This window comes from Synechococcus sp. BIOS-E4-1, assembly GCF_014279995.1.
GTDB lineage: Bacteria > Cyanobacteriota > Cyanobacteriia > PCC-6307 > Cyanobiaceae > Synechococcus_C.
The window spans coordinates 2,084,457-2,139,512 of the sequence record NZ_CP047935.1 but is presented as its reverse complement, the minus strand read 5'-3'; the positions used below and the strand labels follow the sequence as shown (position 1 = coordinate 2,139,512).

Genomic DNA, 55,056 nt, shown 5'->3' with positions numbered 1-55,056 from the left:
GCCGCGGCGCAGTCGGCCACCGCTGTGGCCTGAGGTATTCCCACTCCAAGCACTCCTCTTGAGGTGCATGCAGCTCCAGGGCCGATTCCCACCATCACGGCAGCGGCCCCGGCGCGCATCAGCTGAAGTGCCACCTCGTAGGTCACGCAATTGCCGATCACAACGGGCACCCCCAGATCTCGACACAGGGCTGCAAGGTCGAGTGTCTCCTGGCCCTCAGGTCCGACGTGATTCGTTGACACCACCGTGGCCTGGACAAAAAACAGATCGGCACCAGCTTCGGCGATCGCCTTGCCGTAGCGCAGCGCCGCAACAGGGGTTCCGCTGACAGCGGCGATACCACCCTGGGCCTTGATGTCCTGAATGCGCTTGCGGATCAGGGGCTCCTGCACAGGCTGGCTGTAGATCTCCTGCATCAGAGGAACGAACTGGTCCTTGCCGACCGATGCAATGCGATCGAGAACAGTATTTGGGTCTTCGTAGCGCGTCTGGACTCCCTCAAGGTTGATCACACCGAGTGCTCCGAGCCTGGACAGGTTGACGGCCATACCCACATCGACGACGCCATCCATGGCACTGGCGATAATCGGAATCTCGCGCTCGATTCCTCCAATTGACCAGCTGGTGTTGGTCACCTCTGGATCCACGGTTTTGCCGCCGGGCACCAGTGCGATTTCATCGATGCCATAGGCCCGGCGTACAACCTTTGAGCGTCCGAGCTGAATGTCCACCGCAGGAGCTAACAGAGTTCGATCAAGCTACCAATCGGTGCTTCGCGCTTCGTGACGATCCGGGTCAGGTTTTTGAGCCTCCCCGCAAGCTGCTCCAGAGATCATTCACGTTGGCCGAAATCTTCTTCCGCTCCTCGGCTCGGATCAGGCGTGTGGCTGCAAACCAGAAGGCATAAAAGGTGCCAACCAGTTGAAACAGTCGTGGAGCCAATGGAACCGTGGCGATGGCATCGAGGATCCCTCCATAGATCCGAATCGTCAGGATCACAACAATCAGTCCACCGAGCAGAAACAGAGGCTGGCGAAGGCTCTGCCATTGATCCTGAAGATTGTTCGCCTCGAAGAACTGCTTGATGCGATTGGAGAGAAGTTCCCATTCGCCGCCTTCTTCTCTGCTGTCGTCAGCAGAAGCCTGGGCTGGAACACTGATGCGCTCTGCAATCGAAGGTGAGTCAGATGCTGCGACGGGTTGCACAGCCGGCTCAGTCTTCACCGGTGTCTGAGGCGGAGCAAAGGCAGCTGGAGCGGGAGCCGTTTCGGACTTGGGGGCTTCTGCGGTTTTCTCCGTCTCTGCCCCGCTCTCAGTGATGTCGCCCTGAGCGGGAAGATCCGGATTGATGGATTCGGCAGGAGCCTTAGTTTCGGGGGGCTTGTCGGACGACATCAACTTCAGTCCAAGTGGCGACGCCAAAGCGTAAGGTCCTGATCCTTGGTTGATTGCACACAGACAGCAAAAGGTGACGAGCCGGGTGTCATCCGATCGCGCATCCGCGATAAAGTGGCTGACGATCTAAAGGTCTTGTATGACGGATTCAGTGGGGCCCGGCAGCGGCGGTCCCGGCGATTCCGACGATCGGATCATCCAGACGGACCTGCGCAACGAGATGTCGCGCTCGTATCTCGAGTACGCGATGAGCGTGATCGTCGGCAGAGCTCTGCCTGACGCCCGTGATGGTCTCAAGCCTGTTCATCGCAGGATTCTTTATGCGATGTATGAGCTGGGCCTCACCAGTGACCGCCCCTACCGCAAGTGCGCGCGTGTGGTTGGTGAAGTGCTCGGTAAATATCACCCCCATGGAGATACGGCGGTCTACGACGCACTAGTGCGGATGGCCCAGAGTTTCTCCATGTCGATGCCGCTAATCGACGGGCATGGCAACTTCGGCTCGGTTGACAATGATCCGCCAGCCGCAATGCGATACACCGAATCGCGGTTGCAGGCACTCACGACCGACTCGCTCCTCGAAGACATCGAGGCGGAGACCGTCGATTTCATCGACAACTTCGACGGTTCGCAACAAGAGCCCACGGTCCTGCCATCACGGATTCCTCAGCTTTTGCTGAACGGCTCGGCCGGAATCGCCGTGGGCATGGCGACCAACATCCCTCCTCACAACCTGGGAGAGCTGATCGCTGGTCTTCTGGCTCTGATCGAGAACCCTGACATTGGCGATCAGGAGCTGATGGCCCTGATCCCCGGCCCCGATTTTCCGACCGGAGGACAGATCCTGGGCCGCACCGGAATCAAGGAGACCTATCTCAGTGGTCGCGGTTCGGTGACGATGCGCGGTGTGGCCGGCATCGAAACACTCGAGGTGCCCGGTCGTCCTGATCGCGATGCCGTGATCATCACCGAGCTCCCGTATCAGACCAACAAAGCAGCGCTGATTGAGCGCATTGCCGAGATGGTCAACGACAAAAAGCTGGAAGGGATCTCGGATATCCGTGATGAAAGTGATCGCGACGGCATGCGCATCGTCGTTGAGCTTCGCCGCGATGCCTATCCCCAGGTGGTGCTGAACAACCTCTACAAGCTCACCCCTCTGCAGAGCAATTTCAGTGCCTACATGCTGGCCCTCGTCAATGGCGAGCCGATTCTGCTCACGTTGCGCAAGATGCTCGATGTCTTCCTCGACTTCAGGGTCGAGACGATCGAGCGCCGCACCCGCTACCTGCTGCGCAAGGCTGAGGAACGCGATCACATTCTGCTTGGTCTGCTGCTGGCTCTCGACCAGCTCGATCCAATCATCGCCCTGATCAGGGCTGCCCCCGACACCGCCACGGCTCGTCAGCAGCTGCAGGACCGTCATGGCCTGAGCGAGGTTCAGGCGGACGCGATCCTGCAGATGCAGTTGCGGCGACTCACTGCTCTTGAGGCCGACAAGATTCGCCTAGAGCATGAGGATCTGGTCGCCAAGATCGCCGACTACAAGGACATTCTGGGGCGTCGTGAGCGGGTCTTCGGTCTGATCAAGGACGAACTCAATCAGCTGAGGGATCGTCATGCCGTTCCGCGTCGCACTGAGATTCTCGACCTTGGTGGCGGCCTGGAAGACATCGATCTGATCGCCAACGAGCGGTCGGTCGTGCTCGTGACCGAAACGGGCTATCTCAAGCGGATGCCGGTGAGCGAATTTGAAGCCACCAGCCGGGGCACGCGCGGTAAGGCTGGCACCAGAAGTCAGGGTGAAGATGCGGTCAAGCTGTTCATCGGCTGCAATGACCACGACACCTTGTTGCTGTTCAGTGACCGTGGTGTGTCCTACGCCCTGCCCGCGTATCGCGTGCCTCAGTGCAGCCGAACGGCCAAGGGAACACCTGTGGTGCAGTTGCTGCCCATTCCCAGGGAGGAAGCGATCACATCGCTTCTCGCCGTATCTGAGTTCAACGACGACACCGATCTGTTGATGCTGACCCAGGGGGGATTCATCAAACGCACTCGTCTGTCGGCATTCAGCAACATCCGTTCCAACGGACTGATCGCCATCGGTCTTGAAGAGGGTGATGCGCTCACATGGGTGAGGCTTTCCGTGCCTGGAGACAGTGTTCTCATCGGCTCGAAGGCTGGAATGACGATTCACTTCCGCCTCAGTGATGACGAGTTGCGTCCACTGGGTCGCACCGCCCGTGGTGTGCGCTCGATGAATCTGCGCTCTGGAGATGAATTGGTGAGCATGGATGTGCTGCCGGTGGAGCTGGCCGATCAGATCGCTGCAAGTTCCGACGATGGTGATGACGAAGGCACCCCTGCCAGTGAGGGGCCATGGGTGCTGGTGGCCTCGGCAGCTGGCCTCGGCAAAAGAGTGCCTGTGACTCAATTCCGTCTGCAGAAGCGGGCTGGTATGGGTCTGAGGGCCATGAAATTCCGCACGGATGCTGATCAGCTGGTGGGTCTGAGCGTTCTGGGAGCCGGGGAGGAGTTACTGCTGGTGAGTGAAAAAGGCGTGATCGTCCGGACCAGTGCCGATGCCATTCCTCAGCAGTCACGGGCAGCCACGGGTGTTCGCCTACAGAAGCTCGACAAGGGTGATCGTCTCCTTAAGGTCGTTCTGGTTCCCCCGGAAGCCGAGACGAATGAGCTCGACGATGCCTCAGCCGACTCTGATTCCAGTAAAGATGTCGAAGCCAACTCTGAGAGTGCGCCGGCGGACAGCTGACCTTGGCTAGCTGCGCTGATGTGCTGGTGCTTGGGGGCGGGCCCGCCGCTCTCTGTATTGCCTCTGAGCTGCACCAGCGCGGAGTCGCTGTTGAGGGCATTGCTCCCGAGCCCGTGGATGCACCATGGCCCAACACCTACGGCATCTGGGTCGATGAGTTGAAGGATCTCGACCTTGAGCATCTGATTGAGCATCGCTGGAGCGACACGCTCAGTTACTTCGGAGCTGGTGGTTCCGAGGCCGCAGATCAACCGCTGGTTCACGGCATCGACTACGGCTTGTTCGATCGGGCTGCCCTACAGCGCTATTTGCTGAAGCGCGCCGATGGCGTGGTCTGGTATCACGACTCCGCCGAACGGGTCGAAGCAGGACCAGAGCACACTCTGGTCAGCTGCGCCTCCGGCGAAGTGCACAAGGCCAGGCTTGTTATTGATGCATCCGGTGCCAGCAGCCCACACATTCGCCGTCCTGACCAGGGGCCGGTGGCGGGGCAGGCGGCCTATGGCGTCGTGGGACGGTTTTCAGAGGATCCAATCAACAGCGGTCGGTTTGTGCTGATGGATTACCGCTGCGATCACCTCAGCGACGAGCAGCGCCTAGAACCGCCCACATTTCTGTATGCGATGGATCTGGGGGATAGGATCTTCTTCGTTGAGGAAACATCGCTCGCTCTGGCACCCGGGGTTCCCTACGATGTGCTGAAGCAACGGCTGCAGCAGCGCTTGGATCGGCGCGGCGTGGAGATCACCGAGGTGATCCATGAGGAGTTTTGCCTCTTCCCCATGAATCTGCCGCTGCCTGATCGCAGTCAGCCGGTGCTGGCCTTTGGAGGTGCGGCGAGCATGGTGCATCCGGCATCGGGCTACCTGGTGGGTGCACTTCTGCGTCGGGGCCCTGGATTGGCGGATTCTCTGGCAGCAGCACTGGCTGATCCATCGTTGAGGCCCGCTGAGCTTGTCAGCCATGGCTGGCAGGCCCTCTGGCCAGCGGAGCTCGTCCTGCGGCATCAGCTGTATCAGTTCGGTCTGGGCCGTCTGATGGGATTCAACGAAAGCCTGCTGCGAACCCATTTCGCCACCTTCTTTGCGCTGCCGCGGGAGGAGTGGTTTGGCTTCCTGACCAACACCTTGCCGCTGCCCCGGCTGATGGCAGTGATGTTGCGATTGTTTGCCCTGTCTCCATGGGAGCTGCGGCGTGGGCTTGTGCTCGGAGCAGCGAAACGCCAGGCGCCAGGGTTCAGGTAATGATGCTGCTCCAGTCAGCTGGCTGAATCAAGGGGAAGAGGGCGTCTTCCTGCTCCAGTTCCTCGAGCCATCCCTCCGGTAGTTGCTCCCGTCGCTCGATCGCGGCGATCAAGCGCCAGAAGCGTTCGAGGTGACGCTCGATGCGCTCACGGGCCAGTTCCGTTGTGGTGCCTGCTCTGAGAATGAAGCTCCAGTCGGAGGACTGGGCCAGCAGTAGTTCCCGTCCGGCCTGATGCAACAGACGAAGGTCCAGTTCGCTGCCCACCCCGCGACTGCAGCGTTCCACCATGGCTCGACCTGCTCGGCTCCATTCAGGAATGATCCAGGCATTGGTTTCGTTGAGCCAGTAATCGTGAAAACCACCCCTGCCCCAGCTGGAAGGGCAGGGACTGCAGATCTGAAGATTCGGTTGATCGTTCAGCACGCCACGCAGGCTGGTGAATCGGATGTTCTGTTCCGGTGCCTGGCGGAACAGTTCGGCCAGAAAACCAGGACCCTCAAACCACCAGTGGCCAAAGAGCTCAGCATCAAAAGGTGCCACGAGCAGAGGTTCAATAGCCATGCCGTCGCTCAGCCGATCAAGTTGCTGTCGTCTGCCCGTCAGGAAATGCCGGGCATGGTCACGGGTGCGTTCGATCGCCCGTTGAGGCTGGTACGGCTGCTTGCCATCCAGACCACCGGCCGGATCGCTGACCCGGTGCAGCTTCAGTCCCAGTGGACGCTGGGCCGGAAGCCCCATGGCTTCGATCTGTTCAGCTGGCAGATCCCAGCCCAGATCTCGGTGAAATTCCCTGTACCAGGGGTCACCCGGATAGCCATCCTTCGCTGACCAGACTGGGAGGGTGGCATCACTGTCACGACCGAAGAAGGCCACTCCCTGCCGGCTCACGATCGGGGCATAAACCCCGTAGCGCGGGCGGGGTTCGGCATGCAGAAGTCCGTGCCCATCGAGGACGGCGTAGCGCAGTCCTGCATCGCGCATCCAGCGATCCAGTTCTTCGTAGTAGGCACATTCGGGAAGCCAGATGCCCAGAGGCCACTCTCCCAGCAATCTGTGGTGCTCTCTGACGGCCGTTCGCAACTGAGCACGCACCACCTCAGGGTGCTCTCTCAGCAGGGGTAGATACCCGTGTGTGGCCCCACAGGTGAGCAGATCGAGAACACCTTGGCGCTGGAGTTCACGGAACCGTGGAATGACGTCGCCGTCACAGTGTTGCCAGGCAGTGAGGTGCCGCTCGAAGCAGCTGGCCAGATGCTCCGCTGCAGCTCGCCGGTCAGACGGGGCATGGTGCAACAGGTTGAGTCGTGCTTTGACCCAGGCCGGAAAACGCTGTCTCAGCGTGGAATCGGCCAGCAGTGACAGCAGAGTGGGCGATAACCCCATGGTCAGCTGTGGGCTCTGTCCCGGATCGGTAGCAGCTCGCTCGAGGGTCTCCAGCAGGGGGAGATAGCACTCGATCAGTGCCTGGAAGAACCAGTCCTCTTCAAGCGAGTGGGCTTCTGCGCCGCGGACGTACGGCAGATGGGCATGCAGAACAAGAGCCAGTGCCCCGTTGGCCACTTTTCCGTCCCATCAACCGTGTGAATGTACCGGGATTACGGGCGGGATCTACAGCATTGGCACTGGCTCACTCGCTTAGAGTGGTCTTATCCATAGTCATTCCGACTAAATCGTGTCGAGGCTTTTGCCATGGCCCACGACCCAGGCCGCGTTCTGGTCTTTGACACCACCCTCCGGGACGGTGAGCAATCTCCGGGAGCCAGTCTCAATCTTGAGGAGAAGCTGGCGATCGCGCAGCAGCTGGCGAGACTGGGCGTCGATGTGATCGAGGCGGGCTTCCCTTTTGCCAGTCCAGGGGACTTTGCCGCTGTCCAGCGCATCGCCCAGCAGGTCGGGGGAGAACACGGCCCAGTGATCTGTGGGCTGTCTCGAGCGTCCAGGGGCGATATCAAAGCCTGCGCTGAAGCAGTAGCTCCTGCACCGCGGAGACGGATTCACACCTTTATCGCAACCAGTGATATTCACCTTGAACACAAGCTGCGAAAAAGTCGAAAGGAGGTGCTGGCCATCGTCCCCGACATGGTGGCTTACGCCCACTCCCTGGTCGATGACGTTGAATTCTCCTGCGAAGACGCAGGACGCAGTGATCCTGAATTTCTTTACGAAGTCATCGAGGCAGCGATCGCTGCAGGCGCCACCACCATCAACATCCCTGACACGGTCGGATACACCACGCCGACTGAGTTCGGCGAGCTGATCGCGGGTATTGATCGCCATGTTCCCAACATCGGCGATGCAGTGTTGTCAGTGCATGGACACAACGATCTTGGCCTTGCTGTCGCCAACTTCCTGGAGGCTGTCAAGAACGGAGCGCGACAGCTCGAATGCACGATCAACGGCATCGGTGAGCGAGCTGGTAACGCTGCCCTCGAGGAACTGGTGATGGCATTGCATGTGCGCCGCCGCTACTTCAATCCCTTCTTCGGACGCGATGCGGATTCGCCGACTCCACTGACTGCTGTGCGTACTGAGGAGATCACCAAAACCTCACGCCTGGTCTCCAACCTCACCGGCATGGTGGTTCAGCCCAACAAGGCGATCGTGGGTGCCAATGCGTTCGCCCATGAATCGGGGATTCATCAGGACGGTGTACTCAAGAACCGGCTGACCTATGAAATCGTCGACGCACGCACTGTGGGGCTCAGTGATAACCGCATTTCCCTGGGAAAGTTAAGTGGTCGCAGTGCCGTGCGCGCGCGTCTGGAAGAGCTGGGGTACGACCTCAGCCGTGAAGATCTTGATGATGCTTTCGCTCGTTTCAAGGACCTCGCCGATCGCAAACGCGAAATCACTGATCGTGACCTTGAAGCCATTGTCAGTGAGCAGGTTCAGCAGCCGGAGGCCCGCTATCTGCTGAAGCTGGTGCAGGTGAGTTGCGGCAGCAGCCTCAGCCCCACTGCCACTGTCACCTTGGCGGATGAAGATGGCAATGAGCAGACCATGGCGTCGATCGGCACCGGTCCTGTTGATGCCGTTTGTCAAGCCCTCAATGCTCTGGCCGGGGAGCCCAATGAACTGGTGGAGTTCTCCGTGAAATCTGTGACCGAGGGCATTGATGCCATCGGTGAGGTGACCATCAGGCTGCGACGCGACGGTGAGTTGTATTCGGGTCATTCCGCCGATACGGATGTGGTGGTGGCTGCGGCTCAGGCATTTGTGAATGCTCTGAACCGTCTGGTGGCTGGGTCTGCACAACAGGCTTTGCATCCGCAGAGGGACACCGCACCTCTTGAAGCCCGCCCCACTCTCTGAAATTGATGCAGTCCTCCGTCACTCGAGGCCCAGCGGGCAAAGCTGGGCTTCGTGCCGGGGCGTTGCTCCAGCTGCTGATACTGCTGTTGCTGGCACTGGTCGTGCTTGTGCCCCTTCTCTGGCTGGTAAGCACGTCTCTGAAGGGCCCTGCAGAGGACATTTTTACGAGCCCTCCAGCGCTGCTGCCCTTACAACCCAGCCTTGATGCCTACGGACGGCTGTTTCGAGACAACCCACTGGGTCGCTATCTGTTCAACAGCACAGTGGTCAGCCTGTTGGCTGTGGTGGCCAATCTGCTGTTCTGCTCCCTGGCGGCCTACCCCCTGGCACGAATGCGCTTCACCGGCCGTGGCTTGGTGCTGGGCTTGGTGGTCGCCACCATCCTGATTCCGTTTCAGGTGGTGATGATCCCCCTTTATCTCCTGATGGTGCAGCTGGGTCTGCGCAACACCCTGATGGCTCTTGTCATTCCCCAGGCGGCAACCGCCTTCGGGTTGTATCTCCTACGTCAGAGCTTTCTCGGTGTTCCGGCTGAGTTGGAAGAGGCCGCTCGAATGGATGGCTGCAGCAAGCTCGGTGAGTGGTGGAACGTGATGATTCCAGCCGCACGAGCTGATCTCATCACCCTGGCCATGTTTGTCTTCATCGGCACCTGGAGCGATTTCCTCTGGCCGCTGGTGATTCTGGATGATCCTCAGCTGTTCACGTTGCCGCTGGGTCTGCAGCAGCTGGCCAGCAGTTTTTCTCTCGATTGGAGAATTGTGGCCGCAGGATCCGTGATTTCTATCCTTCCGGTGCTGCTGCTGTTCATTCTTCTGCAGCGCTTCATTCTTCCCAGTGCCACTGGCGATGCGGTCAAGGGCTGATCACTGGCTGTTGAGATGACGGCTGCTGAGATGAAGGCTGTCGAGATGAAGGCTGCTGAGATGAAGGCCGTGGTGATGACAGCTGTGGAGATGAAGGCAGTTCGGGTGGTGTTGTTCGCTCAATGTCCCGCTCGTCGGTAAGGTCGGGACCCAGAGTGGGTGGGAACGGTGTTTCGAGCCTGTTCCAGAGGGTCCGTTCCCGATCACCGGAAGCACGCTGCCAGCTTTCCAGATTGCTGATCTGCCTCTGCAGCTTTTGTTGTCTTGTCTGGAGAACCTCAAGCTGCTGTTCGATCAGTGCTTGGTTCCCTTCCCTGTTACGCAGCTCGACACCTTCGAGTCCGTCGAGCTGCTTCACCAGGTTCTGAATGGTGCGGTTCTGTTGTTGCAGAGACTGCCAGAGAACAATGAACAGCACGAGCAGGAATGGAAATCCCGCTGCGGGGATGACAATCCAGAGGCGATCACGCATTGCTCTCTGGAATGGATCAGTTGCAGCCCTGAACGGAAATGCGGTAGCTGAATCCTGTTGAGTTGGGATCGCTGCCTGCTCCGATCTTGAAGTTCACCTGATTGACCTGTTTGCCCTGGGGAACGGTGAACGGTCCGAATTGCCTGCCTGTGCCGATTGGAGGAGTCATTGACTCCTTCACCACGCGCAGATTGCTGCCGTCAGTGAATTTCAGGAATGCTTCAACTGGATAGGTACCGCTGGCAGTGGAGTCCGCTGTGAAGAAAAGCTTGAAACTGCTGTACGGAGCATTGACAGCAAAGTCTGTGTTCCAGTTGGTGCGGCCGATCAGCTTCTCTCTGCTCACCCGTTTTTTGACGATGTTGCTGCTTCCGTTTCCGCCGACTGGGGGGAGGAAGTTGCAACCAGCCTGTGCCCCTGATAAGCCAGCTTCAAGGCTGATCAGACCAACACTCAGGCCGAACAGAGCAGTCGTGAAACAGGTGGTCCTCATGGTCTTCCCAAGTCCTCCGCGATGTCTAGCAATGGTCTGGTGGAATGGGTTCTGATCACTGCACGCTGCTGTTTATGTCCCTTCAGGATCTCGATACCCTTCTCCAGCAACGCCAAGACGAGCAGGACCTGGCTCAGCGGCTCTCGGAGCCCGTGTCTGTCGAAACCCTGATCCAGCTCGGACGTGAGCGTGGTCTTTCGATCACAGAAGACGACGTGATCAGCGCTCAGTTAAGGGAAGATTCCGATGCTCCTTCCGCAGAGCTGCAAAGGCGTATGGCTGATGAGTCCAGGCGTCTGAGGCATTTCATTCAGGGTTGAGTGGAGATTCAGATTTCAACCTCAGCCCTTCCGACAAGGTGATCAAGATCTGTTTGGAGCCAAGGCATTGAACACACTTGATTTCATGCTGCTCAAACAAGGAGAAGAGGTGCTGAGTGAGATCACAGCGCTTTGTCTGGAAACAGTTTCCCCAACATCTTCAAACCATTTTCACCACGTCGGGCGTCTGGCCAAAGACTTCACCGATCCAGAGTGCGTGTGTCACTGCTCCTTCATGAGTATGAAACTCCCATGCTGATTCAGGGCTGGAGCTGCGCTCAATTTCCTGGCTTTCGTCGTTGACCCGCAGGTAATGACCTGAGTTCGCATAGCGCAGAACATACCGCTCAAGCAGTGAAGATCTCATCATGAATCTCTGCGAGACATGAACTCTGCCTAGCCAGCTTTGTGCAGCTGGTAACGGTGACTTCAGCTTTTCGTGGGTTTTCCTTTGCCTGACTGATTATCAATCTCCTGATATCGGCTGCTCCGGACCCAGGTCAGGGGCTGCTGCAAGGTGATGCGGAGTTGGAAGCCGCTGTTGCGGAACCAGGGTTCTTCGATTGCAGTGACCAGAGAGGGTCGCAACTGCCAGCTTTGCTGGAGGTATGTCTCAATCAACGTCTGCCCAGGGTGCTCGTCCCGCTGCCAGTTCACGAGCGCCAGTTCCTCCGTGCTGGATTGAAGTGTGGCAATCCTGCCGAGAGGGCCTGCATCCTGATCGGTTTCCACGCGTTCATCGAGGGTCTCTTGCATGACAAACAGGCGCAGTTTGCTCTGGGTCGTCCGTCCATCCAGGCAGTATTTGTTGAGATAGAGCTGTCTTGCTCGTGCGAACAGAGGCGCGGGAGCGCGGCTCAGAAGTGTTCCGTAGGCGTCAGTGAGAGCTTGGCTTGGCATCGCGCAACGAGGGCTAGGCACATGCTCCGGGATGGCGCATCCCCCTGTACCGTGGAACACTGTAGACAGATGTAAAAGTGGACCTATGCCTGAGTCTGGTTGCCTCCTGTACAGACTTGTGGCACTGGACGGGCAACCGCATCCGGTTTTAGACGCTCCCTATGAATCGATCGCGGCGGCGGAAGCGGCGGCCAGCCGCTGGTGCGCTGGGCAGGGGCGTTCGATGTCGGTGGTTCAGCGTGGGATTGCTTTGGAAGTGCAGACCCGCTGCGGGGAATGGCGCACTCTTGGTTATCCCAGTGCCTGCCTTTTGGAGTCCGGGAGTGGTGTCGGGGCTCCCTGAGAAATTGTTTGCTCGAGGGATTGTTTTGGGCGTGCTCCTGCGGATGCGTCGAGTGTCGTGAGCCGCCTCGCTTGCATCCTTGTTTGATCCGGTTCAACCATTAAGGGGTTTGCGGAGCGACTCATGCGGGTCAGCGTTGATCTGTGTCTGGTCCCACTGGGGGTTGGTGTGTCGCTAGGACCTTCCATTGCATTGTGTCAACAGGTGATCAACGCCTCCGGGCTGGATCATCAGCTCGGACCTGATGGCACAGCCATCGAAGGGGACTGGGATGAGGTCTTCGCTTGTGTGAAAGCCTGCCATGAGCGCCTGCACCAGGAAGGAGTGCCGCGGGTTCACGCCACGCTGCGCGTCAACACGCGCATTGATCGCATCCAGTCGTTTCGCGACAAGGTGAACAGCGTGAATCGCCTGATGCCGTGAATTGCGGCGGGAGGGATGCCATTTGCGTCCAGCGTGTCTTGAATGAGACCAGGAACTGGAGAGGATGGTTTGTTGGGTCTGGCTCTGTCGGTTCGAGTGCGTGCCTTTACTGTGCTGGTGCTGACTCTGGTCGCTCCTTTCTTCTCCGGATCGTCCAAGGCTGAGACCTGGGACAGGATCGGAAGCTATGCCGCTCTCATTCGTCGAGCGGGGACCCACACTCTGGTGGCCAAGGATTGTCCGTCGGCCCTTCTGGGTGCCTTTCATGCCCCTCGTAATGCCCTGCTGCTTTGTGCCAACAACATCGAGGACGATCCAAGGCAGGTCTGGGTGGTCCTCGCCCACGAATCAGCCCATGTCATGCAGCACTGTCATGGCGGGCCGTTGCTCGCTGATCACCAGGTCGGCAATGCCCTAGCGCGCATCGAGGCTCAATCCACAACCACCTTCCAGGAGCTGCGTCTTTATCACCAGTCGCAGCGCCGCGATGAAATTGAGGCACGTCTAGTGCAGGGGATGCCTCCCGATGAAGTGGAAGCTCTGTTTCGCAGTTTCTGCGCCGAACGTCTGAGTGATCGCAAGGTGATTCAACCCCCTGCTGCTTTTGGATCTCAGCCCTGAGCGGTCCCCCATCCGAAGCTGGATCAGCTTGCTCGTCCGAGCGAAACGCGCCCAGCTGGATGGGGCACGGACCTTACGGTGTGCAGATGTGTGGCATCTCTCCATGGGTCCGCGGCTCAACGGCTATTGGTTGATGACCTGGCTCGGCCTGGTGGCCAACCTGATCGCGCTGCCAGTGATCGGTCTCCTGGCATTTCGAGAAGGGACCTCATCCGGCATTGCTATTACGAACATCACCGTCGCCTTTTCTCTGGCTTGGCCTGCTGCGATTGTGGGCATTGTGGCTTCAGCAGGCCTGCTGGCGCAGCGACGCTGGGGAGTGATTCTGGCGATTGTGGCTCTGTCGATGAGCCTTGCAGGAGCCATCCCCTATGGCCTCGTTCGCCTGGTTCTGGGGCTGGAGCCGCAGACGATGGGATTGGGACCTGTCTTGCTTGGGTTGATCAATGTGCTGGCGCTGATCTACTGGTGCCGCCCTGCCCACAGGCGTGGCGTCAGGCTTTGATGTCTTGGCGGCAAAGCTTCCTCAGCTCGCGGGCTGTTCACTTGTGCTCGAACAGCCTCAGTATCTGGTGGTCGACAAGCCATCCGGCCTGCTGAGTCAGCCTGGCCTCGGTTGCCATCAAAGCGATTCCCTCATCACACGACTTCAGGGCTGCTGCCCTGAGCTTCGGTTGGTGCATCGCCTCGATCGGGATACGTCTGGACTCATCCTTGTGGCCAGAAATCAGAGCAGCCTGCGGTCGCTCAGTGCTCTGTTTGCTGTCCGCAGAGTTCAGAAGCTTTATCTCGCTGATGTGGTCAGGCCCTTGTCAGGCAGGCGAGGAAGCATTCAGCTTCCCCTGGCCAGACTGCAGCGACAGCCGCCTGTTTATGGACCGCACCCTGATGGCAAGCCCTGTTGCACGCTCTGGCGCAAGTGGACGCCGTCAACCGATTGCACGCGCCTTTGGTTGCGGCCTCTGACCGGGCGTTCCCATCAGTTGCGTGCTCATCTGGCTGCCGTGGATGCCCCCATCTGTGCTGATCGCATTTACACCTCCTCCGACGCGCCCGGCCCGATGCATCTGCATGCTTATGCGCTGAGTTTTCAGGACCCTTTTGACCATCGAAGGGTTCGTGTGCGCTCTGCACTCCCCTTCTGGGCACGGGCGTAGGGGCAAGGGCGTACGGGGTAAAGGCGTATGGGGCTCAAGCGGAGAAGCTGCGCTTTGCCGGAATGGGATAGGGAATGCGGCGATGACGCATTCTTCTCCAAACGCGGACGAACGACTGCATGACCAGCTCCAGTTCGGCCCGACTGAGGCTGCTCTGGCTGAGTTGGCCGTCGCTGATTCGTGCTTCCACGATCCGTTTGACCGTGTCACGAGCTTCCTGATCACTTGTGTCAGGCGGCAGTGAGCGCAGCGCTGCCTCGCATCCATCCGCCAGCATCATGATCCCTGTCTCCTTGGAGCGAGGCGTCGGTCCGTGATAGCGGAAGCGTTTCTCCGAGATGTGAGGGTTCTGCTGACGGGCTTGATGCAGGAAATAACCCATTCGCAACGTGCCCTGATGTTCAGGGATGAAGTCGGCAATGGGCCGAGGAAGCCGGTGTCGTCGTGCCAGTTTCAGCCCTTCATCAACGTGTGCTTGGAGCACTCCAGCGCTGGCCAAAGGGTCGTTCAGCTGAGTGTGCGGATTCTCTCCACTGGTCTGATTTTCGATGAACCAGTTGGGGGCATGAAGCTTGCCCACATCGTGATAGAGCGAGCCTGTTCTGATCAGGTCGACATCAGCGCCGATCGACCGCGCACCCTCCTCGGCCAGACCGCAGATCATCAGTGTGTGTTCAAAGGTGCCAGGGGCCTCTGAGGAGAGCCGCCGCAGCAATGGACGTTCCTGATCGGCAAGTTCCATCAATCGCGCTCTTGTCAGCAACCCAAAGGAACTTTCCAGCAGAGGAATGATCAGGATCGTCAGCATCATCGCCAGCCCAAGCAGCAGAGCTTCCGATGCGAGTTCACCGGCATCGGATGGCAGGCGAATCCATGTTCCTGCAAGCGGTTGGCCATCTCGGCTCATCAGCACCAGCTCAGCCAGCCATGCGCCCACCGGCAGCAAGACAGCGAGTTGCAGCAGCTGGGCTCTGCTGCGCAGACGACCTGCCTGTAAGGCAGCCACGGTGGCCGTGGCTGCGGCAATCAGCAGGCGCCCTTCGCCAAGGCCTGTGACCGGTGTGGGCCAGAGAAGACTGGCTACAGCCATCCAGGCCAGAGCACAGGTTGTGCCTAGGCCCTGAGCCAGGAGAAGAGTGGGCGGCACGATCACAGCCAGAGGGCTCACTGAGGCGCCGAACCACAGTTTGCAGGCCTGGCTCAGCAGCAACAGCCCCAGAGCGAGCAGGCCATGGGGTGCCTCCAAGCATGGACGTTCTCGGCGCATGACCAGCAGCAGAACCCCACAGCTGGCCAGTGCTTCTGTGAACCGAGTGATCCAGATGCCCAGCTTCGGGCGGCGATTCACCATCCCGAAGAAATCGAGGACGTCATAGGCCTGTGAGCTGATCGACTCCCCCTTGCGGGTGATGAGATCGCCTCGATTCACCTCAATGGTGGGGATGCCTTGTTGGGTGATCAGGTCCTCGATCAGTCGCTGGCTCCTCACCGGATCGGTTTGCAGGTTGCTGGCACCCTGAAGCGTGGTGGTCAGCACCTTGCTGCCCAGACTGCGACCTGGTTTCGTGACTGTGTTCAGGTCTTCGAGCTGCAGGTCGCTGGCCCGTCGAAGCTGTTCCTGAGCCAGGGTATTGACAAGCCCCTGACTCAACATCCTGTCGAGCGCACGGCGCAGAACCATGTCCCAGTCCCGACGCTCATCCTGGGTTCGTTTTTCCAGCCAGAGCTGCTCATCCGGAGACAGATTCACAGGCCCGATGCGCTCGGCGTCATTGCTTTTGGCAACACGCTCCAATTCGCTGAGGTGTCGCTCCAGCCGCATGCGGATCTGCTCATTTTCCTGAGGATCCAGAACCTGAACGACGGTGCTGGATCCCAGGCTTGAACGCCTCTGTTCCAGAGCTTCGCTGTCAACAACTCTTGCGTTTTTTGGTGCCACTGCATCGAAGGGGGCCGCCAGACCTGGTCGCAGGTCGGGCTCCACCAGCCAGGGCCAGCTGGAAACCAGTGCCACCAGGACACAGAGGATCAGCAGTGTGGCTTTCTGCAGCCGGTTCCAGCGCAGCACAGGTCGACGCGGTGATTCGCTCCTCAGCCAGGACCTCCAGAGACGTGCAAGGCGATGCGAACGCAAGTCAGCCGGGAGCATCCAGTACAGACGCTAGCTCTGCCGGAGCGGCATGCTGGATTCAAGTGCATCGGATGTCAATGGCCCTCAGGTTGGATGGCAAGGCCCTGGCCAAGACGCTCGAGCTGAGGCTGCAGTCTCAGATCCAATCCGCGAGTCAGTCCGCCGGTCGCCCCCCGGGGTTGGCTGTTCTGCGGGTGGGTGATGATCCAGCCAGTGCTGTCTACGTGGCTAACAAGGAAAAGGCCTGTGCCCGCATCGGCGTTGAGAGTTATGGAGCTCACCTTCCCGCAGATGCTTCGGCTGAGCAGGTGCTGGAGGCAATCCGTGCGTTGAATGACAACCCCAGGGTGGATGGGATCCTGTTGCAGCTTCCCCTTCCGCAGGGACTCGATGAAACCCCTCTGCTGGCAGCAATTAATCCTGAAAAGGATGCCGATGGTCTGCATACGCTGAATCTGGGCCGGTTGCTCAAGGGTGAGCAGGGCCCCCGCAGCTGCACTCCAGCCGGTGTGATGGCCATGCTGCGCAGTGCTGACATCGATGCTGCGGGGCGTCGTGCCGTGGTGGTCGGACGCAGCATTCTGGTGGGGCAGCCCATGGCATTGATGCTTCAGGCCGCGAACGCAACGGTGACCATTGCGCATTCGCGCACCGTGGATCTCGCTGCCCTCACTCGTCAGGCAGATATTCTGGTTGTAGCGGCCGGTCGTCCGGAAATGCTGGGAGCCGAGCATGTGAGCCCCGGCACGGTTGTGGTCGATGTTGGGATCCACCGCCGTCCTGAGGGTGGTCTTTGTGGTGATGTCAAGGCCGCAGAGCTGGAACCCATTGCCGCAGCGCTCTCGCCCGTGCCCGGAGGCGTTGGCCCCATGACCGTCACGATGCTGCTGGTCAACACCGTTGTGGCCTGGTGCCGTCGCCACGGGGTCGATCACGATCTGGCTGACTTGATCATCTGATGGTGCTTGCGGGCCCGTCGGCCTGACAGAATTCGCCCAGCATTACGCTCCCCATGACCGCCACGGCGACCAGCCCTGAAGGCGTTCCGCCGCCGGGTGAGCTTCAGCAGAGCTTTGATTTCAAGGCTTATTTGAACCAGTCCCGCGAGCGGGTCGAAGCCGCCCTGGACGCCTCGATGGGGCCTGAACGGCCGGAATCTCTCAGGGATGCGATGCGCTATTCCCTGCTGGCTGGAGGCAAGCGACTTCGCCCGATTCTCTGTCTTGCAGCCTGTGAGCTGGTGGGTGGTGATGCCTCGCTGGCCATGCCAACTGCGGTGGCGGTCGAGATGATCCACACCATGTCGCTGATCCATGACGATCTGCCGGCGATGGACAACGACGATCTGAGGCGTGGTCGACCCACCAATCACAAGGTCTACGGCGATGCCATGGCCATTCTCGCCGGTGATGCTCTGCTCAGCCGCGCTTTCGAGATGGTGGCGGTGCGCAGTGCCGATGTGCCTGCCGAGAGGTTGGTGAAGGTGGTCGGAGAGCTCGCCATGGTCTCGGGAGCGCCTGGCCTGGTGGGCGGACAGGTGGTTGATCTCGAATGCGAAGGCAAGCAGGTCGACCTCGAGACGCTGGAATACATCCATCTGCATAAGACCGCTGCGCTGCTGAGAGCCTGCGTGGTCACGGGCGCCTTGATCGGTGGCGCCAGTGATGCCCAGGTGCAGGCCATGCGCACCTACGCCAATGGCATCGGCCTGGCGTTCCAGATTGTGGACGATATTCTCGATGTCACTGCCAGCAGTGAAGTCCTGGGCAAGACGGCGGGCAAGGATCTATTGGCGGACAAGACCACCTATCCAAAACTGCTCGGACTGGAGCCTTCGAGAACCCGAGCCCTGGAATTGGTGAAAGAGGCTAAAGCCGCTCTGCAGCCTTGGAAAAACAAGGCCCAACCTCTGCTGGCTCTGGCCGATTACGTGGCCAGCAGGGATCGTTGAGCATGGATGACGTCTCTCTAAGCATCCCCCTTCAGATTCTGGACAATGGAGTTCTGGCCTGGGGGCTTGCAGCTTGCGGACTAGCTCAACTGTCGAAGTTGCTGATTGAACTCGTCGTCTTTCGCCGCTGGAGGCCTGCGGTTCTGTTCGAAACCGGTGGGATGCCGTCCAGTCATGCAGCACTTGTGAGTGGGACGGCCGCAGCGGTGGGCTGGCAGGAGGGATTCGCCTCTTCTGTTTTTGCCCTTGCCGCCACTGTGGCGTTCGTGGTGATGTATGACGCCAGCGGTGTGAGGCGTGCTGCCGGTTTCACCGCTGAACGGGTCAATGCCTTGCCGGAGTCTCTCTGGAAGACACCCTTCGAGAAACCACTCAAGCAACGGCTTGGACATTCCCGAACGGAAGTGCTGGTCGGAAGCTTGCTGGGCCCCACAATTGCTTTGCTTGGTCTCGATTTTCTGGGATCACCGCTTCAATTGACGCAACTGATCACCAACGCTCTGGGGTGACATCATTTCCCCACGCTGAACTGAGCCTCACCGAGGATCAAAACAAGGCGGCAGAGGCCTTCTCCGACTGGCTGCAGCAGAAGGATGCAAGCCTTCCTTTCGTTCTCAGCGGCTATGCCGGCAGCGGCAAGACCTTCCTGTCGATGCGTTTGCTGAGGCAGGTGGAAAGCAGCGGTCTCTGCTGGACCGTTGTGGCACCAACCCATAAAGCTGTTGGGGTTTTACGACAGGCCCTCAACCTTGAAGGTCTTCAGCCCACCTGGTACCCCTCCACAATCCACCGCTTGCTGCGTCTGAAGCTCAAGCGACAGGGTGATCGGGAGCTGTGTGAATCCACCGAACAAACCGCGGCAGCTTTGGAGCATCTCGGGCTGGTGCTGGTCGATGAGGCCTCGATGGTCGATAGCTCGTTGCTCTCGATCGCCTTGCAGTGTGCTCACCCGTTTAAGACACGACTGGTCTTTGTGGGAGATCCTGCCCAGTTGCCACCGGTGGGTGAAAGCGAAAGCCCGGTGTTCGGCATGAAACGTGCTGTTTCTGCCTGTCTGTGCGAGGTGGTTCGTCATCAGGGTCCAGTCCTTCAGCTCGCCAGCTGCCTGCGCGACGGTCGCTTGCCCTGCGAAGTTCCGCCGCTGCTGCCACCCGTGCGCTCGAATCTGGGTCAGGTGGGTGTGCTGAGCAGAGGCGACTGGTTGTCGCGTGCGCAGGAGGGTCTGCGTCAGGCCGCGGCCTCTGATAACCCTGATGCAGCAAGAATCCTCTGCTACACCAATCGCCGTCTGGAGGCCCTGGTGCCCCATGCCCGCAGGGCCATTCATGGAGAGATGGCGGATCAGATGGCCGTTTTGCCGGGTGAGGTGTTGATCACGCGTACAGCGGTGATGGCACCGGCGTCCAGCGACGGGGGCGAGACCGGTGAAGATCCCGACCTGGTGCTGGGTTCCAATCGAGAACTCGTTGTTGAAGACGTGTCGCCGGAACGCTGCGATCTGGCGGAGTTCGGAGTTGCCGGTGAAGCCCAGATGTCACTGGCCGGTCTTGGCGCTCCGGTGATCGAGACCCTCAACGCCAAGGTTCGCAGCGGTGAGCTTGAGCTCAACCTGCGCCTTCAGCCTCCCTCCGGCAGCCAGGCGAGGGAACACCTGGATGCACTGCTGAAGCGTCTGGCTCAGGACGCAAGGAATGCGGGGAAACGTGGCGGGCGACCGCTGTGGCGCCGCTACTTCCTGGTGAGGGATGCTTTCGCATCGCTTGGGCCTGCTGCTGTGCTCACGGTGCATCGCAGTCAGGGCAGCAGCTTTGGTGAGGTTTTTGTCGCTGATGATGTGTTCCCGCGCAGCCTTGATCGCCTCGCTCCTGATCGGCGGGTTTTTCATCAACAGCTGGCCTATGTGGCCGTCAGTCGCGCCAGGCATGGGGTTTATTTGGTGGGTGACAGCCAACGCAATGCAGCCTCCTGGAGCAAGGCTTTGCGCGGGATGGGCTAGTCGGTCATGGCTTTGACTTCTGAAGGCATGTGATTCGTTTCAGATCACAGTCATGCCACTGACGCCCTGCCATCCCAGGTAGATCCCGAGTCCGAGACTCACCCCACCAACCAGAAGGCTTCCACGGGCAAACAACACCTCTTTCCCTTTTTCGAGAAGTGGAACGACATTCTCGCGGCCGATGACCACGGCCAAGAAAGGGGTGAGCAGAAACAGGCTTGCTCCGAATGTGAAAGCAGCCAGGCCGACTGCTTCCTGCCAGGTGGGCAACTGCGCGGACAGAACCACACCGGCTGACTTGGCGAACAGCACGATGTCGTCGGGGCTGATGAATTCTCCGACGGAACCCAACAACAACAGCAGCGGCAGCGGCATGGCCAGGAAACGGTCGATGCCTTTGGTCCAGGACGGCGGCTCCGAACCCTCGGTAAAGGATTTGATCAGTTCCCGTCCACCGATGGCGACCAGCGCTCCGCCCGCCAGCAGATCCAGGCCCGTGCGGTGATGGGAGCCATGACTCATGTCCAGCACAAGGGAATGCCCCACCGTCACCAGCAGCGTGGCGGCAAGAAGTGTGGTGATCACCCAGGTCGCGACGAACCATCCGCCTCTTTTGATCGGGTTCGGACCCAAGAGCAGCAGTAGGAGAACGGCGATATGGATCGGCGAGAGGCCAATGCCGGTGCCATAGGCCAGCAGTTCCGCCCAGAGGGTTGTGTCGCTCATCAGAACCGGCCGTCAGCAGGCGCATTCCAGCGCACAATCGCATGCTTTCCATGCTCGAAACCAAGCACACAGATACTTCCGGTGCTCAACATCAGCAGCCTGCCGCCCACGGCTCCCAGTCCAAGCCAGGTTCCGGCCAAGGCCCGCAGAATATGCCCATGGGCAAACAGCGCCACATCTCCATTCCCAGGCGATTCCAAGGCAATCCGAATCGCGGTTTCGCAGCGTTTTTGCACGGCCTCAGCGTCTTCGCCATTGGGACAGCCATGGCTGAAGACGCTCCAGTCCGGCACCGTGCGCTGAATCTCCGGAGTGGTGATGCCCTCGTAATCACCGTAATTCCATTCCAGTAACTCCTTCATCACCATCATGTTTGCGCCCAGTCCGCCGAGCTCGCAGGTTTGGCGCGCGCGTTGCAGAGGTGAGCTGAAGACGGCAGCAAAGTTCTGCTGGCTCAGCACAGGAGCCAGTTGACGTGCCTCGTCTTCTCCCTCTGGAAGCAGAGGAAGGTCGGTGTTACCTGTGTGACGTCCGTTGCGAGCCCACTCGGTGGCTCCATGGCGAAGGAGCCAGAGCTGGCGTTGTTTTGTCATGGCCAGAAGGAGCCGTCTCTTTCCAGATTGTGACCTTCAGGGATTGATTTGGCTTCGCCTGCAATCGCTGCAATCGCTTGCGACCTCGTTGTCAGTGACGGATCTCAAACCAGTCGGCACCGGTGATTGGCATCTGACAGGGCCTGACATGACGAACCCTCGCTTCGCTCGGACCCTGTTCACACCAAAGCCTCAGTTCGTTGAGGGGGAGCTGATCGCCTTCGGCTTGCACTTCCACTCTGCCGTCATCGAGATTTCTGACCCAACCGCTGAGACCCAGTTCCAGAGCACGTCTCCGACAGGCCTGCCGGAACCCAACGCCCTGAACGGTGCCTTCCACGAGAAAACGCCAGCGCTCCTGAAGGGTGACTGACCGTTGCCGGGTGCTGCGGGTCACAAAGCGGCGACGTTCCGCTTCGCTGCGAAGCCGAGCACGGCGCGCCATCTGCAGGGGATCATCGAGGATCCTGCCCAATGGAGGTGGACCCAGCTTGCGTGGAGATTGGGCAGGTTCCATCCCTCTGCTCTGCGCTCAACTTTCCATCCTTCAACCTGCCACAGCGGCCCAAAGCTGCCAACGCTTTCATCTGATTCACTGCACAGTTGCCAGCGGTGGAACTCATGGCCCCTGAGCCTTTCACCCTTGCGCAACAGCAGGCTGTCTGTTCTTGCCTCTAGCAGCCTGTAGCCCACCTGCAGCCTTCCGCGTCTGGCTTCAAACGGCAACAGACCAGCCATCGTGTGCAGAGTTCCATCTGGACCTGCCAGACCTCGACCCAGCAGCAGCATCCCTCCGCATTCGGCGTAAATCGGCTTATCGCGAATCCATGCGTGCAGCGATGAGAAGGTTATCTTGCATTCACTCAGCTGCTCTGCATGCAGCTCCGGGAATCCTCCAGGCAGGATCAGGCCGGTCGCCTCTGCTGGTGGAGCGGCATCGCTCAAAGGACTCCAGGACAGCACCGGCATCCCCAGCAGCTCCAGGCACTCCTGCATCTCGGGGTAGCGGAAGTGGAAGGCCTCATCCTGTGCGACGGCGACGGGCAGAACGTGTTGTTGTGAGCTCTCCGGTGCTGGGAAGAAGAGACTTTGAATCGGATCCGGACCGCGCTTGGGTGACTGCAGGAGCGTGCGAAACACGTCCATGTTGAGGTGCTGCTTTGCCAGAGAAGCCCAGTGACCCAGTCGCTTTTGCAGGCAGCTCAGTTCATGGGCCGGAGCAAGACCCAGATGCCGGTTTGGCAGCTCCAGGCTGGGATCTTTCGGTAGGCAGCCCAGGCATTGCACGCCGATGTCCGTGAGCACCTCCTCAAGCAGCTCCCGATGTCTGGGACTGCTCACACGATTCAGCACAACGCCAGCAAGGTTGAGGCGTGGATCGAGATCTCTGAAGCCTCGAACCAGAGCTCCGAGTGAACGTGCCTGACCTCCGGCATCCACCACCAGCACCACCGGAATGTCCAGGTTCACCGCCACTTCGGCTGTACTCCCCTCGGAGCTGGCTCCAATGCCATCGAACAGTCCCATCACGCCCTCAACCAGGGTCATGTCAGAACGCCCGCCATAACCGTTGAAACTGAGCTGAACCCAGTGCTCTCCACAAAGGGGCAGATCCAGATTTCGGCAGGGCTGTGTTGCCGCCAGCGAAAGCAGCTGTGGGTCGAGATAGTCGGGTCCGACCTTGAAGGGCTGAATGCTGTGCCCAAGTTGGCGGGCCCAGGCAATCAGGCAGAGGCTCAGCAGAGTTTTTCCGCTGCCGCTGGCCGGAGCAGCGATCACGCAGGCCATGGTGTGAGCGGAGATGGTTTGAGCGGAGCTACAGGAGAGACCCCGCTTAGCTGGGATTCAGCTGATCAGCTTGGCAGCTAGTGGGGCCGCAGAAGCGAGCAGTGGGTTGGTGGAGTCATGGCCTCCTTCCAGCTGGCGAGACACATCCGCCTCCACTGGGGAATGCTGCACCGGAACCACTTCCTCAATCAGTTCCATGCTGGCCATTCCACCCGCTTCCAGTCGCATGCAGCCTCCGGATTCAGCGCAGAGAATCACGCAGATCGCAGGCTGGTTGTCCGGCTTGCAGATCAGGCGCAGCCCCACAATCTGACCGGGATGAATGCTGGGTTGCCCCATGGGAACCGGCGACACCCGCATCTGAACATCAGTGCCATCAGGGCGCCTGAAGTTGGCGCTGATGCTCTGGTCCGAGTTGCGCTGGGTGTGCTGCAGCTCCCAGCTCAGACGGTCGGCAATCCAGGATGCCAGAAGGAGTCCCTGGACTGGATGGTCGCCTTCGACATCAATGTCGAGTTGAACCACGTGACCAAGTGCATCGCGGCGATGCGGTGGATCGAAGACCATGGCCAGGGTTTGATGCCAGCTGCCAAGCCGCAGCCAGTTGAGATCGTTGACCGCCTGCCCTGCTTCGATCCTTGAGGCCAGCAGGTTGAGGCAGAAACCAGGTTCTCCAAGGGCGGAATCGAGAATCAGCCTTCGTGGTGAGCTGGCAAGTTGTTGCAGAAGCTCAGGGGCTTCATCGAGGGCTCCGTTCCACCACACCCAGGAGGGGAGTTCCTCCGGCAACAGAGGATCGAGAATTGTGAGCCCCTGCTGCAGCGCAGGCTTGCCTCCACGCAACACCACCACATCTCCGCAGGCGACCGTTCCACCGCCTTCTTCAGGAAGCGGGCAGTATGCAGCCACCAGGGTTTCAAGGGGCTGTTCTGAATCGAGGCTTGGCGCCAGAGTGATCAGTCGCCGCGGGCGCAGGTTGCTGAGAGCTGCATCCACGTGCTGGCCGCGCAGATCCTCGCTGGTATGCCCTCCGTCCATTTGGCTGAGGCAAGTCGCCACGGCTCCTGTGAGCGGTGGCGTGCTGATGGGCAGATCGCCATCCACAACTGCCTGACGTCCTGCGGCAATCAGCTGCGATCTCTGAACGCCGGTGATCGGTCCATCCAGGCGGCCCGTGCGCACCAGTTGTTGCTCAACCCAGGCCGGTTGCCAGACGAGCAGGCAGAAGGTGTGAGCTCCGACGTTGTTGGGCTGATCCCGCGACCAGAGTTGCTCTAGGTAGCCAGGTACCTCAGAGGGTGGTAGTTCGAGAGGGGTTTGAAGCGTGAGCTGGGGGGACATGGTGCAGCCAGTTAATTGGGACAGGTTGTGATCAGTCGGATCTGGTCAAGGACGACGCCAGAGCAGGCCATCGCGGGCAAGAAGGGCATCGGATGCAGCCGGTCCCCAGGTTCTTGACTCATAGGGGTGGATCGGCAGCTGCCAGGGGCTGTCTTCAATCAGCTCCAGAAGAGGGGTGTAGAGCCGCCAGGCCGCTTCCACCTCATCACTGCGAGTGAACAGCGTGGGATCGCCGAGCATGGCGTCGGCCAGCAGTCGGACATAGCCCTCATCGGATGGCTCTCCGAACGATTCGTCGTAGGAAAATTCCATCTCGACTGGTCGGCTGCGCATTCCGGAACCCGGAGACTTCACTTCAAAACGGAATTCAGCACCTTCATCGGGTTGAATTCTCAAAACCAGTTGATTGGCGGTCGGACCTCCACCCGCGGCATCAAAAAGGTGCACCGGCGCTTCTCTGAAGGTGAGCACGACCTCGCTGAGACGCTTGGGCAGTCGTTTACCCGTGCGCACATAGAAGGGCACACCCTGCCAACGCCAGTTGTCGATGAACAGTTTCATCGCCACATAGGTTTCTGTCGTGCTGTTGGCATCCACGCCATGTTCCTGGCGATAGCCGGGCAGGGGTGAGTCCTGGGTCCCACCAGGGCCGTACTGACCACGGATGCAGCAGTTCCAGGGTTCGTTTTCATCTGCCAGCCGTGCTGCCTGAAGAACCTTCGCCTTTTCACTGCGGATGGCTTCAGGGTCAAAGCGTCCAGGTGTTTCCATGGCTGTGATCGCCAGCATCTGGGTCAGGTGGTTCTGCACCATGTCCCTGAGGGCGCCTGATGTTTCGTAGTAGCCGGCCCGTTCCTCAACACCGACCGTTTCCGCCGCCGTGATCTGAACACTTGAGATGTAGTTCCGGTTCCAGATCGGCTCGAAGATGGTGTTGGCAAACCTCAGAACCATGATGTTCTGGACTGTTTCCTTGCCCAGATAGTGGTCAATCCGAAAGATCTGATTTTCCTGTCCGCAGCTTTGCACCACCCGATTCAGGGTTTGAGCACTGCCGTAATCCCTGCCGAAGGGCTTTTCGATCACCACACGACTGCGTTGCGGATCCTTCAGCAGGCCTGCATCAGCCAGAGCACGACAACCGCTGCCATAGAACTTCGGAGAGACTGATAAGTAGAAGGTGCGATTGCTGCGGGTGGCTCGCAATCTGTCGATCTCGTCGAGTCGGTGACCGAGCTTCACCAGGTCCTCAGGTTGCTGAAGATCCACCGGTTCGTAGAACATGCCAGCCGAGAACTGCTCCCAGGCCGCACGGTTCTCATTCACCGTGGTCTCCATGGCTTCTGCCATCTTTTGGCGAAATTCCTCATCACTCCATGGGCGCCGAGCACATCCCAGCAATGCGAATTCACTTGGCAGGCGGCGCTGTTTGAACAGCTCGAACAACGCTGGCACCAACTTGCGATGCGTGAGGTCACCACTTGCTCCGAAGATCACCAGGCATTGGGGGGCGATCACTCGCTCCTGACGCAGGCCGACCCTCAGCGGGTTTGTCATCGTTGCGCTCATGACACTGGAAGCTCTGACGAAGGTTTAACCAGGAATCCCCGTGCTGACAGTGCTCCAGAACATCCCGCCATGTTTTGTCGTCGTCTCGGGACAACCAAAACAAAAAAAAAACCCACCGAAAGGTGGGCTTTTGTCGGGAATCAGACCCTGAAGACTCAATAAGTCTCAACGTGCCAGCGGTCGGCTTTCTTCAGCTGAGGACGCAGCTCTGCCCAATCCAGCCCCTTGGAGGATGCAGCAGCTGTCATGGCCTCATCGATGCCAGGTTCCATTCCACGTAATCCACACATGTAGACATGAGTCTTGGGATCTTCGATCATCGAGAAGATTTCATCGGAGTGCTCCAGGACTCGGTCCTGGATATACATGCGACCCCCCTTGGTGTTTTTCTGCTCGCGACTAATGGCTTTCGTGTAGCGGAAGTTGTCAGGAAATTCCTCCTGATACTTTTCGAAATCGTCGTCGTAAAGGAGGTTTGGCGTCTTAGGTGCACCCATGAACAGCCAAGCCTTGCCTCGGAACTTCCAGCCGTTTTTGTCACGTTCGCCGGATTCAAACATGCGGCGCAGATAGGTCCGCATTGGGGCGATGCCGGTGCCAGTGGCAAACATGATGACGTTGGCATCCTCATCTTCAGGAAGAAGCATCTCCTTGCCTACAGGACCTGTGATCTTGACTTTGTCTCCAGGGTTGATGTCACAGAGATAAGTGGAGCAGACACCCTTGATTTCTTCTCCGGCTTCGTTCTGGTATTCGAGCTGTCGGACGCAAAGGGAAACGGTTTTGCCCGCCATGTCATCTCCATGGCGTGTGCTGGCAATTGAGTAGAGACGAAGCTTGTGCGGCTTGCCTTTGGCGTCGGTCCCTTCAGGAATAATGCCGATCGACTGGCCTTCGACATACTCAAGATGGGGATCACCCCCACTGAGGTCGAATGTGATGTGCTGAACGCGTCCAATCGCCCCTTCCTGCAGAAGGCTGTAATTGCCTAGAACGGTTCCGACAAAAGGGGTTTTGGGTTTGTAGAGATTGACGGGAACCGATTGGTGAGCAGACTTTGCAGGAGCCTTGGAAGCATCCACTTTGGTTACATGCTTGGTGGGAGCTTTAGATGCAGCTGCTTTGGAGGCAGGCTTAGCGGGAGCCTTTGCGGCTGCCGGTTTTTCAGCCTGCTTGGCAGAACTCTTCGAGGCGGGAGCCTTCGAGGAAGAAGCCTTGGCAGCAACAGCTTTAGCGATTGTAGCTTTTGTAGCCTGTGCACCTGCCTGGATCGGCTCATTGTTTGGAATCACAGACTGAATCCGGCCACCTCTGCCATTAATGGTCTGAACAGTGGTTTGCAGGCGGTCGTAGGAAACGGTGATTCGCTCTTCCGATCGAAGGTGTTTGCCGGCCTGCAGCCAGACAACGACCAGCGTGAACATCCGTTCGTTGTAGCTGCTGGTACCCGCCGAGCTGACACGCATGGAATGTCTGTTCCCTTGAAAGATCGCGCGATCATAGTCGTGTCATCAAGAGCAAGCCCAAGTCGTTCAGACCCTCACATCAGATTGCGGTCTGACCTTCAGCCTGACTTTCTTTAAGATTCCGTTGTTACCTTTTTCAGGTTGAACTTCGACGACTCCTTGCCGACCCTTCAGCGAGCAACCAGAGGTCGTCAGCAGACGATTGAACAGACTGTTGAGCGTCTGCCACAGGGCGTTCGTCGCTTGGCTGTTCAGCTGCGAACGGATCAGACAGTGGACAACCTTTGGCAGGTGCTCACTGACTACGAAGGGCTTAGCAAATTCATCCCCAATCTCAGCCGTAGCAAGCTGATTGAGCGTTCAGGAAATCGAGTTACTCTCGCTCAGGTTGGCAGTCAGCAACTGGTTTTAGGCCTGAAATTTTCAGCTGAAGTCCAGCTTGAACTCACGGAGCATCGTCCAGAAGGATTGCTTCAGTTCAGAATGCTGAAAGGTGATTTTCGTCGTTTTGAAGGTGCCTGGCGTTTGAAGGCTGTTCCTGATCAAACTCTGGTGCTGTACGAACTCACTGTTCAGGGATGTCAGGGCATGCCCGTTGCACTGATCGAGCAACGCTTGCGACAAGACCTCAATGACAACCTTCTAGCGGTTGAAGAAGAAACTATCCGGCGTTTCGGTGAGGCCTGAAAGGTTCTCTCTACTTGAGCCTTTTGGGGCACTTAAATGAGGCCCTCAGAAGCTGATCAATTGTCATAAAAAACATTCATGCTAGAGATGTTTTGCTGCGAAAAGCAAATCAATCAATACCCCCAAGGGGATTCGAACCCCTGTCGCCTCCGTGAAAGGGAGGTGTCCTAGGCCTCTAGACGATGGGGGCGAGGCCGTGCTCTCAGGTGTTCTCCCGAGCACCAAATGAAATTACGGTTCCGACTGACCCTCCGTCAAGGCAGTGATCAAGTTTTCCTGTCCTTGTCCTTGCCAGACAGGGACATTGAAGGTGAAGCAGGCTCCTTTTCCTGGTTCTGAGACAACCCAGATGCGTCCACCATGAACTTCAACGATTCGTCGGCAAACGGAGAGCCCCACTCCGAAGCCCGATGTTCCTCCTGAGGTTTGGGGAAGTCGTACACGGTCCAGAAAAATGCGTTGCTGTTCTGCTTCGGGGATGCCAGGACCGCTGTCGCTGACACTTACCTGCACCCATTGACTGGTGCGATGCACCATGGCGAGTGCAATTGTGCCGCCGTCCTGGGTGTATTTCAGAGCGTTCTCAAGAAGATTGAGCAGCACCTGACGCATGCGCCGCTGATCCGCGAAGACCAGTGGCAGATCGGCTGGAATGTCTGTGTTGATGGTCACGTCTCGACCGAGCCAGAGCTTTTCCAGTTCAAGAATTGCTTCTGCGGCAATGCTGGCCAGGTCAAGTCGCTGGGGGTTGAAAAGAGCTTCCCAGCGTGTGCTTCCCACCTCCAGCAGATCTTTGGAGAGAAGTGCGATCTCATCGAGCCGTCGCTTCAGGACGTCGCGGAATCGATTGAGATCGATCTGACCCAGTTGCTGGCTCTGCAGTGCCAGCGTCGCTGCCGTCAGGGGCGTGCGAAGTTCGTGCGCCACCATTCTCAGAAGGCGTTCTTGAGATTGCAGACGATCAATCAGCGTTTCATTCTCCTGCCGCAGAACCAACAGCTGATCCTCCAGTTGAAGCTCCCGCTGAGTACGACTTCCGTCCAGCTCGGTGGGCTTGAGGCTCAGGCCCAGTCCGCTCACGACCTCATCCTGCTGCCATCGAGGCACCCAGCCGCGTAGTTGCTGGAAAATGCTGCTACCTGCAAAGACCTGCTTTGGCATGGGTTGCAGCTTCACCAGAGCAGGTGTGACAACCAACCGGTGAAGTTCCAGCAGTTCCGGGTGCTCGACAGGATCAGCAACCTGGAGTGTCACGTCAAAACCGCAGTCCTCCTGTTCCAGGAACTGGATCAGCGAACGCAGATCCCCGCTGGAGAGATGGTGACGACCTGCGACCAGGAGCAGAGTCAGCTGCTGACGTGGTGTGGGATCGATCCCGCCCACCAGGTGTTGCTCCAAAAGATGAGCCTTACCTTATGGGTTTTTGCAAAGGTCAGCAGAACCGCTAAGATGATTTTGAACAGACTGTTGTCAGTCAGGACTTTGCATGGCCCTTCTCCCTGTCGAAAGCCGTGGTGCTCCACCCCCGGACGGTGAGTCTCCGGCTTCGCAGCGGGTTTATCTCGACAGCAATCTCAGGCGTTGGTTTGCACGAAACCTGGGCCTTTGGCGGTCACGACGTCAATACGTTTTCAAAAATGAGGAGGTCCTGTTCCTGGACATGATGATCCGGGTGGAGATCTTTGCGGAATCGAGGGTGGGCAATCCTCACTACCGCATGAGCTGGTGGCCGGAACACGAAACAGATTTCTTTGATCGCAAACCCCGTTATCAGCGTGAAGGGGTGATGGAAGCAACACTGATGGGACACCAGTTGCTGCGTAGTCGTGCCTATCTCGAAGAAGTCGAGTCACGAACGAGGATTCGTCAGGTGGATGAACACGAGGTGGTGTTCGAATCGCATTACCTCGACTGGGATGTCCAGGAATACACACGTCTGATTGATCAGGATCGTTTCCGATCGCGAGCCATCTACAGCTGGCAGAAAGGTGATCTGGAAATCGTGGAACATCACCACGAAACCCGTCTTGAAGATGCTTCGGCTCCAATTGACTCGAATTGAGTTGTGCAGTCCAAGGCGTTCTCGCCTGGTTCCCAGGCATTCCCGTTGGCGAGGTCTTTCGCGGTTCTCTGGTGACAGATTCTCCTGTCGCGCTTTGAACGGCCTTTTGTTTGGATCTTGCTGAGGCCTTGAACAAGGCTTGATCAAGATTCACAGCTTTGTTGCAGCTGCTTGTCATCTGATCCAAGCCAGCCACATGGCGTGAATCCGTCAGGTGTTGCTCGAGATGTTTGCTTGTGATCAGCTATGCATCAAAATTTGACCGCTTTCTAGTGGCTTGATCTGGGTGCCGATCTGTCAACACAGGAATCAATTTTGTTCTGTTCTCGGCTTGGAAACACTGCATACCCAGATTTTGAGCACTCCGCGGTTGGTCTGGGATTGATCTTGTCGCAACAAATACCTAGCCATTTTCAGCTGGTATGAGGCAGCATGGGACCGCTCCCCTAAGTCTGTCAGTGCGTATCCCCCGTCCCAGTCTTTCCAAGGCGTTCAGAACTGTTCTGCTGGTCGCAGCGCTTCCTCTCAATTCTTCCATTGCGTTCGCTCAAGGGGCAGGTGGAGCGAAATCCCCGGCGACAGCGATTGAAATCGAGCGAATGGTTTCAGTTGCTTCGATCAACATGTGCATTTTGTCAAAAAGCAAGGTTCCATTCTTGACTGCAATGCAGGCCAACATGGTGCCGATGGTGAGCTACATCAAGGAAGTCAACGGTTCCAAAATTTCAGGGGTCAAGAACGGACAGGCTTTGACTTCTGAGGAAGTTGCCAATGGTCTGGCGATGCAATTATTGCCTGTCGTCGGCGTTCGTTGTGGAAAGGACTTGCCTCAGGATTACAAAAAAGAGGTTACAAAAGCAGAGAAGCTGCTGAAGTCTCAGTCTGGAAGCTGACCATTGCTTCACCTGATCTATTCTGATCCATTTGGTTAAGATTAGGTCCTTTGAGTGGGTTCAGCAGGGGGCATTAATTGATAAGCCAATCTCTTCTTGTCGATTTGAAGGTTGAGATTGGCTTGATAATAATGGATTGATGTTTTCTTTATGAGTGTCTGGCAAGTCTCGGTAATGATCAGTGCATCGCAGCTCTGAGCCAACTGCTTAAAGTGCACCCCCATGACCTATCGGTCATCACCAGGTCGGCTTGATTTCAGAGACCAATCCACCAACTCCGCACCTCTGTTTGCCAATTCGTCGCTAAAACTCAGAAGTCCGCAAACTGGTGAGGTTTTCCCTCCCGCCATCTGTTGATCGGACGAGCCAGGATCATCAAAGAGTGAGCTGTCTATGGTTTCCACCGCATCCTCTGAGTCGACCATCAGCTGGGCGGGGGTTGCCCCACCAAAGCGGCTATCCGATTACAAACCTTTCCCTTTTGCTATTCCAAGGGTTGAGCTGAATGTGGTGGTGCATCAGCCTGATTCGGTTCTGGTCACGGCCGACCTGCACTTAGAGCCCTCCGATCCCAAGGCAACCACACCTCTGATTTTGAATGGGGTTGATCTTGAATTGATTTCAATCGCTATTGATGGGCACACCCTTCAGAGCAGCTCCTACGGCTTGAACCATGAACAGCTGGAAATTTTTGAACCACCAACTCACCCATTCACGTTAACGACTGTCAGTCGTCTTGATCCTCAGGCCAACACGTCACTCGAGGGTTTGTATGAAAGCGGCGGAATGCTCACAACGCAATGTGAGGCCGAAGGGTTTCGACGGATCACCTTTCATCCAGATCGTCCTGATGTTTTGAGTCGCTATCGGGTTCGGATTGAGGCAGACCGAACACGGTTTCCAGTGCTGCTTTCGAATGGAAATGAAATCAGTGCATCGGCTCTTCTCGATGATGGCTCGCGACATGAGGTTGTCTGGGAAGATCCATTTCCAAAGCCCTCCTATCTATTCGCTCTTGTAGCGGGGGACCTGCGCGAGATCAGGGACCATTACGTGACGGCTTCCGGTCGGAAGGTGACCTTGCGTCTGCATGTGGAGGCAGGTGATGAGTCGTTCACGGCCCATGCCATGGCGTCGTTGAAACGTTCCATGGAATGGGATGAGTCTGTTTATGGACTCGAGTACGACCTTGATGAATTCAATACTGTTGCCGTGCGCCACTTCAATATGGGTGCAATGGAAAATAAAAGTTTGAATATTTTCAACTCGAAGCTGGTTCTTGCTGATGCTGAATCTGCAACTGATGGTGAATTAGAGCGAATTGAAAGTGTTGTTGGACATGAGTATTTTCACAACTGGTCTGGTAATCGAATCACCTGTCGCGATTGGTTTCAGTTGTCGCTCAAGGAAGGTCTCACCGTTTTTCGTGACCAGTGTTTCACCGCCGATCTTCATTCCGAACCTTTGAAACGGATTGAAGATGCAGCGATGCTTCGCAATACTCAGTTCCGTGAGGATGCAGGTCCCACAGCTCACCCTGTGAAGCCGGACTCCTATCAAGCCATCGATAATTTTTACACCACCACGATTTATGAAAAAGGGGCCGAACTGATTCGTATGTTGCGGACCCTGCTGGGGCCTGAGCGGTTCATGCGGGGTATGAGCTTGTTTTTCCAGCGTCACGATGGAGAAGCCGCCACCACAGAGGATTTTGTTGCGGCGATCGTCGATGGTGCCGGTGCTGATGGTCAGCCTCTTGGCTTTGATGTTGAGCAATTTCGGCTTTGGTACCACCAGGCGGGAACGCCTCATGTGGCAGTGAAATCTGTCTGGGATGGTGAATCCGGACGCCTGAGCCTGACGCTGCAGCAATCCACGCCCCCCACTCCAGGGCAGGAAAGCAAGCAAGCTCTGGTGATTCCTGTGCTTTGGTCTGTCTTGCAACCCGACGGATGTGCTGGAGATGAACGGCTGTTTGTGCTTGATCAGGAGGTAAAGACCATCGTCCTGGAAGATTTGCCTCCTGCTGAGCAGCCACCGGTTGTCTCGCTGTTTCGTCGTTTCTCAGCCCCGGTGACCTGGGATGCAGGCCAGACCCTTGAAGATCTGTTTGCGCTGTTTGCTGGGGATAACGATGCCTTTGCGCGCTGGGATGCCGGCCAACAGCTTTGGAAGCGTTTGATCCTTTCCCGTGCTGCGGGAACTCCTCAGGCAGAACTGGAGTCAAGGATGCTGGATGCCCTTCGCCAACTGCTTGCTGGCAGTGGAGAACAGGACCCTGCCGTGTTGGCCACTCTCCTGGCCTTTCCCGGTTCAGCCGAACTCGAGTCGCTTCAGCGCGAAGCCGATCCCCCTGCGCTTGATCGCGCAGCCTGTGAACTGCGAGAGCAGCTTGGATCGCAGCTGGCAGCTTTGCTGAGGTCCAGACTGGATGGCGTTGCGTCCAGCCTGGACCTGGTTTGGCCTGCCGGCCAGGGTGAGCGCCAGCTCACGGGGCTGATCTGGAGCTGGCTGGCTGCTGCCGGTGATTCAAAGGCGCGCTCTGATGCTGCTCAGGCTGTCCAGGGCCCCTCGATGACGCTGGCCCGAGCGGGTCTGCGGGCATTGCAGCCGATTGACTGTGTTGAGCGCGATCAGGCTTTGCAGTCGTTCCACGATCGCTGGCAAGAGCGTCCAGTGATTTTTGACACTTGGTTCTCGCTGGAAGCTTCAACGCCGCGAGCGGATGCCCTTGAGAGGGTTGCTGCCTTGTTGGAACACCCCCGTTATGACCCCATGGCGCCCAATTCCGTGCGTGCTGTATTGGGCGGGCTCGTGGGCAATCCACGGGTCTTCCATGCTCTTGATGGCAGTGGGTATCAGTTCATGGCTGAACAGATCATCGCTGTGGATCAGCGCAACGCCATCACAGCGTCGCGGCTGGCCAAGGTGTTCAGTCGTTGGCGCACCTACGGCAGCGATCGTCAGGCCGCCGTGAAACGGGCATTGGCAACTTTGGCTTCCGCGGATCTGTCCACAAACACCCGTGAAGTGGTGACGCTGATGGAAGCCTGAACCGCGATCTACGGGTTCTGATTGAGCAGGCGAAGTTGGGCCTGGTCAGTTCAATTCAGTTCAAGCTTGTTTGGGTCTGCAGCCCTCCTCTTGCTTGTGGATTCGGTTGCAGCAGTCTCTGTTGATTGTGCAGCGCCTGCCTGACATCGAACAGTTAAGGACAACCGCGTTACGGCCTGTGAAACTCAATTGACTCGGGAATGATGCTCTCTAGGTTGCGGTTACTCGCAGGGGAGGTATGAGCAGCGAAGTTCTTGAGAATCTCCTTAAGAAAGACATTCATGAAGACACTTGGGAATGGTGGAAGTCTCATCTCTACTTTTTAAGACAGGATCAAGATTTTTACGAGGCTGAAGCCGTCTTCAAGGAGTTCAGTATGTATAAAAGCAGGCCTTGCGAGTTCGATTCTTAGTTCAAAGCGGAGTGGTGTTTTCACTATTTCGATATGGATCAAACTGGTTTGTTCGTGATCTTCAAGTCAGCAGAGATGTGATGTCGCTCTCAAATGTGAAGATGCTGTGACTTTGACCTTTTTGCCCAGGTAGCAGTGCAACGGCGCTGATGGCCTTGGGGAACGCCGCTTGACTTCTGGATACAAATGAGGAGAGATCATCGGTAGACCAAAGGCCTTTGATTCCGGTTTGACGCTCCTCAATCAGCCGTTCGTAAGCCTCATTGAATCGTTTGGCGCGGTCCTCATCGCCATTGAGCATCTCTGTGAATGCCACTTCGGGGCTTTTCTCCGTTGCAATGCGAAGCCATTCCTTGACCTCAGGGCTGTCGATTGCGGCTGATGTTGGAACCAGGTTGCCAATGCTTCCGACGCCGATCACCACGGCTTTGATGTCATCCGTACGACCATCGAGAACAACGCAAGGACAGGAGAAATCCCAAGCGCTTACCGCGTTCAGCTTGATTGCTGCTTCCACGAATATCTCTCGGCATTCAGACACCAAGACGTCCAGACGGGCTCGATTTGATGACATGCGCGTTTTCGCTTTGGTCCGAGTCGTAGAAACTTATTCCATTCTCTCGAAAGAGCATTCAGCTTTGTGGATCGCTGCAATCAGGAGAGCCAGCTGGAATCCACCGAGAAAGTGAGAACGCCGTGATCTTCCGTTTCGTTCCCCTCCGTGATGGCGACGCAGGCAATCTCCCCTTGTTCAAAACACTGCTTCGATTTAAGGGCGAATTTGGCAGCTTCGGAATACGACCAAACAGCGATTCCGTGTTGATGGCGTTCATCGGTATAGCGATCCCAGAGCTTTGAGAAGTGTTCTGCTTCCGGTCCATGCATGAATTCATCAAGGGCTTCCTCGGCGCCAACCTGCTTGAAACGCGCCAGAAACGAGCGCAGCAGTGGATTGTCGATCACGTTGCTTGTGGTGATCGTGCCTGTGAGACCTCGCACTGATGTCTTCAGAACTCGTTTGGGATGCTCTCTGGCATCTATGACAATTACAGGGCACTGCAAATCCCAGGTGGCTCTGTTCAGCAGTTCCCTTGCTGCTTCAGACATCTCTTCGCGAAGCTCGCTAATGAGCGTTCTGACAATGAGAGTGGGTTCCTTCATTGTTTGAATTTAAGGCTTGCACCGATCAGGAAAACAGTTCAAGCCTGTCTTCAACCATCCCCTACCACGCAGTGCAGCAAGCCAGATCGCTTGACAAAGGATGTAAGGCTCCGCTCAGAACATGATCAGACGTCATGACTGATCGATTCAGTCTTTTCAGTTCGGTCTTGCCAGTTCAGTCTTGCCAGTGACAGTGACCTGAACGTTGTACTGACTCTGGTTCACTCAGCACAAGACGGGGCAAGTTTTCCCTGCCATGTCACGTCCTACGACATTGAAGACCATCAAGATCTGTCTGGTAGGACTGGCAGATCCTGATGGCGTATCGGGGCTTTTGGCGATGACCAATCAAACCGTGAAACGCTCCCAAACGCTGCGACTGGTGTTTTTAACCCTGGTCAACGACCGGGTGGCACGCACACTGATCAATTGCATCCTTCCTTACATCGTCGTTCGCTTTCACTTGTCCGGTCTGATGCTTGGGCTGATCATGGCGAGCATCACACTGACCTCAGCGGTTTCGGCTCCAATCGCTGGAAGGTTGAGCGATCGTTGTGGCCGTCGAAAGATCCTGCTTGGCTGCCTGGGCATCAGCACCGTCGGCATGTCCATTTTTGGCTTTGCCTCAACTGTTCCTGCTCTGTTCACCGGCCGTTTGGTCGACGGCATCGGTGGTGGCAGCGAAGCGACTTCGGAGGCCGTGATCGCGGACATCACGCCTCGCAAAGATCAGACGAAAACTTTCGGTCTAGTCGCCATGGCCAGCGCCATTGGCCTGATTGCTGGCCCAGGGCTGGGAGGTCTCTTCGCAAGTCTCAATGTGCGCCTGCCTGTCTGGATCGCCAGCATCATGTTGTTCCTTAACGTGATTTTGATCGCTGCTGGATTTCAGGAAACCAGGTGCTCTGATTCACCTAAGCAACCATTTGCTTTGCCAGAACGTTCCTGGCCGAAACTGATTGGTCTTGCTTACACCCTCCTGATGATGGCTGGTTATGGCGGCCTCTATGCAGCAAGTCTGATGTTGCACGGTGTAAACAAGGTGAATGTCAGCACCGCTGGATTTGTGTTCAGTTTTGCAGGATTGCTCTGCGTGCTTCAGCAGTGGCTGATTCTTCCTCGTCTAAGTCGACATTGCAGTGACCATGGAATCTTTCGAATTGGCTGCTGCTTAAATATTGCTGGAGCTGCGGTGATCTGGGCAGTCCAGATTCCATCGAGCTTTGTCACCACTTTGGTGGGTGTCAGCCTGATGTCGATGGGCTTGGCTCTGACTTCTGCTGCGATTTGCTCCTTGTTTGCCCGCGGTTCCTCCTCAGGCCAGGCTATGGGGACACTCCAATTGTTAAAGGACCTCGGGATTGGAATTGGCCCGCCGCTCGTGGGTTACGCCTTTGATATGGTTCTTCGAGGTGCATTCCTGCTGGTTGTATTGCTTGCTCTGGTCGGATTCGTAGTGGATTTGATGGCACCAAGACAGCCACAGATCGACTCACTTTTGAGTGCGCCCTGAATTCTTTGAGCCAGTATGAGATCATGCACCACCAAATTGATTCTGTGATCTTTTGATCAAATAAGGCATGTCAAAGTCATGGCATCTTCTCTCTTTATTTCACCCTTGTCTGTTGCCCTGCAGTTGATATCCCACTAAAGCTTATAAATGTTGGGTATTGATCGATGGCTTTTATCTCCTGTTTGCCTGTGAATAGCGCCGCTAATTTATGGGCGGGACTGAAATTATTGCTTTGTATTGAAACAGTGTTTTGCCTCTTCTTTTGTGCCGCGCCACTACTTATATCCTTTTATTCTGTATCAAATATTTCTTGTAAGGCTCTCTTCCTTCATGACTTATATTCCCAAGCCAGCCATCGATATTGGCAGGTGGAAAAAAGGAGCTGCGCTTGTTAAAAAACCATCTGCCTTCATTCATTAGAATGTTTGGAACTGAATCATCTTGTGGTGATCAGCGGTAAAAGAAATTACCCGATTTGAGGAGGCTTCCTGTATTTGGTGTCATAAATGGGTAGTTCCCACTCGGGGTCAGTGCTTGCGGACACTGCTTTCAGCACGACTTCTCTCAACTCTCTCTTCGGATTTGATTTTTGTTGCTCTTGTGTTGGTTCTTCCATTGCGCTGTCCAATGATTATCCAAACCATAGCCACGGTTCCAGTGATAAGCAGGCATTTCTGAAACTTTCTTCTTTTGTTGTTGGAAACATCTACGGTAAGGATGTCAGCAAGAGGGGAATGCGCAACAGGTCATGCAAAGAGATAGGAGAATTAAAGATAGAAACAACAGGTCAGAAGAACAGAAGGATAAGCAGAGGGATGTGTAGGCGGCACTGCCTTCCGCCTCTCAGTGTCCTTGCAGGACCATCTCTGGCTCATTGAGTGCCATCCAGGCGCTGTCCATAGAGAGGGCATAGAGAATTGGCCCCGACGCCGATATCTGCATGTCCTTTGCAGTCTGTTTGATATGGGCGTGGAAGTCTCACTGTCCATCTTTATCATCACCTTTTGTAAGTTCGCTTCTTTTTCGACCGTTCAACGGGTTTGTTTCTTTTGGACAGCATCTCTGCTGCGTAAGCGGCATGCTGATTGCAAATCTAATTTGTGAAAGTATGTTTGCCCCTGGCTGGGTGCATATATGGACGCCTGCATGTATTTAGAGACAGGAGTGCTGCAAATGATCAAATAGGCGAGAAAACCTGCTTTTGCGTCTTGTGAAGAACGACAAATGCTTGACTATGTGTAAGGGAACAACGGTCTGAGTGTGATTATTATCAAGAATCAGGTTTCTGTTGCAGGCCCAAACCATCGTTCGACGTCCTAACCAGTTCAGGCTGTTCTGGTTGAAGGTCTGAACCTCTCTGGTTCCAAACTCCTTTCACTCCTTGCAAATCCTTGTGTGACTGCATGAGTCATAACTCCTTCTCGTGGAAACCCTAAGAAGCTCCATGTTGAATTGTTATTCGATGGATGTTTACTGGTTCTGAGAGCCCAATTTCTGCAAGGCATCTCGGCGAAACTTTGAACCCTCCTTGCCGCTATGTGCGCCCCACAATCCCTCCCAGTAGAAGTAAATCACCCCATAACCTTGCTCGTTGCTGAGTCGCTTTTTTTCCGTAAGTACAGGGATTGGTGTGGTTCTTTTCCCGAAACCAGCAAGAACTCCGATCTGTACGGGCAACCCCCACTGACGTGCTTTGCGCAATGCGGGTTGATTGAGATCTTTGGCAAACCCCTTGAGTGAATAGGCATAGTTCTGGACGACCAGATCATCAATCAATTCTCCAACGGCCCAGAGCTCCCAGTCCTGCAGCCAGTGGTTGTAGGCAAATCGAAAAGGTCCTGGCGAGAGACTGATGCGTTGTGGGAGTGACTCCTTCTCCAATCGATCTCTCAGTTCTCTCAACAGGCCTGTCAGTTGACGACGTCTCCAGGTCATCCAATAGCGATTGGTGTGATCCTTGGGTGGCGGAGATCCGGTCTGCGTTTCATACAAAGCAGAGGTGAAGGGGTCGTATCCCAGTTCCACCGGCCATGCGAAGTGGTCATCCAGTTGGAGACCGTCCATCCGGCAGCGTTTCATCACCTCCACCACCAGGCCGATGAAACGTTCGCGCACCTCAGGATGGGCGGGGTTGAGCCACACCATTTCCTTGCCGTGCATGGTCATGACGGTGTTGCCGTCAGCTCGTGCTAAGACCCATTCAGGCTGTTGACGAACGATTGTCGAATCAGCCGGCTCCATCAGTCCGTATTCAAACCATGGGATGACCTTCATCCCGCGTTGATGCGCCTGTTCACTCAGGGTGCAGATGGGGTCTAGCTGAAGCCCGGCTTTCTTCAAGGCCGGTTCAACCGGTGCGAAACGACTGCGATGAAAGGTGGTACCGCGACTCCACACATTGGGATAGATGGCATTGAATCCTGCCGCCTTCAGTTCATCCATTGCCCGGATGAGGCTTTGACGGTCGTAGTAGAGACGGCTTGGGCTGTTGGTCAGCCATACTCCCAGCGTGCGCCTGGGTTGAACTGAGGGCAGCTGTGCTGATGCTGGAGCTGCAATGCAGATGCTCAACATTCCAGCAATCAGGCCTGCGCTAGTTAGGTGGAGCTGATTGTGAGTGCGGGTAATCGGTTCTGCTGAGCAACGGTTGTTAGCCCTCATAGGACGTTTGCGATCGTTTGAGGGGTGCTTCCGCCCAATGTTCTAGCTCAGTGATGCGCCTCCGATAACTCTCGTGGTTTAACCCATAGCGCACCTGCGTAGTGATGCTCGAACCTGAAGCTCATCGCCTTTCGAGAACGGATTCCTGTGCAGTAATCCAAAACTGTAATTGTGGTGGTGGCTGGTTCTTCATTAACGCTTGATCGCAGAAGAATTATTTTGTCCATTTTTGAAAAATGTGATCTTGAAATATTGAGTCGTGATCGCTAAATTGCTGATTTAAAGATTATGCCCGTATTCGAGAGAGGTTCTGTGTTGAGGCTGGCGCTATTCATTGTCTGCTCCATCTCTACGGCATAGATGAAGATTGATTTTGTATCTGCGGATGCTTTTAGGGTGGTCTTGTCAGGCTTATTCTTTAGACTCATTCTGATTCTCGGCTCTTAAATATGTCGGTAATAGTATCTAGATTTCTCTTTGATGCCTGGCACGATTGAGCTTGGTTAAAGCCTGGTCAATAAGTTGATGTCACTAAAAATGTGACATTAAAGCTCCGCCAAGCTAGGGGTTTCCATGACCTGCTGATGAGCAGCAAAGCTGAAACTGCCTACCGCAGCTGGCATCAGCAGTAAAAGCGGGGCAATGTGCTCAGCAATGAGGTGTTGAGTCCAATGCAGCGTTCTTTGCGCCTGTCGTTATCGCTGAGCGGTGTTGCTGCACTGGCACTCGCTAATACACCTCTGCTGCCTGCATCTGCTCAAGAAGAAGAGGGCAGTGCAGATGATCTCGGGGTCATGGAGATCAACCTCAAGGATGCGGTCAAGTTCAACTGGGGTTTTCAAGGCGCACTCCAGGGAGCAGGCACACCCAATCAAGCCGGTATCGGCGGGTTTCTGCCAATTGCTGTGGGCGAGAACAGTGTGTTCTTTGCTGATGTTCTGCTCAACGCCAACTTTGCTGATTACGGCGGCACCAGCAGCATCGTCAACACCGAGGTCGCTGGTACAACAATCAGCACCTCATCAAGACTTGGCTACCGCTGGCTGAATGGCGACCGCTCCTGGATGTTCGGGGCGAATGCTGGCTATGACAGCAGGCCAATGAATACAGGCAATGCTGACTCAGGTGTCACGCTCTACGACAAGGAAAGTGCTTTTTTCCAGCAAATCGCCGCTGGGTTAGAAGCAGTCTCTGATACCTGGAACTTCAATGCCTACGCTCTTGTCCCTGTCGGTGATACGGAGCAGCGCCTCAATAGCCGTTATCTCGGCGGGGCACTTGATACCTATGGCCTGGATGTTGGTTATTTCATCACCCCTGAACTCAATGCCTCTGTTGGTTACTACTACCAAAGCGGAGATCTAGGAGAAGCAGATGGTTCAGGCGTACAGGTGGAGCTGGATTATCAGATCGCTGATGGTTTAACTGCTGGCATCAATGTTTCCTATGACGAAGCTTTTGAAACCAGAGTTTCAGGAAACATCAGCTATCGCTTTGGTAGCAATAGTACTGCTGCGGAAATCAAGAAAAAAGCATGGCAAAAACCAACCATTCAAGGTTTGTCTGAAAGCGTTAAAAACAGGAATATACGCATTCATGATGCAGCAAAAATCACGGGTCAGCGCTGCAACAAAGCTTCAATTACAACAGATGTTAATAAGCATAAATATCATTGCAGAAAAGAGCGCTTTACGACCGCAGGCAGCATTAACACATACACTAAATTAGTTTGGACTACGGGCTTATGGTAAGGCTAGAAGTAGGATAAAAAGAAAAACTTTCTATCAGATCGTGGCTGCTAGGAAGGCCTCAAAAGCGTAATTTAATCGTTCAGCGTCTGGTGGGTCTGGGTTTAGGACTCACTTACTTGGTGCGATTTATGTAATATCTAAATTGCATTAAAGTCTGCTCACGTAAAAATCCCTTCGCCTTTGGTCTCGCCAGTGGCTAGTTGTTGCTCTGTAGTTGCATCGTTAATTGAGAAAGTAATCTATTGAACAACAGTTTTGTGTCAACACCGCGGATGCCATTCGCTCTTCTAAATCTCACCGAAACTTGCTGCCACTCTTTTGTAATTTGATTGAGTCTGATAATAAAGGCAAGTGGTGATTTCAATTGTCCTTGTGATACTCGGTCCTTTTTGCTTGGTCTGCCTCTGCCTTTTTCAATCAGTCGTTTCAGTATTCCTGAGCCCCAATGGAACCCAGAGCCGCCTTTGCTTTTGTGGCGGTAGTACTGGCAAAACCACTCATATCTCCTGGAAAAGCCTTTCAGGCTTGATGCCAATTGCCAAAAAACTGGGGTGCCACTCACTGATGCCATCACACTACCTGCCGTAGTGCTCGTAACTTGAATAGGGGTAATAAAATTCTTTTCGCACCCCAGCTTCTTCCGGGTTGGCGTGGAGATGCCGCAAGGTATTCAGCACTCGCCTGTGATCTTTTGGAGCAATCGCAGTGGCGTAATATCTGGCTTCCCAAAAATGCCCACAGCGACCAGAAAGGCGGTTTAGTGCCATCGCTGAAGTCCACGCAACCCAATGCATCAATTTCGGCAGCTCTTTTGCATCATCAGGACGCACTTGCAAGTGCAGATGGTTAGCCGTCAGGCACACCGCATACAAGCGATGAGGCAGCTTCTGCGTGGCTTTGGTGAGTACAGCTAGAAGCGCATCAGGCCTCAAACCTTTGGCGATTAAGAATTGCCGATGCGACTATTGCATCTGAGCGTAATGTGAAAGGGGTGGCCTGCTGGCAGATAGAGTGGTTGACGTGTCACGTACGGACCAATATTCTATGCCATTATTGACACGATGCTAACGATGAGTTTTTAAAAGTTAGATGGTTAGTAGCACCAAACGTTTTAAGCAGCATCACCATGCTGTTTGTACTGAGCTCGATGGCGAAGTCGCTTTATTTCAAAGTAACACTTGCGACTATCTTGTTCTCAATGAGACAGGCTCAGCTATTTGGAACGCACTGAAAACTCAACCAACACTGCCTGAACTCTGCAAGCATTTACAGGGCGAATATGAAGTCTCCCCGGATGAATGCAAGCTATCTGTTGAGGCTTGGCTAGAAGCTGGCTTGGAGAAAAAGGTGATTGCCGTGGTTGATGACTAAAACGAGAAATGTGTTTTTAGTTTTCTTACCCAAATTTCACCGCCAAGTTGATTCCCTCCAAGCATTTGGAAGCCAAGGCGTGCAAAATAACGCCGCATGGATGCTTTCTGTAAGCCAGGATTAATGTTTTCAGCTAGTAATACTTTTGCTCGATGATCACGCTTCTCTACTTCGCGATCAAACCCCCGAAGGAATGTCTTAAAGAGCTGATTCGCTAAACGTTGCTGGAAGGTATTTCGGGCTATTGGCGTGATGTACATGCGTTGAAAGTAGGCATGGCTTCCAAGCTCTAGTGAAGTTTCCAGCTCTCGTAATACGACAAAGACAATTCCATTAATTGCTCCTGATTGATCACGTGAGATTGCGGCTGGCTGTCGCGATATGGGCTTTTTGAGCAGATCTATTTGCTCTAAGCTATGGCTGTTTCTTGATACAGTTTTGAACGATCTCAACTCTTCTTGATATGCATTTCTATGCTGGCTCCAGAAAGCTCTCAACTCACGTTTCAGCTGGTCATTCACCTCTCCAAATACAAATTCAATTCGTGGATCAGTCAACTTCTGGCCCTTCATATTCAAAGCGTTTCATGGTGTCAGATAATCCCTTGGCGAGTCGTTTTCTCTGCTCGATTGAAAGCTGCTCTGCTCCTTCTCCTGTACGACCTGAGCGAAAGAAACGCTCACAACCGACAGGCTTTTCTGCAAAGCCATCAACGTCTTCTTCAAGTTTCTTGAGTTTTTCAATAGAAGTGTTTTCTAGTGCTTGATCAATCAGATGATCGTCGTTCGGGAGGCCTAAAAAGGTTGCTAGTTCTGTGAATGTTTCCAATCCTTTCGCTAACATATCCTCATAGCGCATGATCAAGACTGGTAGCTGAGTTTGATCAGCCCATGAGCGGACATGTTGATCCCAGCGGCCCATGTATTGACGCACCTGATGGCCGCCAAAGCGTTCGCCTGGCACCAGCGCTGCATTGGCATCCAGTAGGAAATCAACGCACCGACCCAGCGGCCATGAGAAGAAGTGACTGAGTGATACGGCTACATCCTCTGGGTGGCGCAGTATATAAACAACTCCAGAGCAACCTGTTGTACTCACCACCGGGCGTCCACGAGAATCAGGAGATTGAAATGCATCATGGACTTTATGAAAGCGCTCTCCTTCTGCGAATAGCCATGCACTGGCACCGGCATGTCCACGCAACAGATCAAGTTCACTAAAACTTAGATCACAACTATTGACTCCTAATTGGTCGTCCAGCCAAAGCCTGGATGAGGCAATCGCTCCAGTTTCAATATCCTGATTAAGGTTGAGTTCTTCTCCAGTATTGTCTCCTGCAAGTTTTATCAATTCAGTGATAAAAACCCTGCACCAGGTGTTGCCAGATTTTGGATAAGAAGCCAGATACCAGTAGCTGTGATCTTCATTCATTGCTTGCGTCTTTTTCTATCGCTTCTCTGCTTTGTTGCATCGATTCGGGTTGCATCAGGTCCACCTCCTTGAGGCTTGCGGCCATTGCTTCGATTCCATCTGGAACGGTCAAGGCATGTAACGGCACCGTTCGCGCTAATGCAGCTGCCTGCATAAACAGCTGCGGTTCTGCGGCCATGCCTCGATACATCCTGGCGTGGAAGGCTTGGTTGCGCAGACGCATCAAGGCAGTTGTTTGGTAGAAATTCAGTGAAGCCTTGATAGATAATTTTTCCTTTTCAACGCCTCCCTCAACGTCATCTCCCTTGCGCGAATCCTCTTTTGCGCGATTTAAGCCATAAATCAGCCGCAATGGTGCTGGCTGTGGCGTGCAAGCTAAATCTTCAGCTAACAACGCATATCGCTTAAGTCCCTTTCGTACAGGTGGCAGCAGCGCCCAATTCAATTCCAAAGCCAGAGCAGCGTCATGCCAGAGCTTGAGTTGATGCATCCCTGGCTGAACCAACCCATCAGGGCTCACGGCAACGAGCTCACTGCTGAGTAAGCGCCAACCGTTTTGAAGCAAAGACCAGGCCAGGGTGGACTTACCGGCAGCTGGATGTCCCAACAGCAGGATGGCCTCACCATCACGCTCCAGCGCTGTTCCATGCAAAACCAATGCACCACGCTGGATTGCTAGGGCTCCAAGCCCACTGGTGACAGCAAACGCGCGGATGTCGCGATCGCTGACGCTGTCATCCCAGCGCTGCCATTCCAAACGCTCACCACCAGTGGCACGAAACCAACCAATGCCTTCAAGTTCTAGGCGCCAATCCTGAGGAGCTAACTGCAGGGTTGGAGTGCTGTGAGGGCTCGAGTCAAGTTCGGGCCATTGCTCATGATCTCCCCGTTGGATTTGAACTTGTGAGTCACTTGCTGACTCCGAGGCCGTCAATTCAGGTAAAACCAAATCGCTGCTGAGCTCTGCCCCAAAGGCGCGATAGCGATGGGGCATGTTCAACGAGTCAGTGAGGTTTTCAGCAGTCTCTCGCGGATGAGGCTGAGTTGGTCAGAACTTGATCGAATGTCGATTATTCGAGCTGAAGAGTCGTTGCTCTTCTCTGCTAATCATCATTTAGCGGAACATCGAGCTGACGGAGCTCTCCTCATGAATACGCCAGATCGCTTCGCCCAGCATGTTGGCGACCGAGAGCACCTGCAACTGCGGAAACACACGGTCTGAAGGGATTGGAATCGAGTTGGTCACCACCACCTGTTCAAAAAGGCCCTCTGCAGAGAGACGCTCCGCTGCAGGTGGTGAGAACACGGCATGGCTGGCGCAGGCAAGCACACGACGCGCGCCCTTCTCACGCAGCAGGCGTGCACCGGCGCAGATTGTGCCACCGGTATCGATCATGTCGTCGATGAGAATGGCGGTCTTGTTTTGGACATCGCCAATCACTGTGAGGCTTTCGGCCATGTTGTGACCTGTGCGCCGTTTGTCGATAATCGCCAAAGGCGCATCGTTCATCTGTTTGGCAAAGGCTCTGGCGCGTGCGACACCGCCCACGTCGGGAGACACCACCACCACCTCGCCCAGATCCTGATCGGATAAATAGTCGACAAGAACCGGAGAGCCGTAGATGTGATCGCAGGGAATGTCGAAGTAGCCCTGGATCTGAGCGGAATGGAGATCCATCGCCAGCACTCGGTCAACACCGGAGGTCACCAGCAGGTTGGCGGTCAGTTTTGCGGTGATCGACTCACGGCCAGCCGTTTTGCGGTCAGCTCTTGCATAGCCGTAGTAAGGCACAACAGCGGTGACCTGACGGGCGGATGCGCGACGACAGGCATCGACCATGATCAGCAGCTCCATCAGGTGATCGTTGACGGGAGCACAAGTGGGCTGGATCAGGAAAACGTCGCAGCCACGGATGGATTCCTGAATCTGCACGTAGAGCTCGCCGTCAGCGAAGCGTTTGCAGACTCTTGGACCATCCGGTACACCGAGATAGGCGGCGATCTCACGCGAAAGGGCAGGGTTTGACGTTCCGGTGAAAAGTCGCAGACGCCGCGTGTCGTGCTGAATCTTTTCCTGTTCGGCGCGGGCTGCAGTCAGGAATCCGGTCACGATGCCCGCGAACGAGAAACTGGTGCACCGATCGTAGAGGTGCACGGTCCCATTCACCCTGGGCATTTCCTCCATCGGTCCTCTTAACGTGCCTTGATGTTTCAGAACCTTCTGGTCGTCACCGGTGCCGGTCCTCTGCCTGAATTGCAGATGTCCGCAGCCTGTAGCTCCCTGGCTGCCGAGTTTGGAGCCGTTCTCCTGGAAGAAGGCTGCGGTCTTGCACCGCACCCATTTCTCCGCGAACTGGCTGCAAACATCAGCGATTCCAACACGTTGACCGTGCTCAAGCTGAGCGGTGATGTTGGTGTTGATGAAAGCGGGGAAGGCAGCTGGATGGAAGCTCTCGCGGCCTGGCGAGCTCCTGTTCTGATGCTGGCTCAGCCTCGACCCGATGGTCGCTTCAGTGGGATTGTCCCAGCTTCTGTGGCTTTTGCTCGAGCTCTCAACCTCTCTCTGCTGGGGTTAGTGCAACTGGGCGGTGAGTGGGATGCCTCTGCACGACGCCATGACGGTCTCCCCTGGTGTGGATGTCTGCAGGGCCCTGATGATGACCCAAGAGGGCTGATCAGTTGTCTGCAGCATCGTCAGGGGGTGTTGGCCAGAGGGGGAGTGGCTGGTTCGGCTTGAGTTCCCGCATCACCTGCTGCCCTGTGCGAGGGGCGAGTTCCAGCTGGCTGATCACAGGGGGTTGATCGCTGCTGAGTGCCGCCGCTGTCAGGCTCATCATCTCAATTGGAGTGAGATCTGTTTCCATCTGCGCGCTCACCTCGCCAATCACTGCGGGCAGGAGGGCGATGGCATTCGGTTGATTCAGCTGATCGTGAATTCCCTTCAACAGACTCTGCTGTCGTGTGCGGCGTGCTTGATCATTCTTGGGCTGAGGCCTGTAACGCGCAAGTTGCTCAGCTTGGCGACCGTTGAGCGTTTGCCGCCCCGCCTGCAGGTTCACGCTGTAGTTCTGGGCCTTGTCCTTGTGCTCATAAGACTGATTGAGAGTGACTTCCACTTCACCCAGTCCATCCACAAGGCTGCGAAGTGCCTGTCGCGGCATCACCACAAATCGGTCCGGTTCCCCTTCCTTCAATCCCACCACTTCAGCGATTACATCGGCTGTGAGGGCCACGCCGCCAAGCGGATAGGCATCAGCTAACGACTGAAGCGTTTTTCGCCCGGGCAGATTCACCGCAAGTTCTGTCGGTAGCTGCAGCACTTGGACGGGTTCGCTGGAGCTCACCTGGACGAGCATCAGGCTGTCGGCATTGGCGGGGCCTTTGGGCGCGGCTTTGTTGTTTGGATCATTGATTCCATCTGCGTCAATGCCCACCACCAGCACCATGACCGGACGCTCTGGAAGTGGCGCCAGACTGGCTGGATCATCTGCGGAAGGCGGTTCCGCCGCCATCGGGTCGGGTTTCGGCCAGATCACACCGAGACCTCCAGCGATCAGGCTGGCCCCTGCCACAGCAGTAGCGATTCTCAGAACGGTTCTGAATGGATGGCTTCCGAACCATCGCGTCAATCGGCTTGGTGAAGGATCACCCGTCGGTCCCTCGTCCTTCATTGCGCCGGATCCTCCAGAACTGAGTCGCAGTCTCGCCTGGTTCTAAGCGAATAATGGAAGGTGTCGACCCTATGGCCATGCTTCTGAACGACGACTTCCGCCATCGTCCGCCAGACAAGGTGCGCGTTGTGGTCTTCGGTGCAACCGGGTATATCGGTCGTTTCGTGGTGAAGGAGCTCATCACGCGCGGTTACAACGTCGTGGCTTTCGCCCGTGAGCGCAGTGGTGTGGGCGGCCGCCAGAGTCAGGAGAGTGTGAAAGCGGATTTCCCTGGTGCGGAGGTTCGGTTCGGCGACGTTACCAATTCCGATTCACTGGCTCGCAATGTTTTCGATCAGCCGGTGGATGTGGTGATCAGCTGCCTCGCGTCACGCACCGGCGGACGTAAGGATTCTTGGGCCATCGATTATGAGGCCACCCTCAACACCTATCGGCAGGGAAAGAAGGCAGGGCTCTCGCATTTTGTTCTTTTGTCAGCAATCTGCGTTCAAAAACCTCTGTTGGAATTTCAGAAGGCGAAGCTTGCGCTTGAGGCGGAGCTTCGCGATGGCTCTGATGTGACATATTCCATCGTTCGCCCGACGGCTTTTTTCAAAAGCCTGGGAGCTCAGGTTGAAAGTTGTCGCAAGGGCGCCCCGTACGTGCTGTTCGGAGATGGTGAGCTGGCAAGTTGCAAGCCAATCAGTGAGTCTGATCTGGCGTCCTATCTCAGTGATTGTGTGGTTGATCAAGACAAGGTCAACCAGATTTTGCCGATTGGAGGACCCGGAGAGGCCTTAAGTGCCCGCCAGCAGGGCGAACTGCTGTTCAAGGCTTTAGGGAAAAAACCCTGGATGATTTCCCTGCCGATTGCATTGATGGATCTTCCTGTGGGTTGTCTCGAATTTCTATCCGGGAAGTTTCCCTCACTTGAAGACACGGCTGAATTTGGAAAGATCGGCCGCTACTACGCTGCAGAGTCAATGCTTGTCTGGGACGAACAGCGCCAGCAATACGACAGTGCAGCGACGCCCTCCTATGGCACCGACACTTTGGAGCAGTTTTTTGAACGCGTTGTGCGTGATGGGATGGACGGCCAGGACCTCGGTGATGCTGCTCTGTTCTGACGTCATGTCGTTGACTTTCAAAGCGAGTCGCGCGTGACAACTGCTTCTCTGCCGCGTCGTCGCGTCGGTGTTCTCCTGCATCCGACAGCTCTTCCAGGCTCGCCTGTGTGCGGAGGATTAGGAGCTCCTGCCCGCTTTTGGATCAAGGCCCTTGCCCAGCACGGCATCGGCGTGTGGCAATTGCTGCCACTGTCACCGCCGGATGGAACCGGGTCTCCCTACAGCTCTCCATCCAGTTTTGCCATCAATCCCTGGATGCTGGATGCCAAGGATCTGAGCGATCAGGGATTTCTTCAACCAGGTGATCTGGAGGCTCTTCCCGCTGATGAGGCAGACGGTCTTTCACTGGATTTCTCCCTCGCAGATCGGCGTGCTTCTGCTCTGGCCAGGCAATTGCGCCATTGCTGGGACCAGCTGTCGCACTCCCACCATGCGGCCTTTGATCGATGGCGACGGGATCAATCCCGTTGGCTTCAGGATCACGCTGCATTCCTCGTGCTGCGTGAACAAAACGAGGGACGTCCCTGGTGGGACTGGCCTCAGGAGCTGGCTGTTCACGATCAGAGAGCTTTGGAGGAGTGGCGCCAGGCCAATCAGGATCGTCTTCTGGAGCAGGAGCTACTTCAGTGGCATCTGAGCCTGCAATGGATGCGGCTGCGTGAGCTTGCCCGTGAACTCGATGTGGAGATTCTCGGGGATCTTCCCTTTTATGTGGCCCGAGACAGCGCTGATGTCTGGAGCCATCGCGCATTGTTTTCCATTGCCGCGGATGGAAGGCTGCGAGAACAAAGTGGGGTTCCGCCTGACTATTTCTCCGCGACAGGACAGCTGTGGGGAACGCCGGTTTACAGCTGGCCCCGGCACCGCAGCACAGGATTTCGCTGGTGGAGGGATCGTCTGCGGCGTCAGTGGCAGCTCGCCGACCGACTGAGACTGGATCATTTCCGTGCGTTGGCGTCCTACTGGTCTGTTCCCGGTGGGGAGTCCACGGCCATCAACGGAGCTTGGCGACGATCTCCTGGTCGTGAGTTGCTCAGCTGTCTGCGTCGGGATGCGGGAGGCCGCTTACCGCTGGTGGCCGAGGACCTGGGGGTGATCACTCCTGATGTGGAGCAGCTGCGTGATCATTTTCATCTACCTGGAATGAAGGTGCTGCAGTTCGCTTTTGATGGCAATCCCCGGAACCCTTACCTGCCGTCCAATATCCATGGCACCGGATGGGCGGTCTATTCAGGAACTCACGATAATCCAACAAGCCTGGGTTGGTGGCAACGGCTTGATGGCGACTCCCGTGCTCGCTTTGCCAGTTGCCTTGATGGCCCAGTTGAGGCCCCCGGCTGGCAGCTGCTGGAGCTGGGCATGGCTTCAACGGCTCAGTTGGTGATCGCACCACTGCAGGACCTGCTGCACCTGGATGATGCCGCCCGCTTCAACACCCCCGGAACGGTCGGAGGCAACTGGAGTTGGCGTCTACCAGTGTTTGACGATTCGCTGGATGGAGCACTTCAGGGCTATGGATTGCGTGCTGAAGTCTGGTCAAGGCGATAGATCCCGGGCTGATCGTTCTGCGCCTTTTGGGGGAGCCCGTCCCAGCGAACATCTCCTGCAGCGGGTGCCGGTTGAACGCTGAGCTGAAGAGGTGGCAGCAGCTGAAGGGTGAGGGTGCCGGTTGCTCCTTTGAGAGAACTGCGATCGCCTCCTTCACTGCTGAGCGTCAGGGTGCTCGGTTGCTTCAGGGTGACCTCAAGCACCCCCGGCAGCGGTTGGTTGTCCAGAAGCTTTGCAACGGAGTCAGCCGTTTGTTGCGACCTGAGCTCAGCAAGCGGGCGCAGGCCTTGCAGGAGCGCATCGGAGTCCTGCTGAAGATTCAGTGGAACAGGAGTGAAGGACTTGGTGTTATCGATTGCCAGCTGTCGTTGCTGTTGATTCAACGCGAGCAGCGACACGCTGATCACAACGATGTAGACGAGGCTCCCCTGCCAGGTGGTGAAGATGTCGATGCTTCCCAGAGTGAAGCGTGTCCGCCGCAGATCCTGGGGCAGTCGCTGTTGAAAACAGTCTTCAGGCAGTGCTCCGCTCAGGCTGTTGGGCTCGAGCTGGAAGTACTGCTCCAGTCGGTGCAGCATGGCCACCAGGTAAGCCGGTTCCGGTAGGCGGTCTGCCCAGCCCCGTTCCAGAGCTTCCAGAACCGGTGTGGTGATGCGCACCTCCCGAGACAGATCTCTCAGGCTCAGCCCTCGTTGTTCACGGTGCTGTCTCAGACGTTGCCCAGCCTCGATCAGTGGGACTGCTGTGACCGCTTGATCTGTTGCAGTGTCTTCACTCTGACGTCTTCTTCGCCAGCGCCATGGGAAGGAACGTTTGTACAAAGCCATGGCCGATTTATGCCTCACCTGCCTGAGAGCTGATCAGGCTTCGCCATTCTTGCCTGGATAGCTTGCGCCAGCATCCTTCTTCAGTGGATCCAAGCGCCAGACCGCCGATTGCAACCCGCTGTAGGTCCAGAACGGAATGACCGAGCAGCGAGACAATCCTGCGGATCTGTCGGTTGCGTCCTTCTCGCAGAATGACTTCCAGAGTGCTGTATCCACGCTTGCTGTGGAGGAGTTTCACGCTGGCCGGGAGGGTTCGAGAGCCATCCAGTTCCATGCCTTGTCGCCATTGTTCCAGCTTCGACTGATCCGGTGTCCCGGTCACTGTCACCCTGTAGGTCTTGCTATGGGCATAGCGGGGGTGTGTGAGCTTGAGGGTGAGCTCTCCCTGGTTGCTGAGTAACAAAGCTCCACGGCTGTCGGCATCCAGTCGCCCTACCGGATGCAGTCCTCGCCGGAGCTCGGCAGGAATCAGGTCCAGCACGGTCTCGCGACCCTGAGGGTCATGGCAGCTGCTGATTACACCAGGAGGTTTGTTGAGCAGCAGGACCCGCTCTGCAGTCATCTTGGTTAACGGCGTCCCATCCACACAGATCAGATCCGTTTCGGGATCAGCCTGATCACCGAGTTCTGCCATCGTTCCGTTCACTTCGACCCGGCCCTGCCGCAGCAGGTTTTCTGCCTGGCGTCGTGAGCAGTGCCCAGCGGCGGACATCAGTTTCTGAAGTCGCTGGCGCATTCAGCTCGGTTTTGTCTCAGTGGTCACCGCGCGGTAGCAACAGTTCAATCGATGTGCCTCCGTCAGGGTGATTACGGGCCTGAACCCGTCCTCCATGGTTCACCGCAATCTGTTGGACGATGGCCAGTCCCAGGCCGCTGCCGCTTTGGCTGGAACGGGCACGGGAGGGGTCGCCGCGGTAGAAGCGCTGGAACATGTTGGTGAGATCGCTCTCACTCAGCCCAGGGCCATGGTCCCGGATACAGACAAGCCACCATGCACCACTGGGGAGGATCTTCACGTCAACGGCGCTTCCCTGAGGAGAGAAGCGCAAGGCGTTGTCCAGCAAGTTGAGGATGGCACGATGCAAGCGGCGTTGATCTCCCAGAAGTGGTCCTGGCTCTCCGGTGTTGAGGGAGAGTGTGACCTCTCGCTGATCTGCTAGCGGACGGATGCTGTTCCAGGCGGCCTCTATCAGCTCTTCAAGGATGACTGGTGAGTAGCTCCCCTGCTCGTGAGGAAGGATGTTCTCCAGCCTTGAGAGCTCTAGCAAATCCTCCACCATCAGTTGCAGGCGTCTCAGTTCCTTCTGCAGACGCTCCACAAGAATGCCGTCATCAGCGGACACTGCTGTTTCCAGCCGATCGCTCACAAGCATCAGAGCCGTGAGTGGGGTCTTCAGTTCATGGGCAACATCACTTACCCAGCGTTCCTGTTGGGCCTGCTGTGCTTCCAGGGATTGTCTGTTCTGGAGGAGCACCAGCAACCATTCGTCCGAGCCGGGCAGAACGATGGCTTCGAGAGGCACACCTTGCTGTTCCCATTCACAGCGTTGCGGCCGTTGTTGATAGCGGACGCTCACGATTGCCTCTTCAAGCTGAGGCACGGTCACAACATCCTCGAGGGCCTGTCCTCGTACGAGCAGATTGCTGGAGAACTGCAGCAAACGTTCCGCTCTTGAGTTGATGAAACCGATCGTCAGATCCGGTGTGAGCACCAGCCACCCTTGGGTGGCTGCATCGATCCAGGCCAGAAGTTGAGCTGTACTCAGCGAGTGACCGGACAAAACCGGAGAGATCTGAGCTGTATGCCGTCGGGCACCGGTGCGCAGATTGAAGCGGTTGTGCAAAACCCAACCGCTCACAACACCGATCGTGATGCCGAGGATGAGCGAAGCCTCTGAACTCACATCAATCAGCCGAATCGGTATCCGAATCCACGAACGGTTCGGATGTGGTCTGGAGAGGAGGGAGTGGTCTCGATTTTTTCCCGTAGCCAGCGGATATGCACGTCGACGGTTTTGGTGTCTCCGACGAAGTCGATGCCCCAGATCTGTTCCAACAGCTGATCGCGGCTCCAGACACGCTTAGGGTTGCGCATCAGTAATTCCAGAATCTTGTATTCCTTGGGGGCAAGGCTGAGATCCTCGCCATCCCGCGTCACCCTGCATTCCTGGCAGTAAAGACAAAGGTTGCCACGTTCAACGATGTTGTCCCTGCTGGAGGGGTTCGGAATGATTCGCTGCGAGCGTCGCAGCAGTGCCCGGCAGCGGGCCACCAACTCCCGGAGTCCGAACGGTTTGATCAGATAGTCATCAGCACCCACTTCGAGGCCGAGCACTCGATCGGTTTCGCTGTCCCTGGCGCTGATCACAAGGATTGGGGTGGTGTTATTGAGCTTCCTGAGCTCGCGACAGAGATCCAGTCCTCCCAGTCCAGGAAGCATCAGATCAAGCACAAGCGCATCAACAACGTTTGCCTGCGCTTCGGTGAGCATGGCCAAGGCTTCGCTCCCATTACCGCAGGCACTCACCTCAAATCCCTCGGCTCTGAGCGCTTCCTTGACGGTCTCCCTGATCGAGGTGTCGTCCTCCACTACCAGAAGGTGAGCAGCACTGACGTTGTTGGAAGCTTCGGAGCTGCTGGCGGTGGCGAAGGTCACCGGGGACTTTTGGATTGGCCTCATTCTGGCCATAAGTCTTTTCTGTGGGTCATTAGCGGGAAACGCCTGTAAACGATGGTAAATTAAGAAACGAATAGGTTTCGTAATTAGTCGATGTCGCCCTTGTCCCTGTTACCCGATGCGGACCTGGTGCGTTCCTACTTGCGGGACATCGGTCGTGTGCCGCTGCTGAGCCATCAGCAGGAGATCACGCTGGGTCGTCAGGTGCAGGAACTGATGGATCTGGAAGCCCAGGAAGCGGAGCTGAGCGATCAACGCGGCGGAGAGACTGTGCCGGCGGCGGAGCTGGCCGAGGCGGCCGGGCTGAGTGCAGCGCAACTGAAGCGCAAGCTTCAGGCTGGTCGCCGCGC

The 55,056-nt window shown here is 56.4% G+C and carries 53 protein-coding genes, 1 tRNA gene and 1 pseudogene (2 of these 55 running past the window's edge); 25 read left to right on the top strand and 30 right to left on the bottom strand.

Annotated features, from left to right (window positions below; genetic code table 11):
* Together SynBIOSE41_RS11570 and SynBIOSE41_RS11565 are read right to left on the bottom strand one after the other, a co-directional pair.
* Nucleotides 1-731, bottom strand: partial view of a GuaB3 family IMP dehydrogenase-related protein gene (locus SynBIOSE41_RS11570; RefSeq protein ID WP_186538017.1) — the 5' portion only. It extends 433 nt beyond the left edge of the window; only the first 731 of its 1,164 coding nucleotides appear in the window; it begins with the start codon at nt 729-731; its stop codon lies beyond the left edge, outside the window.
* Nucleotides 732-795: 64 nt separating this feature from the next.
* Complete coding sequence (locus SynBIOSE41_RS11565) at nt 796-1,395, bottom strand: CAAD domain-containing protein (RefSeq protein ID WP_186538016.1); 600 nt, start codon at nt 1,393-1,395, stop codon at nt 796-798.
* Between the two features lie 139 nt (nt 1,396-1,534).
* Here SynBIOSE41_RS11565 and gyrA point away from each other — a divergent pair, with 139 nt between their 5' ends.
* Together gyrA and crtL are read left to right on the top strand one after the other, a co-directional pair.
* Entirely contained in the window at nt 1,535-4,168 is a 2,634-nt protein-coding gene (gyrA, locus tag SynBIOSE41_RS11560; protein ID WP_186538015.1) for a DNA gyrase subunit A, read from the top strand.
* Nucleotides 4,169-4,170: 2 nt separating this feature from the next.
* Nucleotides 4,171-5,412, top strand: coding sequence for a lycopene beta cyclase (crtL, locus tag SynBIOSE41_RS11555; RefSeq protein WP_186538014.1), 1,242 nt, complete (start codon nt 4,171-4,173; stop codon nt 5,410-5,412).
* On the opposite strand, the gene SynBIOSE41_RS11550 is transcribed toward crtL, so the two are convergent.
* Nucleotides 5,405-6,973, bottom strand: coding sequence for a glycoside hydrolase family 57 protein (locus tag SynBIOSE41_RS11550; protein ID WP_186538013.1), 1,569 nt, complete (start codon nt 6,971-6,973; stop codon nt 5,405-5,407). The two genes, crtL and SynBIOSE41_RS11550, sit on opposite strands and share 8 nt — an antisense overlap.
* A gap of 129 nt (nt 6,974-7,102) precedes the next feature.
* On the opposite strand from SynBIOSE41_RS11550, the gene SynBIOSE41_RS11545 reads away from it, so the two are divergent.
* Together SynBIOSE41_RS11545 and SynBIOSE41_RS11540 are read left to right on the top strand one after the other, a co-directional pair.
* Nucleotides 7,103-8,725, top strand: coding sequence for a 2-isopropylmalate synthase (locus tag SynBIOSE41_RS11545; protein ID WP_186538012.1), 1,623 nt, complete (start codon nt 7,103-7,105; stop codon nt 8,723-8,725).
* A 5-nt stretch (nt 8,726-8,730) separates the two neighbouring features.
* Nucleotides 8,731-9,591: a carbohydrate ABC transporter permease gene (locus SynBIOSE41_RS11540; RefSeq protein WP_186538011.1), complete on the top strand. Its 861-nt coding sequence runs from the start codon at nt 8,731-8,733 to the stop codon at nt 9,589-9,591.
* Here the strand turns inward: SynBIOSE41_RS11540 and SynBIOSE41_RS11535 are convergent.
* A complete protein-coding gene (locus tag SynBIOSE41_RS11535; protein ID WP_186538010.1) occupies nt 9,581-10,063 on the bottom strand; it encodes a signal protein in 483 nt (160 codons plus the stop codon). The genes SynBIOSE41_RS11540 and SynBIOSE41_RS11535 overlap by 11 nt on opposite strands.
* A gap of 16 nt (nt 10,064-10,079) precedes the next feature.
* A complete protein-coding gene (locus tag SynBIOSE41_RS11530; RefSeq protein ID WP_186538009.1) occupies nt 10,080-10,556 on the bottom strand; it encodes a hypothetical protein in 477 nt (158 codons plus the stop codon).
* Nucleotides 10,557-10,630: 74 nt separating this feature from the next.
* On the opposite strand from SynBIOSE41_RS11530, the gene SynBIOSE41_RS11525 reads away from it, so the two are divergent.
* On the top strand, nt 10,631-10,876 hold the full coding sequence (locus tag SynBIOSE41_RS11525; protein WP_066909908.1) for a Nif11-like leader peptide family natural product precursor: 246 nt from the start codon (nt 10,631-10,633) through the stop codon (nt 10,874-10,876).
* 160 nt (nt 10,877-11,036) lie between these two features.
* Here the strand turns inward: SynBIOSE41_RS11525 and SynBIOSE41_RS11520 are convergent, their stop codons facing one another.
* Both SynBIOSE41_RS11520 and SynBIOSE41_RS11515 read right to left on the bottom strand, forming a co-directional pair.
* A complete protein-coding gene (locus tag SynBIOSE41_RS11520) occupies nt 11,037-11,243 on the bottom strand; it encodes a hypothetical protein (RefSeq protein ID WP_066909905.1) in 207 nt (68 codons plus the stop codon).
* A 62-nt stretch (nt 11,244-11,305) separates the two neighbouring features.
* A complete protein-coding gene (locus tag SynBIOSE41_RS11515; RefSeq protein WP_186538008.1) occupies nt 11,306-11,776 on the bottom strand; it encodes a hypothetical protein in 471 nt (156 codons plus the stop codon).
* 85 nt (nt 11,777-11,861) lie between these two features.
* Between SynBIOSE41_RS11515 and SynBIOSE41_RS11510 the strand changes: the two genes are divergently transcribed.
* From SynBIOSE41_RS11510 to SynBIOSE41_RS11490, 5 genes are all read left to right on the top strand, one after another.
* A complete protein-coding gene (locus tag SynBIOSE41_RS11510) occupies nt 11,862-12,119 on the top strand; it encodes a hypothetical protein (protein ID WP_186538007.1) in 258 nt (85 codons plus the stop codon).
* A gap of 123 nt (nt 12,120-12,242) precedes the next feature.
* Complete coding sequence (locus tag SynBIOSE41_RS11505) at nt 12,243-12,542, top strand: MTH1187 family thiamine-binding protein (RefSeq protein ID WP_066909896.1); 300 nt, start codon at nt 12,243-12,245, stop codon at nt 12,540-12,542.
* Nucleotides 12,543-12,584: 42 nt separating this feature from the next.
* Entirely contained in the window at nt 12,585-13,163 is a 579-nt protein-coding gene (locus SynBIOSE41_RS11500; RefSeq protein ID WP_255475736.1) for a hypothetical protein, read from the top strand.
* Between the two features lie 103 nt (nt 13,164-13,266).
* On the top strand, nt 13,267-13,668 hold the full coding sequence (locus tag SynBIOSE41_RS11495; RefSeq protein WP_186538006.1) for a hypothetical protein: 402 nt from the start codon (nt 13,267-13,269) through the stop codon (nt 13,666-13,668).
* Nucleotides 13,669-13,672: 4 nt separating this feature from the next.
* Nucleotides 13,673-14,320 (top strand): RluA family pseudouridine synthase, encoded by a 648-nt coding sequence (locus tag SynBIOSE41_RS11490; RefSeq protein ID WP_255475735.1) that lies wholly within the window; start codon nt 13,673-13,675, stop codon nt 14,318-14,320.
* 34 nt (nt 14,321-14,354) lie between these two features.
* Here SynBIOSE41_RS11490 and SynBIOSE41_RS11485 read toward each other — a convergent pair whose 3' ends face one another.
* Nucleotides 14,355-16,469 carry an HDIG domain-containing metalloprotein gene (locus tag SynBIOSE41_RS11485; protein ID WP_186538005.1) on the bottom strand — a complete coding sequence of 705 codons (2,115 nt, stop codon included), beginning with the start codon at nt 16,467-16,469 and terminating at the stop codon, nt 14,355-14,357.
* A 59-nt stretch (nt 16,470-16,528) separates the two neighbouring features.
* On the opposite strand from SynBIOSE41_RS11485, the gene folD reads away from it, so the two are divergent.
* The 4 genes from folD to SynBIOSE41_RS11465 are packed head-to-tail and all read left to right on the top strand — an operon-like array spanning nt 16,529 to nt 20,398.
* Entirely contained in the window at nt 16,529-17,410 is an 882-nt protein-coding gene (gene folD / locus SynBIOSE41_RS11480) for a bifunctional methylenetetrahydrofolate dehydrogenase/methenyltetrahydrofolate cyclohydrolase FolD (RefSeq protein WP_186541128.1), read from the top strand.
* A gap of 53 nt (nt 17,411-17,463) precedes the next feature.
* On the top strand, nt 17,464-18,402 hold the full coding sequence (gene crtE / locus SynBIOSE41_RS11475; RefSeq protein ID WP_186538004.1) for a geranylgeranyl diphosphate synthase CrtE: 939 nt from the start codon (nt 17,464-17,466) through the stop codon (nt 18,400-18,402).
* A gap of 2 nt (nt 18,403-18,404) precedes the next feature.
* Nucleotides 18,405-18,911, top strand: a complete 507-nt coding sequence (locus SynBIOSE41_RS11470) for a divergent PAP2 family protein (protein WP_186538003.1) — start codon at nt 18,405-18,407, stop codon at nt 18,909-18,911.
* Nucleotides 18,908-20,398 (top strand): ATP-dependent RecD-like DNA helicase, encoded by a 1,491-nt coding sequence (locus SynBIOSE41_RS11465; RefSeq protein ID WP_186538002.1) that lies wholly within the window; start codon nt 18,908-18,910, stop codon nt 20,396-20,398. The genes SynBIOSE41_RS11470 and SynBIOSE41_RS11465 overlap by 4 nt, the downstream gene beginning before the upstream one ends.
* A gap of 39 nt (nt 20,399-20,437) precedes the next feature.
* Here SynBIOSE41_RS11465 and SynBIOSE41_RS11460 read toward each other — a convergent pair whose 3' ends face one another.
* The 7 genes from SynBIOSE41_RS11460 to SynBIOSE41_RS11430 all read right to left on the bottom strand — a co-directional run bounded on the left by SynBIOSE41_RS11460 (nt 20,438) and on the right by SynBIOSE41_RS11430 (nt 27,881).
* Complete coding sequence (locus tag SynBIOSE41_RS11460; RefSeq protein WP_066909876.1) at nt 20,438-21,124, bottom strand: GAP family protein; 687 nt, start codon at nt 21,122-21,124, stop codon at nt 20,438-20,440.
* A complete protein-coding gene (locus SynBIOSE41_RS11455; protein WP_186538001.1) occupies nt 21,124-21,717 on the bottom strand; it encodes a histidine phosphatase family protein in 594 nt (197 codons plus the stop codon). Before SynBIOSE41_RS11455 ends, SynBIOSE41_RS11460 begins: the two co-directional genes overlap by 1 nt.
* 91 nt (nt 21,718-21,808) lie before the next feature.
* Nucleotides 21,809-22,162 (bottom strand): acylphosphatase, encoded by a 354-nt coding sequence (locus SynBIOSE41_RS11450; protein ID WP_066909870.1) that lies wholly within the window; start codon nt 22,160-22,162, stop codon nt 21,809-21,811.
* Entirely contained in the window at nt 22,111-23,505 is a 1,395-nt protein-coding gene (locus tag SynBIOSE41_RS11445) for a cobyrinate a,c-diamide synthase (protein ID WP_186538000.1), read from the bottom strand. Before SynBIOSE41_RS11445 ends, SynBIOSE41_RS11450 begins: the two co-directional genes overlap by 52 nt.
* 57 nt (nt 23,506-23,562) lie before the next feature.
* Nucleotides 23,563-24,846, bottom strand: coding sequence for a glucose-6-phosphate dehydrogenase assembly protein OpcA (locus tag SynBIOSE41_RS11440; RefSeq protein ID WP_066909864.1), 1,284 nt, complete (start codon nt 24,844-24,846; stop codon nt 23,563-23,565).
* Nucleotides 24,847-24,891: 45 nt separating this feature from the next.
* Entirely contained in the window at nt 24,892-26,415 is a 1,524-nt protein-coding gene (zwf, locus tag SynBIOSE41_RS11435) for a glucose-6-phosphate dehydrogenase (RefSeq protein WP_186537999.1), read from the bottom strand.
* 155 nt (nt 26,416-26,570) lie between these two features.
* Entirely contained in the window at nt 26,571-27,881 is a 1,311-nt protein-coding gene (locus SynBIOSE41_RS11430) for an FAD-binding oxidoreductase (RefSeq protein ID WP_186537998.1), read from the bottom strand.
* Nucleotides 27,882-28,040: 159 nt separating this feature from the next.
* On the opposite strand from SynBIOSE41_RS11430, the gene SynBIOSE41_RS11425 reads away from it, so the two are divergent.
* Nucleotides 28,041-28,568 (top strand): SRPBCC family protein, encoded by a 528-nt coding sequence (locus SynBIOSE41_RS11425; RefSeq protein ID WP_186537997.1) that lies wholly within the window; start codon nt 28,041-28,043, stop codon nt 28,566-28,568.
* Between the two features lie 117 nt (nt 28,569-28,685).
* Here the strand turns inward: SynBIOSE41_RS11425 and SynBIOSE41_RS11420 are convergent.
* Nucleotides 28,686-28,758: transfer RNA gene (locus tag SynBIOSE41_RS11420), tRNA-Glu, on the bottom strand.
* Nucleotides 28,759-28,799: 41 nt separating this feature from the next.
* Entirely contained in the window at nt 28,800-29,951 is a 1,152-nt protein-coding gene (locus SynBIOSE41_RS11415) for a histidine kinase (protein WP_186541126.1), read from the bottom strand.
* A 103-nt stretch (nt 29,952-30,054) separates the two neighbouring features.
* On the opposite strand from SynBIOSE41_RS11415, the gene SynBIOSE41_RS11410 reads away from it, so the two are divergent.
* The 3 genes from SynBIOSE41_RS11410 (at nt 30,055) to pepN (ending at nt 34,577) form a co-directional block, all read left to right on the top strand.
* Nucleotides 30,055-30,630 carry a hypothetical protein gene (locus tag SynBIOSE41_RS11410; RefSeq protein ID WP_186537996.1) on the top strand — a complete coding sequence of 192 codons (576 nt, stop codon included), beginning with the start codon at nt 30,055-30,057 and terminating at the stop codon, nt 30,628-30,630.
* A 458-nt stretch (nt 30,631-31,088) separates the two neighbouring features.
* Nucleotides 31,089-31,523 (top strand): hypothetical protein, encoded by a 435-nt coding sequence (locus SynBIOSE41_RS11405; RefSeq protein ID WP_186537995.1) that lies wholly within the window; start codon nt 31,089-31,091, stop codon nt 31,521-31,523.
* A gap of 393 nt (nt 31,524-31,916) precedes the next feature.
* Nucleotides 31,917-34,577, top strand: a complete 2,661-nt coding sequence (gene pepN, locus SynBIOSE41_RS11400) for an aminopeptidase N (RefSeq protein ID WP_186537994.1) — start codon at nt 31,917-31,919, stop codon at nt 34,575-34,577.
* 473 nt (nt 34,578-35,050) lie between these two features.
* Here pepN and SynBIOSE41_RS11395 read toward each other — a convergent pair whose 3' ends face one another.
* Both SynBIOSE41_RS11395 and SynBIOSE41_RS11390 read right to left on the bottom strand, forming a co-directional pair.
* A complete protein-coding gene (locus tag SynBIOSE41_RS11395) occupies nt 35,051-35,563 on the bottom strand; it encodes a hypothetical protein (protein ID WP_186537993.1) in 513 nt (170 codons plus the stop codon).
* An 80-nt stretch (nt 35,564-35,643) separates the two neighbouring features.
* On the bottom strand, nt 35,644-36,096 hold the full coding sequence (locus SynBIOSE41_RS11390; protein ID WP_255475734.1) for a hypothetical protein: 453 nt from the start codon (nt 36,094-36,096) through the stop codon (nt 35,644-35,646).
* Between the two features lie 310 nt (nt 36,097-36,406).
* On the opposite strand from SynBIOSE41_RS11390, the gene SynBIOSE41_RS11385 reads away from it, so the two are divergent.
* Entirely contained in the window at nt 36,407-37,663 is a 1,257-nt protein-coding gene (locus SynBIOSE41_RS11385; RefSeq protein ID WP_186537991.1) for an MFS transporter, read from the top strand.
* A gap of 1,470 nt (nt 37,664-39,133) precedes the next feature.
* On the opposite strand, the gene SynBIOSE41_RS11380 is transcribed toward SynBIOSE41_RS11385, so the two are convergent.
* Nucleotides 39,134-40,237, bottom strand: coding sequence for a glycoside hydrolase family 10 protein (locus SynBIOSE41_RS11380; RefSeq protein WP_186537990.1), 1,104 nt, complete (start codon nt 40,235-40,237; stop codon nt 39,134-39,136).
* A 758-nt stretch (nt 40,238-40,995) separates the two neighbouring features.
* Between SynBIOSE41_RS11380 and SynBIOSE41_RS11375 the strand changes: the two genes are divergently transcribed.
* On the top strand, nt 40,996-42,075 hold the full coding sequence (locus SynBIOSE41_RS11375; RefSeq protein ID WP_255475733.1) for a carbamoyl-phosphate synthase: 1,080 nt from the start codon (nt 40,996-40,998) through the stop codon (nt 42,073-42,075).
* 196 nt (nt 42,076-42,271) lie between these two features.
* Here the strand turns inward: SynBIOSE41_RS11375 and SynBIOSE41_RS11370 are convergent.
* Nucleotides 42,272-43,102, bottom strand: a pseudogene (locus SynBIOSE41_RS11370) (transposase).
* Nucleotides 43,103-43,164: 62 nt separating this feature from the next.
* Here SynBIOSE41_RS11370 and SynBIOSE41_RS11365 point away from each other — a divergent pair.
* The gene (locus SynBIOSE41_RS11365) at nt 43,165-43,446 is read left to right on the top strand and encodes a PqqD family protein (RefSeq protein WP_186537989.1); all 282 of its coding nucleotides are present in this window, start codon (nt 43,165-43,167) and stop codon (nt 43,444-43,446) included.
* Here SynBIOSE41_RS11365 and SynBIOSE41_RS11360 read toward each other — a convergent pair.
* The 4 genes from SynBIOSE41_RS11360 to SynBIOSE41_RS11345 form a co-directional block, all read right to left on the bottom strand.
* A complete protein-coding gene (locus tag SynBIOSE41_RS11360) occupies nt 43,443-44,003 on the bottom strand; it encodes a hypothetical protein (protein ID WP_255475732.1) in 561 nt (186 codons plus the stop codon). The two genes, SynBIOSE41_RS11365 and SynBIOSE41_RS11360, sit on opposite strands and share 4 nt — an antisense overlap.
* Nucleotides 43,996-44,877 carry a sulfotransferase domain-containing protein gene (locus SynBIOSE41_RS11355; RefSeq protein WP_186537987.1) on the bottom strand — a complete coding sequence of 294 codons (882 nt, stop codon included), beginning with the start codon at nt 44,875-44,877 and terminating at the stop codon, nt 43,996-43,998. Before SynBIOSE41_RS11355 ends, SynBIOSE41_RS11360 begins: the two co-directional genes overlap by 8 nt.
* Nucleotides 44,870-45,871 carry a hypothetical protein gene (locus SynBIOSE41_RS11350; RefSeq protein ID WP_255475731.1) on the bottom strand — a complete coding sequence of 334 codons (1,002 nt, stop codon included), beginning with the start codon at nt 45,869-45,871 and terminating at the stop codon, nt 44,870-44,872. Before SynBIOSE41_RS11350 ends, SynBIOSE41_RS11355 begins: the two co-directional genes overlap by 8 nt.
* A gap of 120 nt (nt 45,872-45,991) precedes the next feature.
* The gene (locus SynBIOSE41_RS11345) at nt 45,992-46,987 is read right to left on the bottom strand and encodes a ribose-phosphate pyrophosphokinase (protein ID WP_186537985.1); all 996 of its coding nucleotides are present in this window, start codon (nt 46,985-46,987) and stop codon (nt 45,992-45,994) included.
* Between the two features lie 96 nt (nt 46,988-47,083).
* Here SynBIOSE41_RS11345 and SynBIOSE41_RS11340 point away from each other — a divergent pair, with 96 nt between their 5' ends.
* Nucleotides 47,084-47,614, top strand: coding sequence for a hypothetical protein (locus tag SynBIOSE41_RS11340; RefSeq protein ID WP_186537984.1), 531 nt, complete (start codon nt 47,084-47,086; stop codon nt 47,612-47,614).
* Here SynBIOSE41_RS11340 and SynBIOSE41_RS11335 read toward each other — a convergent pair.
* Nucleotides 47,553-48,548, bottom strand: coding sequence for an LCP family protein (locus tag SynBIOSE41_RS11335; protein ID WP_186537983.1), 996 nt, complete (start codon nt 48,546-48,548; stop codon nt 47,553-47,555). The two genes, SynBIOSE41_RS11340 and SynBIOSE41_RS11335, sit on opposite strands and share 62 nt — an antisense overlap.
* A gap of 71 nt (nt 48,549-48,619) precedes the next feature.
* Between SynBIOSE41_RS11335 and SynBIOSE41_RS11330 the strand changes: the two genes are divergently transcribed.
* Nucleotides 48,620-49,654, top strand: coding sequence for an NAD(P)-dependent oxidoreductase (locus tag SynBIOSE41_RS11330; RefSeq protein ID WP_370594123.1), 1,035 nt, complete (start codon nt 48,620-48,622; stop codon nt 49,652-49,654).
* A 33-nt stretch (nt 49,655-49,687) separates the two neighbouring features.
* A complete protein-coding gene (gene malQ, locus SynBIOSE41_RS11325; protein ID WP_186537982.1) occupies nt 49,688-51,202 on the top strand; it encodes a 4-alpha-glucanotransferase in 1,515 nt (504 codons plus the stop codon).
* On the opposite strand, the gene SynBIOSE41_RS11320 is transcribed toward malQ, so the two are convergent.
* The 4 genes from SynBIOSE41_RS11320 to SynBIOSE41_RS11305 all read right to left on the bottom strand — a co-directional run bounded on the left by SynBIOSE41_RS11320 (nt 51,166) and on the right by SynBIOSE41_RS11305 (nt 54,709).
* Entirely contained in the window at nt 51,166-52,029 is an 864-nt protein-coding gene (locus SynBIOSE41_RS11320) for a RodZ family helix-turn-helix domain-containing protein (protein WP_186537981.1), read from the bottom strand. The genes malQ and SynBIOSE41_RS11320 overlap by 37 nt on opposite strands.
* Nucleotides 52,030-52,036: 7 nt before the next feature.
* The gene (locus SynBIOSE41_RS11315) at nt 52,037-52,765 is read right to left on the bottom strand and encodes a pseudouridine synthase (protein WP_186537980.1); all 729 of its coding nucleotides are present in this window, start codon (nt 52,763-52,765) and stop codon (nt 52,037-52,039) included.
* Nucleotides 52,766-52,781: 16 nt separating this feature from the next.
* Nucleotides 52,782-53,855, bottom strand: coding sequence for a cell wall metabolism sensor histidine kinase WalK (locus tag SynBIOSE41_RS11310; RefSeq protein WP_255476051.1), 1,074 nt, complete (start codon nt 53,853-53,855; stop codon nt 52,782-52,784).
* 83 nt (nt 53,856-53,938) lie between these two features.
* Nucleotides 53,939-54,709 carry a response regulator transcription factor gene (locus tag SynBIOSE41_RS11305; protein ID WP_186537978.1) on the bottom strand — a complete coding sequence of 257 codons (771 nt, stop codon included), beginning with the start codon at nt 54,707-54,709 and terminating at the stop codon, nt 53,939-53,941.
* A gap of 90 nt (nt 54,710-54,799) precedes the next feature.
* Between SynBIOSE41_RS11305 and SynBIOSE41_RS11300 the strand changes: the two genes are divergently transcribed.
* A protein-coding gene (locus SynBIOSE41_RS11300; RefSeq protein WP_186537977.1) for an RpoD/SigA family RNA polymerase sigma factor crosses the window boundary here: on the top strand, nt 54,800-55,056 show its start. Its footprint extends 709 nt past the window's final position; only the first 257 of its 966 coding nucleotides appear in the window; the start codon lies at nt 54,800-54,802; the stop codon falls past the right edge of the window.

Excerpts from the sequence above, each read along its gene's own strand:
- SynBIOSE41_RS11565 (WP_186538016.1), bottom strand. The coding sequence starts at position 1,395 with ATGTCGTCCGACAAGCCCCCCGAAACTAAGGCTCCTGCCGAATCCATC.
- gyrA (WP_186538015.1), top strand. The coding sequence starts at position 1,535 with ATGACGGATTCAGTGGGGCCCGGCAGCGGCGGTCCCGGCGATTCCGAC.
- SynBIOSE41_RS11545 (WP_186538012.1), top strand. The coding sequence starts at position 7,103 with ATGGCCCACGACCCAGGCCGCGTTCTGGTCTTTGACACCACCCTCCGG.
- SynBIOSE41_RS11540 (WP_186538011.1), top strand. The coding sequence starts at position 8,731 with ATGCAGTCCTCCGTCACTCGAGGCCCAGCGGGCAAAGCTGGGCTTCGT.
- SynBIOSE41_RS11535 (WP_186538010.1), bottom strand. The coding sequence starts at position 10,063 with ATGCGTGATCGCCTCTGGATTGTCATCCCCGCAGCGGGATTTCCATTC.
- SynBIOSE41_RS11530 (WP_186538009.1), bottom strand. The coding sequence starts at position 10,556 with ATGAGGACCACCTGTTTCACGACTGCTCTGTTCGGCCTGAGTGTTGGT.
- SynBIOSE41_RS11525 (WP_066909908.1), top strand. The coding sequence starts at position 10,631 with ATGTCCCTTCAGGATCTCGATACCCTTCTCCAGCAACGCCAAGACGAG.
- SynBIOSE41_RS11520 (WP_066909905.1), bottom strand. The coding sequence starts at position 11,243 with ATGAGATCTTCACTGCTTGAGCGGTATGTTCTGCGCTATGCGAACTCA.
- SynBIOSE41_RS11515 (WP_186538008.1), bottom strand. The coding sequence starts at position 11,776 with ATGCCAAGCCAAGCTCTCACTGACGCCTACGGAACACTTCTGAGCCGC.
- SynBIOSE41_RS11510 (WP_186538007.1), top strand. The coding sequence starts at position 11,862 with ATGCCTGAGTCTGGTTGCCTCCTGTACAGACTTGTGGCACTGGACGGG.
- SynBIOSE41_RS11505 (WP_066909896.1), top strand. The coding sequence starts at position 12,243 with ATGCGGGTCAGCGTTGATCTGTGTCTGGTCCCACTGGGGGTTGGTGTG.
- SynBIOSE41_RS11500 (WP_255475736.1), top strand. The coding sequence starts at position 12,585 with ATGAGACCAGGAACTGGAGAGGATGGTTTGTTGGGTCTGGCTCTGTCG.
- SynBIOSE41_RS11495 (WP_186538006.1), top strand. The coding sequence starts at position 13,267 with ATGGGTCCGCGGCTCAACGGCTATTGGTTGATGACCTGGCTCGGCCTG.
- SynBIOSE41_RS11485 (WP_186538005.1), bottom strand. The coding sequence starts at position 16,469 with ATGCTCCCGGCTGACTTGCGTTCGCATCGCCTTGCACGTCTCTGGAGG.
- folD (WP_186541128.1), top strand. The coding sequence starts at position 16,529 with ATGGCCCTCAGGTTGGATGGCAAGGCCCTGGCCAAGACGCTCGAGCTG.
- crtE (WP_186538004.1), top strand. The coding sequence starts at position 17,464 with ATGACCGCCACGGCGACCAGCCCTGAAGGCGTTCCGCCGCCGGGTGAG.
- SynBIOSE41_RS11470 (WP_186538003.1), top strand. The coding sequence starts at position 18,405 with ATGGATGACGTCTCTCTAAGCATCCCCCTTCAGATTCTGGACAATGGA.
- SynBIOSE41_RS11460 (WP_066909876.1), bottom strand. The coding sequence starts at position 21,124 with ATGAGCGACACAACCCTCTGGGCGGAACTGCTGGCCTATGGCACCGGC.
- SynBIOSE41_RS11455 (WP_186538001.1), bottom strand. The coding sequence starts at position 21,717 with ATGACAAAACAACGCCAGCTCTGGCTCCTTCGCCATGGAGCCACCGAG.
- SynBIOSE41_RS11450 (WP_066909870.1), bottom strand. The coding sequence starts at position 22,162 with ATGGCGCGCCGTGCTCGGCTTCGCAGCGAAGCGGAACGTCGCCGCTTT.
- SynBIOSE41_RS11445 (WP_186538000.1), bottom strand. The coding sequence starts at position 23,505 with ATGGCCTGCGTGATCGCTGCTCCGGCCAGCGGCAGCGGAAAAACTCTG.
- SynBIOSE41_RS11440 (WP_066909864.1), bottom strand. The coding sequence starts at position 24,846 with ATGTCCCCCCAGCTCACGCTTCAAACCCCTCTCGAACTACCACCCTCT.
- zwf (WP_186537999.1), bottom strand. The coding sequence starts at position 26,415 with ATGAGCGCAACGATGACAAACCCGCTGAGGGTCGGCCTGCGTCAGGAG.
- SynBIOSE41_RS11430 (WP_186537998.1), bottom strand. The coding sequence starts at position 27,881 with ATGCGTGTCAGCTCGGCGGGTACCAGCAGCTACAACGAACGGATGTTC.
- SynBIOSE41_RS11410 (WP_186537996.1), top strand. The coding sequence starts at position 30,055 with ATGGCCCTTCTCCCTGTCGAAAGCCGTGGTGCTCCACCCCCGGACGGT.
- pepN (WP_186537994.1), top strand. The coding sequence starts at position 31,917 with ATGGTTTCCACCGCATCCTCTGAGTCGACCATCAGCTGGGCGGGGGTT.
- SynBIOSE41_RS11395 (WP_186537993.1), bottom strand. The coding sequence starts at position 35,563 with ATGTCATCAAATCGAGCCCGTCTGGACGTCTTGGTGTCTGAATGCCGA.
- SynBIOSE41_RS11390 (WP_255475734.1), bottom strand. The coding sequence starts at position 36,096 with ATGTCTGAAGCAGCAAGGGAACTGCTGAACAGAGCCACCTGGGATTTG.
- SynBIOSE41_RS11385 (WP_186537991.1), top strand. The coding sequence starts at position 36,407 with ATGTCACGTCCTACGACATTGAAGACCATCAAGATCTGTCTGGTAGGA.
- SynBIOSE41_RS11380 (WP_186537990.1), bottom strand. The coding sequence starts at position 40,237 with ATGTTGAGCATCTGCATTGCAGCTCCAGCATCAGCACAGCTGCCCTCA.
- SynBIOSE41_RS11375 (WP_255475733.1), top strand. The coding sequence starts at position 40,996 with ATGCAGCGTTCTTTGCGCCTGTCGTTATCGCTGAGCGGTGTTGCTGCA.
- SynBIOSE41_RS11365 (WP_186537989.1), top strand. The coding sequence starts at position 43,165 with ATGGTTAGTAGCACCAAACGTTTTAAGCAGCATCACCATGCTGTTTGT.
- SynBIOSE41_RS11355 (WP_186537987.1), bottom strand. The coding sequence starts at position 44,877 with ATGAATGAAGATCACAGCTACTGGTATCTGGCTTCTTATCCAAAATCT.
- SynBIOSE41_RS11350 (WP_255475731.1), bottom strand. The coding sequence starts at position 45,871 with ATGCCCCATCGCTATCGCGCCTTTGGGGCAGAGCTCAGCAGCGATTTG.
- SynBIOSE41_RS11340 (WP_186537984.1), top strand. The coding sequence starts at position 47,084 with ATGTTTCAGAACCTTCTGGTCGTCACCGGTGCCGGTCCTCTGCCTGAA.
- SynBIOSE41_RS11335 (WP_186537983.1), bottom strand. The coding sequence starts at position 48,548 with ATGAAGGACGAGGGACCGACGGGTGATCCTTCACCAAGCCGATTGACG.
- SynBIOSE41_RS11330 (WP_370594123.1), top strand. The coding sequence starts at position 48,620 with ATGGCCATGCTTCTGAACGACGACTTCCGCCATCGTCCGCCAGACAAG.
- SynBIOSE41_RS11320 (WP_186537981.1), bottom strand. The coding sequence starts at position 52,029 with ATGGCTTTGTACAAACGTTCCTTCCCATGGCGCTGGCGAAGAAGACGT.
- SynBIOSE41_RS11315 (WP_186537980.1), bottom strand. The coding sequence starts at position 52,765 with ATGCGCCAGCGACTTCAGAAACTGATGTCCGCCGCTGGGCACTGCTCA.
- SynBIOSE41_RS11305 (WP_186537978.1), bottom strand. The coding sequence starts at position 54,709 with ATGAGGCCAATCCAAAAGTCCCCGGTGACCTTCGCCACCGCCAGCAGC.